Source organism: Vibrio sp. 16 (assembly GCF_963681195.1).
Taxonomy (GTDB): domain Bacteria; phylum Pseudomonadota; class Gammaproteobacteria; order Enterobacterales; family Vibrionaceae; genus Vibrio; species Vibrio sinaloensis_D.
Genome location: NZ_OY808997.1, coordinates 1,326,443 through 1,384,113, shown reverse-complemented (window position 1 = coordinate 1,384,113; position 57,671 = coordinate 1,326,443). Strand labels below are relative to the sequence as shown.

Below are 57,671 nucleotides of genomic sequence, written 5' to 3'. Positions count from 1 at the left end.
TTAATATCGAAAAAGGTTGGAGAGCAGAACATTCTCTTAGAGCTTCAAATTTACCTCTTAAGGATAGATTTACTAATAGCCAATAGCCGTATCCAGAGTGATTGGCGAACCAATGCATTAACCCTCGATAAAATTCTTCGTAGACTTTTAGGACTTTCCAAGCAGATAGAGTCATTGACGGATAACCATGCTTTTTCAACTCAATATTGCCTTGATAGTGCTTTGGAACAAGTGAAGGTATTGATTACCGTAACCTGTAAAGTTATAGACGCTCGGTAATATTATTGGTGTAATTTGGTGTTTGATGTGATGGCACGTGGCGAGTTCCCCTCTGTCATTTTGAAAAAATTACTCAATCGTATTGACTTTATACTTTATACATTAATGCTGGTGGAATCACAGCCACCAGTATTAATGATGTCAATTGGTGTAAGCCTTAAGCCTGTTTGCCAAACTCATCTCTGTTTAGTAGACGACACTTGTTACCAAATGTAACTATCTTTGTGGGCGTTCTCCAAGAAATGCCAGTAGCAACTCACGAGCGTGGATTTTTCATCAATTTCATGGGTGAGTTGCGTTAGCCAATTTTCCAATGAGCTTCTACTTAACTTCGCGTCCATGTATTGTTCGCACTCTTTCAGTGAGAGTCCTGCACTTTGAAGTTGTTTAGTCAAAAACAGTCGCTGCACATCGTTTTCGTTGTAATAGCGGTATCCATTGTCAATGGCGCTGGCCGTTAATCAGCCCTAACTTCTCGTAACAGAGTAAGGTGGTGCGTGAGATCCCTGCTTTCGCCGCCAGTTTAGAAATCAAATACATGTGCGATTTGACCCAAGTGTTCTTCGTGTTTGGATAGTATGAATTGTAGACTAGTTGGAATTTTTCACCAACAGTGGTAGAAGTGGGGTGATTGTGAGTTATTAGTAGGTTAGTAGCCAGTTTTCAATACCAAAACTCATTTACAAAGGCCTAAATTATCAAACTCCCTAAAACGGAATTGTCCAACGGCTTGCTGACGGGGTAGATCATCGTAACGCAGAACTTCCCCAAAGCTTGTTACGCTTCCAAGTACCTTACAGATAGTCTCTCTAGTATTGAGATACAAAAAGTAATGAATCGAAAAAGGCATCGAGTCGAAAAGTAGGTAACTGTCAGATGAGGTCTGAACTAGTACAGTTAAACTCACATTAGAGTTTCTCTTTATAGTTACTGAGCACTTTTGCCCCAGTATAAAGCGCAACACTTTTGTAATAACAAGTAACGAATCTTTGTCTTTGCGTTAAATAGCGAATCAAAGTTAATGCTCTTGAGCCATCATCAGAATTTTCATAAGGTTTCATGCAGCGTTGAAACCCAGTTAGTGTCTGTGCAGCCGAAAGAAGTTCTGCATCGAATTCTGGAATTAAGGAGCGGTCAAGCCCCATTAGTGCGTGTAAAGCTTTACTGTCATACTTGATAGCGAGATCAATTGTGTCAACGTAGGAGCGATTGTTCAGAGTTTGAAAACCGTCCACGCCTCCTTTCCAATGAAACAAGGGAAAGGATTTTTCGAGTTGTACTTGAGGGTTACGTTTAAACAAACTCACACATTTTTCTTTCAAGACATCAGCATCATCATCAATTAGTTTAAGCTGCAGATTGAGAGCCTCGAAAATTAAGACCTCTCTATCAATAAAAGAGCTCATCAAACCTTCAATGTTGTTTGAAGGCGTTGACCTAGCACGGTCTCTGGGGATGGCAACTATTATGTAATGAAAAATGGTCGCAGCGATGACGGAATAGACGATATTGTGAAAGTAACCGTTGCCCGTTGGAAATGCTATCGCTATCCAACTTAGAACGTAAAATACATAGAAGGCGATAGTGTTGTCAGTTGTCTTTGAAATCAGCGGACGGATCACAGCTAGCGAGTTAGGATGCTTAATTGATGGCGCAGTTTGGTTGTCTTCATGGTCGGTATAAATACCTTGTGTAAAATAGGGCAGCCATTTATTTGGCCTACTAATCGCACAACTGATAATGTACAGGAGAAAGATTGGGAAAATGAACTTTGTTATCAAGGCGATGTCGTTAAGCCTTGACGCTATTGACTCCATTAGCTCGCCGATTTCGCTTCTTTCAGGGGATGCAAGATGCCAACCTGCAAAGATCCCAGAGGTAAAAAGCGCAAATACACAATATTTGACGCATATGACATCGAATATTTTCTCGGATAGTGGCTTACTCATAAATCCCTCAGTTAGTTAAGGCTATGAGTATACACGACCTTCTATACTACATATCAATAAGTAAGAGTTCCTTAGGCCGAGATGCCTCCCATTTTATTGACTGAAGAAAGCCAGATTTAGCCAAAAATCAGCTTATGCGAAGCGTATGCCATAGAGCGCCAACTCTAACGCTTTTGTGTCCAAAAGTGTGTTTCATACATACTCCCCATCCAATGTGATCACCATCCATTTCAGAGGGCTCACAGGAGGTGGTAATTTTACAACGTTGGATTTGGGTAGTTGCTAAAATTTGCAGAGTTTTGGCGCAATATTATGCGAACTTATGCTGCAAATAGTATTTTAACACGTTGATAGTTGGTTCGCGTTATGAAGACTTATCTTGCAAGCATCACCATCTGCTCTACAGAAAATCCTTCAAGTACCTATACTTCCCTGAATAATCCAAGAAAATAACGATAAGTCACTGACATCATTGATTTTGTTAATGTTTCTTGAAGTGAAATCCACTGCAACCTCTAGTTTTACCGCTCCAACAGTGATTCTCCTCACATTTCGTCTGATCAGACGAGAGGAATGTAGTTAATTGTTATCTGCTTTACATACTTAATGTTAATTTTTCCGCACAATATCTAGCACAAGATGCTACGAGCTAGTGTCTTTATAGATAAATTGGCACGTCAATCTGGGTCTTAGAAATATCTCAATCAAATATTCTGATTTTATTTATTTTGATGGTGTTTTTTGCCGAATTGTTGAAGTAATCGGAGAATTATACGATTTTTTGCTACATTTTTATGGCAAATTACTTCAATGATTGATAATGTGTGCCGCAATCTTTGTGAGGTTTTAGATTTTTGTGCTTATTTTTTGCGCTAAATAAATCTAAATCACTGTCCGTTCTAGTGAACTTGCAAAGAAGTCATGGATGCAAATGAAAAACTTGGAGTTTTAAGCATGTATAAGAACAAAATCACTCAAGCCCTTCTTTTAGGTGCTGGTCTAGCAGTGGCAGCAACCTCTACCGCAACTCTTGCAGCTGATGTTCCAGCTGGCGTAAAACTAGCAGATAAGCAAGAACTGGTGCGTGGTAACGGTACTGAAGTTGCGACAATCGACCCACACAAATCTCAAGGTGTTCCAGAATCACACGTTATTCGTGATATCCTTGAAGGCTTGGTGAATCAAGATGCAGAAGGCAACACTATCCCAGGTGTCGCTGAGTCTTGGGAAACAGCAGATAACAAAACTTTCACTTTCAAACTTCGCAAAGACGCTAAATGGTCTAACGGCGACCCTGTAACAGCAGGCGATTTCGTTTACTCTTTCCAACGCGCAGTAGACCCAGCGACAGCTTCTCCTTACTCTTGGTACATGGAATACACCAAGATGAAGAATGCTAAAGACATCGTTGCAGGCAAGAAAGATAAAGCTGAACTAGGTGTTAAAGCTGTAGACGACCACACGCTAGTGGTTGAGCTAGAAACAGCTGTACCATACTTCGTTATGATGACTGGCCATACAACAATGAAACCAGTTCATAAAGCGACAGTAGAGAAGTTCGGCGATCAGTGGACTAAACCTGAGAACTTCGTTGGTAACGGCGCGTTTGTTGTAAACAAATGGGTTGTGAACGAGCGCCTAGAACTTAAGCGTAATGAACAGTACTGGGATAACGCTGATACAGTTCTAAACAAGGTTACATTCCTACCAATCGAGAACGCGGTTGCAGAAATGAACCGTTTCCTTTCAGGTGAAATTGATTTCACTTCTACTCTTCCAACAGAGCACTTCAAGCGCCTGAAGAAAGAGCATCCAGAATCTGTATCTGTTGAAGGTAGCCTATGTACTTACTACTACTCATTCAACACGAAGAAGAAACCGTTTGATGACGTACGTGTTCGTAAAGCGATCTCTTACGCTATCGACCGTAATATCGTAACTGATGCAATTCTTGCTCAAGGTCAAAAGCCAGCTTACTTCCTAACTCCGGAAATCACAGCGAACTTCAACCCAGAGCTACCAGCATACGGTCAAATGTCTCAAAAAGAGCGTAACGCGGAAGCGGCTCGTCTACTAGCTGAAGCAGGCTACGGCAAAGACAACCCACTTAAGTTTACTCTTCTATACAACACTAACGAAAACCACAAGAAGATTGCGGTAGCACTTGGTTCAATGTGGAAGAAGACTCTAGGTCTAGACGTTACTCTAGAAAACCAAGAGTGGAAAACTTACCTATCTACGAAAGATCAAGGTGACTTCGAAGTATCACGCGCAGGTTGGTGTGGTGACTACAACGAAGCGTCTTCATTCCTAACGCTAATGGTAAGCAAGAACACAACTGGCGGTCAGCACTGGGGCAATAAAGATTACGATGTGCTAATCGACAAAGCTCTAAACTCGACTTCAGAAGAAGAGCGTACAGCACTTTACCTAGAAGCTGAGAAGCTAATGGCTAAAGATATGCCAATCGCACCTATCTACCAGTACGTACGTTCTCGTCTACTAAACCCACACGTTGGTGGTTTCCCATCAGCGAACGCGGAAGAGAAGATCTACTCAAAAGATCTTTACATCAAAGCTCAATAATCTGAGCAGATAGAACTATAAAAACTAGGCTCTGCATGTGAGAAATCACATGCAGCGCCTCTCTTCAATCTAAATTCGTTGGATTGAGGATTTCTTTAATTTAAATGTCACAGACTGAAAGAGTGAGTTTATGCTTAAATTCATCGCAAAAAGGATATTTGAGGCGATCCCAACAATGTTGGTATTGATCACCGTATCTTTCTTTCTCATGCGCTTTGCGCCTGGTAACCCTTTTTCAAGCGAAAAACCGTTACCACCTGAAGTAATGGCTAATATCGAAGCTAAATATGGCCTTGATAAGCCTGTTTTTGAACAGTACACAACCTATCTATTCAATGTGGTTCAAGGGGACTTTGGTCCTTCATTTAAGTACCTTGATTACTCGGTAAACGAGCTAATCTCTGTTGCACTACCAGTGTCAGCTAAAGTGGGCTTTATCGCCTTTATCTTTACTGTGCTTATGGGCGTGACGGTAGGTACGATAGCGGCCTTGAAGCACAACACGTGGGTGGACTACACCATTATGTCTACCGCGATGATAGGTGTTGTTATGCCGTCGTTTGTACTCGCACCAGCACTAATCTATCTATTCTCACTGCACTGGAATTTGTTCCCGGCTGGTGGTTGGCATGACGGTAGTGCCAAGTATCTTGTCTTACCTGTAATCGGTATGTCACTCCTCTACGTTGCAACATTTGCACGTATTACGCGTGGTTCGATGATCGAAACGCTAAACAGTAACTTTATCCGTACCGCTCGTGCGAAAGGATTAAGCTATCGTTACATCGTTGTTAAACACGCGCTTAAACCAGCACTTCTACCTGTAGTTTCTTACATGGGCCCTGCATTTGTAGGCATCATCACAGGTTCGGTTGTCATTGAAACGATCTTCGGACTTCCGGGTATCGGTAAGCTGTTTGTTAACGCTGCCTTTAACCGTGACTACTCGCTAGTAATGGGTGTAACCATCTTGATTGGTTTCCTATTTATTCTATTCAACGCGATCGTTGATATTTTACTAGCAATGATTGACCCGAAAATTCGCTACTAACAGGGAAGTTTGGTTATGTTAACGAAAAAAGAGAATTTAGAAGCGGTCGAAAAATTTGCAGAAAATCTGGAAATTGAAGGCCGTAGTTTATGGCAAGACGCCCGCATCCGCTTTATGCGCAACAAAGCGGCAATGGTGAGTCTGTTTCTACTTACGTTGATGACGCTAGCCGTTATCTTCTTGCCAATGATCGCACCTTACACATTTGACGATACTGACTGGTATGCAATGCACGTTGGTCCAAATGCAGAGCACTGGTTTGGTACCGATAGCTTAGGACGTGATTTGTATGTACGTACCTTAGTTGGTGGTCGAATCTCACTGATGGTAGGTGTAATGGGTGCATTTGTAGCGGTACTGATTGGTACCCTATATGGTGCGGCGTCGGGCTTTATCGGTGGTAAAGTTGACCGCATTATGATGCGTATTCTAGAAATCCTTTACGCTGTACCTTTTATGTTCCTAGTTATCGTACTAGTAACGTTCTTCGGTCGTAACATTGTTCTTATCTTTGTTGCTATCGGTGCAATTGCTTGGTTAGACATGGCTCGTATCGTACGTGGTCAAACGTTGAGCCTGCGTAGCAAAGAGTTCATCGAAGCGGCGCACGTTTGTGGTGTGAGTAAGTGGAAGATCATCACTCGTCATATCGTTCCAAACGTATTGGGTATTGTTGCGGTTTACTCAACGCTTCTAATCCCGAGCATGATTCTTACTGAATCGTTCTTATCATTCCTTGGTCTTGGTGTTCAGGAGCCAATGACAAGTTGGGGCGCGCTTCTTCAAGAAGGTTCGCAAACAATGGAAGTAGCAATCTGGCAGTTGGCATTCCCAGCAGCGTTCATGGTTGTGACACTATTCTGCTTCAACTATGTTGGTGACGGCCTGCGCGATGCGCTGGATCCAAAAGACAGATAATTAAAAAGCAATAAATTACAAAATCTATAAAAAAGATTAAGGAAGCAATGATGAGCTTATTAGATGTCAAAGATCTGCGAGTCGAATTTACCACGCAAGATGGTATCGTAACCGCAGTAAACGATTTAAATTTTTCTCTGAATCAGGGCGAGACATTAGGTATCGTAGGTGAATCTGGTTCAGGTAAATCACAAACTGTTTTCGCTATCATGGGACTACTGGCTAAGAACGGTATTATCTCTGGTAGTGCGAAATTTGAAGGCAATGAAATTCTTAACCTTCCCGAAAGTGCGTTAAACAAAGTACGCGCTGAACAGATCGCAATGATCTTCCAAGACCCAATGACGTCACTAAACCCTTACATGAAGGTTAGTGACCAGTTGATGGAAGTTCTGATGCTGCACAAAGGCATGGGCAAAGCAGAAGCGTTCGAAGAGTCTGTTCGTATGCTTGAAGCAGTAAAAATCCCAGAAGCTCGTAAGCGTATTACTATGTACCCACACGAGTTTTCAGGCGGTATGCGTCAGCGTGTGATGATCGCAATGGCACTGCTATGTCGTCCTAAACTGCTTATTGCTGATGAACCCACAACAGCATTGGATGTAACAGTACAGGCACAGATCATGGAGCTATTGAACGAGCTTAAGAGTGAGTTCAATACAGCTATCATTATGATTACCCACGATCTAGGGGTAGTGGCTGGCTCATGTGACAAAGTACTTGTGATGTACGCAGGCCGTACGATGGAGTACGGTAAGGTTGATGAAATATTCTACAACCCAAGCCACCCTTACGCAGAAGGGCTGCTAAAAGCGATCCCTCGTTTAGATACGGAAGGTGAGATTCTTCCGACAATTCCAGGTAACCCGCCTAACTTACTTCGTTTACCAACAGGCTGCCCATACCAAGAGCGCTGTCACCGAGTAATGGATCGTTGTAAGCAGGAAGCACCAATCTTGACGCCATTTGGTGACGGTCGTCAGCGTGCATGTTTTTCAGAGTGGGAGGCTTGGAAAAAATGAGTATTGATAAGAACCTAATTCTAGACGTTAAAGATCTTAAAGTTCACTTTAGCATTGCAGCAAAATCGGCATGGCCTTGGACAAAGCCTTCAAACCTGAAAGCCGTAGACGGCGTTAACGTGCGTCTCTATGAAGGTGAAACTTTAGGGGTTGTAGGTGAATCTGGTTGTGGTAAATCGACGTTTGCTCGCGCGATCATTGGTCTTGTTGAAGCGACTGACGGTGATGTACTGTGGTTGGGTCAAGACCTAACGAAGATGAAAGAAGTCCAGCGCCGTGAAACGCGTAAAGAGATCCAGATGATTTTCCAGGATCCACTTGCATCATTGAACCCGCGTATGACAGTCGGCGATATCATTGCTGAGCCTCTAGAAACTTTCTACCCAGAGCTTTCTAAAGACGAAGTCAAAGCTCGTGTAAAAGAGATGATGGCAAAAGTTGGTCTGCTTCCTAACGTAATCAACCGTTACCCACATGAGTTCTCAGGCGGTCAGTGTCAGCGTATCGGTATTGCACGAGCACTGATCCTTAAACCTAAGATGATCATCTGTGACGAACCAGTTTCAGCACTTGATGTGTCGATTCAAGCTCAGGTTGTGAACCTACTGAAAGAGCTGCAAAAAGAACTGGGTCTATCGCTAGTCTTCATTGCCCACGATTTGTCAGTAGTGAAACATATCTCTGACCGTGTTCTAGTGATGTACTTGGGCAACGCGGTAGAGTTGGGTGAAGCTGAAGCGCTGTTTGCTGACCCTAAGCACCCATACACACGTGCACTAATGTCAGCGGTTCCAATTCCAGATCCAAAACTCGAGCGTAATAAGCATATCGAGATGCTAGAAGGCGACCTTCCTTCGCCTATCAATCCGCCGTCAGGCTGTGTATTCCGAACTCGTTGCCCTCAAGCAACAGAAGCATGTGCACAAACTAAGCCGACGATCGAAGGTAGTGACGTTCACGCGGTATCGTGTCTCCACGTTAGCGTGTAAGTAATTCAGCCTGTGACGGGCTCAAGCGCGACATCTTTCGGGAGTCGCGCTTTTTTTGATTTCTGATCATTCAAATAATTCGAACAACTAAGCCAACTCCTTCTAGTCTCTAGATAGTTGGCTTTTTTTATACTGGGCGAAATCAATTGGATTAAAGGAGCTCGATATGGGTAAGTTAGTTGAAGGTGTTTGGCATGATGTTTGGTATGACACGAAATCGAGCAACGGTAAGTTTATTCGTGAAGATGCGGGTTTTAGACATTGGGTAGAAAACCGTGCGGACGCCGAATTTCAACCGGAAAGCGGACGCTACCATTTGTACGTTTCACTCGCTTGTCCTTGGGCGCACAGAACGCTTATTTTTCGTGAGCTTAAAGGTCTAACTGATCATATTGATGTAACGGTTGTTTGCCCTGATATGATGAGCGAAGGATGGCAAATGGGGCTACCAGAGCCTTTGTTTGGTCACACCCGTATGCATCAAATCTATACACAAGCGAAGCCGGACTATACTGGTCGCGTCACGGTTCCTGTATTGTGGGACAAGAAAACCAATACCATTGTAAGCAACGAATCTTCTGAAATTATCCGTATGTTTAACTCTGCGTTTAATGACTTAACAGGCAATCGCGATGATTACTACCCACAAGCCCTTCGTCATACGATCGATAAGTGGAATGATTTCATCTATCCAAATATCAATAACGGCGTGTATCGTTGTGGCTTCGCAACGACTCAAGAGGCGTATGAAGAGGCATTTGAGGGACTATTTGATGCGCTAGATACAGTGGATGCTCACCTAGCAAAAAATCGTTACTTGGCTGGAGATGTGATCACGGAAGCGGATTGGCGACTGTTTACGACTTTGATTCGATTTGATGCAGTCTATGTTGGCCACTTTAAGTGCAATAAAAAGCGTATTGCCGACTATGCGCATTTGAATGGCTATATGAAAGAGCTGTATCAAGTTAAGGGCATCAAGGAGACGACGGATTTTTATCATATTAAGCGTCACTACTACTTTAGCCATACTGGAATTAATCCGACACAAGTCGTACCGAAAGGGCCAGACCTGGACTTAGAGTCTGCTCATGGACGTGATAGTTAAATTATGACTTTAGGTATTAAAAAGCCCACGCAATTGCGTGGGCTTTTTCATTCAAAAAGTGTTTAGTTAACCACTTTTTCTTGAGCTTGAGCCGCTTGGTCTGCTTGGATCGCCGTCAGAGCTACAGTGTAAACAATGTCGTCAACTAGAGCGCCGCGAGACAGGTCGTTTACAGGCTTGCGCATACCTTGAAGCATTGGACCGATAGAGACTAGATCCGCTGAACGTTGTACCGCTTTGTAAGTCGTGTTACCCGTGTTTAGGTCTGGGAATACGAATACGGTCGCTTTACCTGCTACTGGAGAGTTAGGCGCTTTAGAAGCAGCAACGTTTTCCATGATAGCTGCGTCGTACTGTAGAGGGCCGTCGATCACTAGATCAGGACGTTTCTCTTTAGCCAACTTAGTTGCTTCGCGTACTTTATCTACGTCTGCACCCTTACCAGATTCACCTGTTGAGTATGAGATCATCGCAACGCGTGGTTCGATACCGAATGCGGCAGCAGAATCTGCAGATTGGATAGCGATTTCAGCAAGCTGCTCTGCTGTTGGATCTGGGTTGATCGCACAGTCACCGTAAACCAGTACTTGGTCTGGTAGTAGCATGAAGAATACAGAAGATACGATAGACGCATCAGGTGCAGTCTTGATGATTTGGAACGGAGGAACGATAGTATTTGCAGTCGTATGAACTGCACCAGAAACTAGGCCATCAACTTCGTCGTTCTCAAGCATCATAGTGCCTAGGAATACAGAGTCTTGTAGCTTCTCACGCGCAACCACTTCAGTCATACCTTTGTGACCACGTAGCTCAACGAGACGCGCTACGTAGTTTTCACGCACTTCATCAGAGTTGATGATCGTTACGCCAGCACCTAGCTCAACACCTTGCTGCGCAGCAACACGTTTGATCTCTTCTGGGTTACCTAGAAGCACACACTCTGCAATGCCGCGCTCAGCACAGATAGCTGCCGCTTTCACTGTACGTGGCTCATCACCTTCAGGTAGAACGATACGCTTACCAGCTTTACGAGCAAACTCAGTCAGTTGGTAACGGAATGCTGGTGGGCTTAGACGACGAGACTTCTGAGTCCCCTCAGTCATTGACTCGATCCAGTTGCCATCGATGTTGCCAGCTACGTGCTCGTTGATGAATTCAATACGCTCTTTATCGTCTGCAGGAACTTCGATAGAGAAGCTCTGTAGGTTTAGAGACGTCTGCCAAGTGTTACCTTGTGCTTTGAAGATTGGTAGACCTGAATCAAACGCAGGCTTACATAGGCCAACGATCTCTTCTGGGATGTCGTAACCACCAGTAAGTAGAACGGCGCCAATTTCAACACCGTTCATTGCTGCTAGCGCTGCTGCAACAATAACATCAGGGCGATCTGCTGAAGTGACAAGAAGTGAGCCTGGCTTGAAGTGCTCAATCATGTTTGGCAGAGAGCGGGCACAGAAAGTAATGCTCTTAATACGACGAGATTCGATGTCACCCGCGTTGATGATATCCGCCTTTAGGTGTTTCGCCATATCGATAGCACGAGTCGCAATTAGGTCGATGCTCCATGGCACGCAACCCAAAACACGGATTGGAGATGTGTTAAAGATCTCCATCACTTTCATTTCGTTCTGCTTCGCGCTGTCGGCATCGTCAAAGATTTCAGACAGGTCAGGGCGAGTACGGCCAGCTTCGTCAACAGGCGCGTTTAGCTTGTTGATGATCACGCCAGAAATGTTTTTGTTCTTAGTGCCGCCGAAGTTAGAACATGCTACTTCGATACGCTCTTTTAGCTGCGCAGGGTTATCAGTACCTGGAGTCGCAACAAGAACGATCTCTGCGCCAAGTGTTGCTGCGATTTCAGCGTTCACTTGGTTCGCGAATGGGTGTTTACGCGTTGGTACAAGACCTTCGATTAGCGTTACGTCTGCATCTTTGTTGATTTGGTTGTAACGCTCAACCACTGTTTCCAGCAGCTCATCCATGTTGTCGTTACCGATTAGACTTTCAGCAACAGACATCGCAAGAGGTTGGCCGATCTTCACATCGCTGTTTGTGCCAACGATAGTTGAAGTTAGATCAGGTTGATCGCCGCCAGAGCGTGGCTGACAGATTGGCTTGTAAAAAGAAACTTTAACGCCTTTGCGCTCCATTGCGCGAAGAACACCCATGCTTACGCTAGTAAGACCAACACCAGCACTTGCAGGGATAAGCATAATAGTACGAGACATTCGTAGAGTACCTATAGCTATTGGGGATAAAAGCTCAACTCATATTCCAAGCAGAGCAAAGAATAGGAGCTGAGCCCCTTAGTAAGAAAACCGGCTGACGTTGGGTCAGCCGGTTAAGTCAATTAAAGACCTGCTAGACGTGCAGTGTCTTCAGCGATAACTAGCTCTTCGTTAGTAGAGATAACCATTGCTGGGATACGGCTGTTTTCAGTTGTGATAGTACCTTCACCACCGAAACGAGCTTTAAGGTTAGCTTCGCCATCTACTTCGATACCGAAGATACCTAGACGGTTAAGAACCATTTCACGGATTGGGCCAGAGTTTTCACCGATACCACCAGTGAATACGATAGCGTCCAGACGGCCTTCTAGAGAGGCAGTGTAACCAGCAACGTATTTCGCTAGACGGTGACAGAATACATCCATCGCGCGAGTCGCTTCTTCTTTTTCGCCGTAGTTGTCTTCAACGAAACGACAGTCAGAAGTTACTTCAGTTAGACCAGCAAGACCTGACTCTTTCGTTAGCATGTTGTTGATTTTCTCAACTGAGTAACCAAGCGTATCGTGTAGGTGGAAGATGATCGCAGGGTCGATGTCGCCACAACGTGTACCCATTACCAGACCTTCTAGAGGAGTCAGACCCATTGAAGTATCTACAGATTTACCGTTCTTAACTGCACAAACAGACGCACCGTTACCTAGGTGACAGTTGATGATGTTAACTTCTTCAACTGGCTTGCCAAGGATGTTAGCCACTTCGCGAGTGATGAATAGGTGAGAAGTACCGTGCATGCCGTAACGACGGATACCGTGCTCTTTGTATAGGTTGTATGGAAGAGCGTATAAGTAAGACTCTTCAGGCATTGTTTGGTGGAAAGCTGTATCAAACACAGCAACGTTTTTCAGTGCTGGGAATGATTTTTGAGCCGCTTTGATGCCGATGATGTGAGCAGGGTTGTGAAGAGGTGCTAGAGTTGCACAGTCTTCGATGCCTTTTAGCACGTCGTCAGTGATTAGTGCAGACTGAGTGAACTTCTCGCCGCCGTGTACAACGCGGTGACCGATCGCAGCCAAGTTTTCAGAAAGTTCTGGCTTAGAAGCAAGAATAGTTTCTACCATAAACGCTAGTGCTTCTTCGTGAGCTGCACCGTTACCTAGTTGAGCTTCGTGCTTACCGTCAAGTTTCCACTTGATGCGAGCTTCTGGAAGGTGCAGACATTCTGCAAGACCTGTTAGATGCTCATCACCGCTTTCTGCATCAACAACAGCAAATTTAAGAGAAGAACTACCGCAGTTTAAAACTAAAACTAGCTTTGACATGAGTGACTACCTGTAATAATCAGTTAGGATAAAAATTAATCACAAGAATAGACGAAGCGCGAAAAGCTGCGTACTAATCTTGGTCAAAAAAACTTCGAATTCCGTATAAAAGACAGTGATGGTCCAAATCACCACCTTTGCATCCGCTGCAGAAAGGTCCCAAGAGTTGCTTAAATTGTAAATAACAGCAACAATGAGATTGTGGGTCCGCAAAGGATAACGATAATGCGCAATGATAACAAAAAAATTTGAAAGAATATTAACTTTCATCAATTTTTTGCGCCAATAGTTGAAACTTTCAACTTAATTTTAGTTTGGCCCCAACAATGAAGTGAGAGAGTCGTATGAGTAATAAAGCTGGATTAGTCCATAGCCTACGCGATGGACAAAAATACATGGATACTTGGCCAATGCGAAAAGAGCTCAATATGCTCTTTCCTGAACAACGCATTATCAAGGCGACTCGATTCGGTGTGAAAGTCATGCCAGCCATCGCTGCCATCAGTGTTTTAACGCAAATGGCATTCAACAACTATGACGCGATGCCCCAAGCTGTCATTATGGCATTGTTCGCAATCAGTATGCCTGTTCAAGGCATGTGGTGGCTTGGTAATCGTGCCAATACCCAATTGCCACCGAGTTTGGCAGGTTGGTACCGAGAGATTCATCAGAAAATCGTTGAAAGTGGTTTTGCCCTAGAGCCTATGAAAGCGCGACCTCGCTATAAAGAGTTGGCACACATCCTCAATCGCGCATTCAGTCAGCTTGATAAAAGCGCATTAGAACGCTGGTTTTAAATCGTATTAAGTTTGAATCACTTACGATTTGTCAATCTCCATTGTCTTATCTTTTTCAAACCGTAGAGCAGGGCGTTTAATCCCAAAGTCAGCGCCTTGCTTGGTTTGACACAGTTTCCCCAACGTCCCCAAACAAAAAACGCTCACCGAAGTGAGCGTTTTGTTATCTGATGCTATTCAACATTAGTTGAACATTGCAATAGCTTCTGCTGGGTCTACGTACTCTAGGTCGAAGCTCTCTGCGACTTCTTTACACGTTACCTTACCGTGGATAACGTTTAGGCCCTCTAGGAAGCCTTTGTCTGCAAGAAGTGCTTCACGGTAGCCCTTGTTCGCAAGCTTAACAATGTAAGGCAATGTTGCATTGTTCAGTGCAAACGTAGAAGTACGAGCAACTGCGCCTGGCATGTTTGCAACACAGTAGTGAACGACATCGTCAACAATGTACGTAGGATCGGCGTGTGTTGTCGCGTGTGATGTTTCGAAACAACCACCTTGGTCGATTGCTACGTCAACCACAGCCGCACCTGGCTTCATCTTCGCGATGTGCTCTTTTGTTACTAGTTTAGGAGCTGCTGCACCAGGGATGAGTACGGCACCGATTACTAGGTCTGCTTCTAGAACATGCTTCTCGATAGCGTCTTCTGTAGAGTAAACCACTTTTGCACGGCCTTGGAATTCCTCGTCTAGACGACGAAGAGTATCAACGTTTCGGTCAAGGATGGTTACGTCTGCTCGTAGACCCACTGCCATACGTGCCGCGTTAGCACCAACAACACCGCCGCCGACAACAACAACTTTCGCTGGTTCAACGCCTGGTACGCCACCTAGTAAAAGACCGCGACCACCGTGAGATTTCTCTAGAGTTTGTGCACCTGCTTGAATAGACATGCGGCCTGCAACCTCAGACATTGGCGCAAGTAGTGGCAAGCGACCCATATTATCTGTTACAGTCTCATATGCTATGCAGACAGCTTTGCTCTTGATTAGCTCTTCAGTTTGTGGAAAATCTGGTGCTAGGTGCAAATACGTAAATAAAATTTGCCCTTCTCGAAGCATTGCGCGCTCGACAGCTTGAGGTTCTTTAACCTTTACAATCATTTCTGCTTTCGCGAAAACGTCAGCAGCAGTAGGAAGAATGGATGCGCCTACAGCGATGTAATCATCGTCTGAAAAACCGATACCTGAACCGGCATTGGTTTCAACAAAAACTTGGTGACCTTGAGACACTAGCTCGCGAACGCTTGCTGGGATCATGCCTACACGGTATTCGTGGTTTTTGATTTCCTTAGGTACGCCAATAATCATCCTGACTCCTCATTTTATATTGGTTGTATTTAGTATGTTAGTTAGATTAACTATATGTAGGGTAATTGTATCGAATTAATATCTAGTATAGGTGTATTTTGATAAAATTTGATACTGAATATTAAAAAGTTGTAGTATATTTTTTTGCAAGGAAGTAATAAGGTGGAATAAAAAATGGCAGACAACAATAAAAAGCCGTCCAAGGATCTAGATCGTATTGACCGCAACATTCTTAATGAGTTGCAAAAAGACGGTCGTATTTCGAATGTAGAGCTCTCTAAGCGTGTTGGTCTTTCCCCGACACCCTGTTTGGAGCGTGTGCGCAGATTAGAGCGTCAGGGGTATATTACGGGCTATACAGCGTTGCTAAATCCGCAATATCTTGATGCCTCACTATTAGTGTTTGTTGAAATTACGTTAAATCGTGGTGCACCTGACGTCTTTGAGCAGTTTAATACCGCTGTTCAAAAACTCGATGATATCCAAGAATGTCATCTGGTTTCTGGTGATTTTGACTACTTGTTGAAAACACGCGTGTCAGACATGAGCGCTTATCGTAAGCTGCTAGGTGATACGTTACTTCGTCTTCCGGGTGTCAATGACACGCGTACCTACGTGGTTATGGAAGAAGTGAAGCAAACCAATCAACTTGTCATCAAAACTCGTTAGTCAGGAAAATACCTTTCGATATTCTGACTTTAGGGAATTGGGTTTTAAGCCCTGATATGGTTAAATCGATAGTCCGAGTAGCGTTGCTGCTCGGGCTATTTTTTTCTTACCGTTCAACAGCTGTGAGCGGTCGCTTCAATAGATAAGTTGGTTATGTTCAAAGAGAACAAAAATAAAGTCGAAACGATAATCAAAACGGGTGAGGAACCTCAGACGACTCGCTTGAATGGTCCTCAGCGTCTTAAAGAGTGCAGTCTGATTGTGATTGTACTGCTTTCTATATTGCTATCAGTCGCATTGTTAACATTTAGCCCCGCTGACCCTTCTTGGTCTCAAACCGCTTGGGGAGGGCAGGTGGATAATGCCGGAGGCTTGGTCGGAGCTTGGTTTGCTGACACTTTGTTTTTTACTTTTGGTTCACTCGCTTATCCAATCCCATTTATCGTTACTGTCGCAGCATGGATCATGTTACGAAAGCGTGACGAAAATGACCCGATAGACCTAATGCTATGGGGTACGCGCCTATTGGGCTTGACCATTATAATTCTCACCAGCTGTGGACTGGCGGACATCAACTTTGACGATATTTGGTACTTCTCTTCCGGTGGTGTCATTGGTGACGTACTGACGAGCTTGGCTTTACCGACACTGAATCTACTTGGGACAACCTTGGTGTTGCTGTTTCTATGGGGAGCTGGGTTTACCTTGTTGACGGGCATTTCGTGGTTGAGCATTGTCGATTGGTTAGGCGAAACCACGATATCTGCATTGACCACGTTGCTTAATCGTGTCCGAGGAGAGAGAGAGGAAGTGCTCGAGCCTCAACTCTCTGTCCCAGAGATGGCTGAGCCAATACGTGATGCTGAACAGGAAGAAGAACCTGTTCTGACGGCGAAAGACACGTTAGAAGCTGAAGATGAAACAGTCACTCACGAGCGCCGCTTTAATATTCATATGCCTGAAACTCGCCAAGAGCCAACCTTTTCAGACCCTGAACCGGAGGCTGTGCCACAAGCGCGAGTCAGTGACCCGATTGATACTATTCCACCTAAGGTTGTCGCGTCGCCAACGACCTCTTCTGTTCAAGAACCGACAACGGAGCGCACTCGTCAGCTAGGGGCGACGATCGAAGAGCTCGAAGCCGCCGCACAAATGGATGATGACTTTGCGAAAGGGGCAGAGCACTACAGTTCTGACGTTTATGAGCAGCACTCAACTCAGCCTACGCCAACTAGTCAAAGCATCGATAACCCTATGCCTTGGAACGAAGTCGAACAAGTGGTAGAGGAACGTGAGATTACTCAGCCAGTGATAGATCACGATGATTTAGAACAGATTACGCAACATGTAGAGCCTGAACCAACGCATCAGGAGCCAGTGATCTCAAGTTTTGACGTGGCTGACGATGAGCCGCAACACACATTCGAGCCTACGGTTAACGATCTTCACGATACTGTCGTTGAAGAAGAGGAAGCTGGTGATCAGGATGTCGCAGCGTTCCAAGATATTGTCGCTGATGCTCAGGCAAAAGTTGCGGCTCAGCAAAATCCGTTTTTGGTACAGCATGAACTTAACTTGCCTAAACCAGCAGAACCTATGCCGACGTTGGAATTGCTATATCATCCAGAAAAACGTGAAAACTTCATAGACCGAGCAGCACTCGAAGAGATCGCCCGCCTCGTGGAAGCTAAGTTAGCCGATTACAAAATAAAAGCGGAAGTGGTGGATATTTTCCCTGGGCCTGTCATTACGCGCTTTGAGCTCGATTTGGCACCGGGTGTCAAAGTGAGCCGTATCTCAGGTCTGTCTATGGATTTAGCACGCTCGTTGTCTGCCATGGCTGTGCGTGTAGTTGAGGTGATACCAGGTAAACCTTACGTTGGTCTTGAACTGCCGAATATGAGTCGTCAGACCGTATTCTTCTCTGATGTTGTTGGTAGCCAGCAGTTTATCGAAGCCAAATCTCCAACGACAGTCGTACTAGGTCAAGACATTGCAGGTGAAGCGGTAGTTGCTGACTTATCTAAAATGCCTCACGTGTTAGTTGCTGGTACCACGGGCTCAGGTAAATCGGTCGGTGTTAACGTGATGATTCTGAGTATGCTCTACAAAGCGACGCCAGAAGATGTGCGTTTTATCATGATTGACCCGAAAATGCTGGAGCTTTCTGTGTATGAAGGCATTCCACATTTGTTGTCCGAAGTTGTAACGGATATGAAAGACGCGTCGAATGCACTGCGCTGGTGTGTGGGGGAAATGGAGCGTCGCTACAAACTGATGTCAGCGCTTGGCGTCCGTAACATCAAAGGCTTTAATGATAAGTTGAAAATGGCGGCAGAGGCGGGGCACCCAATTCATGATCCACTTTGGCAGCCAGGTGACAGCATGGACGAGACCGCGCCATTGCTTGAAAAGCTGCCGTATATCGTGGTGATTGTCGACGAGTTTGCCGATCTGATGATGGTGGTAGGTAAGAAAGTAGAAGAGTTAATTGCTCGACTTGCTCAAAAAGCCCGTGCTGCGGGTATTCACCTTATCTTAGCAACACAGCGACCGTCTGTAGATGTCATTACTGGTCTTATCAAAGCAAACATCCCAACGCGGGTGGCATTTACTGTATCAACCAAAACGGATTCGCGTACTATCCTAGACCAAGGTGGTGCTGAGTCATTGCTTGGAATGGGTGACATGCTCTACTTGCCTCCAGGTTCAAGTCACACCGTGCGTGTTCATGGTGCATTTGCATCCGATGACGACGTCCATGCGGTGGTGAATAACTGGAAGGCTCGTGGTAAGCCTAACTATATCGAAGAGATCACCAATGGCGACCAAGGACCGGAGGGGCTGCTTCCTGGGGAAAAACCAGAAGGCGAAGAAGAGATGGACCCACTATTCGATCAAGTTGTTGAGCACGTTGTTCAATCTAGGCGTGGTTCGGTCTCTGGCGTTCAGCGTCGATTCAAAATTGGCTACAACCGAGCTGCACGGATTGTCGAGCAGCTTGAAGCTCAAGGTATCGTGAGTGCGCCTGGGCATAATGGTAACCGAGAAGTCTTAGCTCCAGCACCTGGGCGGGATATGAACTAAACACAGGTGAGTCAATGCATTAAGGGTTAGCGTCTAGCTAACCCTTTTTGTATCCACAATTGGCGTGCTGGCTTGTTAATTCTCGAGGGGTAGTCAGTATGCCAATACTGACAAAAAAGGGCTGACGATCTCCCGTCAACCCTTTGTTATTTAGGTAATTGGTTAGTTTTTACTTTTGGCAAATTGGGCAATAACGATAACGCTTAGCGCGACAAGATTACCAGCGAAAATGACAACTAACCATTGTGGCATTGATAGTGTCAGGAACTGCCAAACAATCTTGCTACAGTCGCCATAGGCTTCAAACATCCAAGGTGCCCATTGGTTTAGTGGTGCCCAATCTGGGAAAGTGACAAATAAATCACACGTAGCGAAAGGTGATGGATTGAACTGGTAATCGACGTGCTGCAGTGAAAGCGCCAAGCCTTTGTACGCACTTGCTCCCCACGCAGCGAGACCGAGCCAACGGATAACAGGGTTATTTGGAGCGATAAGACCAATAAGCGCCGCGCCACCGACGCCTAACATCGCGACACGTTCGTAAATGCACATCACGCAAGGGGAAAGCATCATGACATGTTGGAAGAACAGTGCGCACGCTTCGAAGAAAATGACAAACAGCAGAAGAAGTAACCAAGACAGTCTGCCTTGAGAAAACGTTTTAATCGTAGAAAGAATGTTCAACGGGATACCCTGATAGAATAAAAAAGCTCTGACTAATCAGAGCTTTTTATCGTGTAAAAGTTTCAGTAGCAACAAAAACTTTTTAATAACTGCAATTAATGCCCGCCAGAAACAGCGTGAGTGACATCGCCAGTGTGATGCATGATCCAACCCGCATCGTAGAACCAAGCCGTCATAGGCTCAACAAAAAATACAATGCCCGCCAAGCCAACCAGCGCAAGAACGATGGTGTATGGTAAAGCCATAATTACCATGCGGCCGTAAGACAGACGAATCAATGGCGCAAGCGCAGACGTTAGTAGGAACAGAAATGCTGCTTGACCATTCGGTGTCGCGACAGATGGCAAGTTAGTACCTGTGTTGATAGCAACAGCAAGTAAGTCGAACTGATCTCGAGTGATGACACCTTCAACAAGCGCCGTTTTCACTTCGTTGATGTAGACCGTGCCAACGAACACGTTGTCAGACACCATAGAAAGCAGCCCATTGGCTACGTAGAACAGAGCTAACTGAGTCCCTTTATCTTCGACATGGAGTACTGCGTCGATAACAGGTTTGAACAGCTCTTGATCAATGATAACGGCAACCACGGCAAAGAATACGGCAAGCAGCGCTGTAAATGGAAGTGCTTCCTCAAACGCTTTACCCATCGAATGCTCTTCAATCACTCCGGTAAATGCAGTCGCCAAGATAATAACTGACAGACCAATCAAACCGACGGCAGCAAGGTGAAGAGCAAGACCAACGATCAGCCATACAGCGATTAGACCTTGAACCCACAGTTTCGCGACGTCTTGGTTTGTTCGTGTTTTACGCTCTTCCGTATCAAAATCGACCAAAATCTGACGAACGTTGTCTGGTAGGCGCGCGCCGTAGCCAAATACCTTGAGTTTCTCTACTAGCACACAAGTAATTAGACCGCAGACGAAGACAGGTGCTGTCACTGGAAGCATTCGAATAATGAACTCGCCGAAGTTCCAACCGGCTTGGTCGGCAATAATTAAGTTTTGAGGCTCACCAACCATCGTCATTACGCCGCCTAGCGCTGTACCAACACCTGCATGCATAAGAAGAGAGCGAAGAAATGCGCGGTAGTTTTCTAAGTCATCACGCGTTAGCTCTGAAAGGTGATCGTCTTGTGTGTGGTCGTGTGACGCATGAGGGCCCTGACCTGACGCGACTTTGTGGTAAATAGCATAGAAACCCACAGCAACACTAATAACAACCGCAATCACCGTCAGTGCATCTAGGAATGCAGACAAGAATGCTGCCGCGAAACAGAAGGCGACAGACAGCATTGATTTCGATTTTATGCCTAGCAATATTTTGGTGAAGATGAAGAGCAGCAGCTGCTTCATGAAGTAGATGCCGGCAACCATGAATACCAACAGCAACAATACTTCGATATTCGCGACTAGCTCATGCTTCACTTGCTCAGCACTTGTCATACCTATTGCAATGGCTTCGATTGCCAGCAAACCACCAGGCTGAAGAGGGTAGCATTTCAGTGCCATGGCTAGTGTGAAGATGAACTCCGCGACGAGTAACCAGCCTGCAACAAATGGGTCGACAAAGAAAAAAACGATAGGATTGATAATAAGGAAAGAAATGATGGCAACTTTGTACCAATCTGGTGCTTTACCAAGAAAGTTCTTGATAAATGCGTTTCCGAGTGACATCGGCATGATCGCAATACTCTTAAATGTTGTTATGAATAGACACTACTCGTGCTTGTATCCATAAATCGGCGTCTCCCTGTAACACCGGCTTGATTCCTTGCCTAAGAATAGCCATATCTGTTTATCGGGAAACACTCGATCCAACAGTGACTTAGAAAAACAACATCAACACATATCGAGATGTGATCTTGCCAAGTCACTCCCTGAGAAAGACAAGCACTCCATACTTTGGGCGCCACTGTACTCCTCAAGATTATTTAGTCAATCAATAACTGTTTATTGACTTTTATATTAGGAGACTTTTGTTTAAAAACGCGATCAAAGTGGCGTTAACATAACACAAGAGTTGTTAAAAACAATCCTAAGTGGCAGCGGAGCGATTAAATGGGAGAATAAGACAAAATATGTGATTATATTGAATGAAAATGAAGGGTTATTTTTGCAATTTTACAAACTAAGTTTCTATTTCTGAAGGCAGTAATGACGGGTTCTCCGCAATGTTACAATTTTATTAAACTTGGAAATTATATCGATTGCGCGTTTTGAGAATATTCAAAATACCCTCAGATAAATTAGAGTTAATGCTCTATGTGTGTTTTGAGTGCAGTTTACTTGTACTCGGTTTCCGATATGCAAAAACTAGTGGTATGATGAGTTCCCATTAGACCCATAAGAATACAACTGGATAACACATAGATGGTCATAAAGGCTAAAAGCCCAGCAGGATTCGCAGAGAAATACATTATTGAGAGTATTTGGAAAGGGCGTTTCCCTCCTGGTTCCATTTTACCTGCGGAACGTGAACTCTCTGAATTGATTGGCGTTACTCGTACAACGCTTCGTGAAGTGCTCCAGCGACTCGCACGCGATGGTTGGTTAACAATTCAACATGGTAAGCCAACTCGCGTAAATCAGTTTATGGAAACGTCTGGTTTACACATCTTAGATACGCTAATGACATTAGATGCTGACAATGCAACATCGATCGTTGAAGATTTGCTTGCAGCACGTACAAATATCAGCCCTATTTTCATGCGTTACGCGTTTAAAGCGAACAAAGAAAATGCTGAAAAAACAATCACTACCGTTATAGAATCTTGTGAGTCTCTGCTTGCAGCGGAGTCTTGGGATGCATTTATGCAGTCATCGCCTTACGCTGAAAAGATTCAACAGCACATTAAAGATGATGGTGAAAAAGATGAAGCGAAGCGTCAAGCAACACTGATTGCAAAAACGTTCAACTTTTACGATTACATGCTGTTCCAACGTCTTGCATTCCATTCTGGCAACCAGATATACGGTCTGATTTTTAATGGCTTGAAGAAGCTGTATGATCGAGTGGGCAGCTACTACTTTTCTAGCCCGCAAGCGAGAAGTTTAGCGCTTAACTTTTATCGTGACCTTCTGGATGTGTGTGAGTCTGGTGATCGCGATCGAATTCTTGTCGTCGTTCGAAACTATGGTTTGGAAAGTGCTCAAATCTGGAATCAGATGAAGCTTACTCTGCCGACTAACTTCACTGAAGATGACAGCTAAGCCAAAAGAAGAACAAACAAAAAACGCCCTTTACGGGCGTTTTTTTATGGAAAGCGTTAGCAATCCGCACACTCATCTTCATTGCCGCCTGCTTCACGGAACCACTGAGTTAAATGCGCTTTCAGGTCTTTCAGCTCATCTGGACCAATCAAAGCAAGGCCTAAGTCTTCCGCGCGCGTGATGTCGTTGTGACGAAGTGGGCGGAAACTCACCAGCATAGCTCGAGCTTGCAGGCCGCCGAGCAAGTCACGTAGCGATTCAAGCTTGTACAAAGTATCATCGCCATCGTCGCGCATACCTTTGGTTTTGCACTCAATGATATGCAGCTTATTATTCACAACCGATGCGATGTCGAGCTCATTACGCACTTCACGTTCGCCTAACTGACGATAAACCTGTACGTTTAATGAATGGTCTTGAATGGTCGGCATGTCTTGTTGTATTTGACGCACAGTACTGTGGACCAAGGTTTCTAGCCACTCACCGTTAGAGAAACGACGTGCGTCTTCGTTGGCAAAAGTGAGTACACCGTTTTCATACGTGGCAATGTCTGCTTCGACCAGATCGGTCAGCAACATGTTGAGCTCTCGGTATCCTTGCTGCTTCTCAGAAAGCGCCACATCCAACTGTTGTTCTTTCCGGCAGGTGGTTGCGAGGTAGTTAAGCGTCGCGAGACCTGGCCCCAACTCAAGTGCATTGCTTGCCCATCGTTCACCCAATTCATACAGTTTTTGGTCTAACTGAGGAGGAAGTTGATGTTCACTGAATTCGCCTCGCGCACCAAAAATAGTTAAGTAGTCATCAATTGTGATGCGGTCCTGAACTTGGGTGTCTTCTTTGCCGTCTGGGTAAAGCCAACAAAGGCGATCACTGTTTGGTTCCACGACGAAAATTGGCCAGTGATAGGTGCGGAATATTTCGTAAACCGATAACAATCTGTGACGCAACCCACAGCTTGCATTGAGCTTCACTTCTTGGGAACGAGCTTTGAGATCTTCGGCAAGAACCGTGATCGCTTTTTTTATCTGTGAAGGGTTGGCAACATTAGGAATTTCAAAAAATTCAGAGGTGATGTCTCGTTTCGCGAGTACGTTGTGCAAACGTAAATACATGTCTTCCTGAGCTTTTACACCAATAAAAACAATGTGGTTGCTGATGGTGCGATTGTCGAGCAAAGGAGTGACCAATCGAATAGGGTCTTGGTCGATAATGCCAACATGAACTGCCATATATATTCCTCATGTGTGGCTTGCGAAAAGGAGTAGAGAGAAGAAGCAAGCCTATTAACCATATGATGACACTGGGTATAAAAAACAAGGGCGACTAACAAAATTAGTCGCCCAAAGAGGTAGATAGTTGAAGTTACAGCTTAAATTGATGCACCAAATCGCCTTGCTGACTCGCCAGTTCCGTTAAGTCTGTACTGGTGCGCGCGATTTGTGCCATAGCTTGATAGCTCTGCTCCGCTATGAGGTTAATCTCTTCAATGTTACGAGCAATGTCCGTTGAGGTTTCGCTTTGCTCAGCGGCCGCTTGAGAGATTTGACCGCTCATTTGACTGATCTCAAGAATCAACGCTTGAATCTCTTCCATTGCACTGTTGGCGTTGGATGCTTGTTCGACAGATTGCTCCATGTCGTCCATACAGCTCTGGATAACATTGTTTGCCGAGCTGGAGCTTGATTGCAGATTACTGATCATGTTTTCAATTTCCGACGTTGACTCCGTTGTCCGTTGGGCAAGCACGCGAACTTCGTCCGCAACCACCGCAAAGCCACGACCTTGCTCTCCTGCACGAGCGGCTTCAATCGCTGCGTTCAAAGCCAAGAGGTTTGTTTGTTCAGCAATGTTTCGGATCACATCAAGAATTGAACCAATTTGGCTACTCATGCTTTGTAGCTCTTTCACCGCGTCTACAGATTTGGTTAAGCGCGTTTCCAATTGGTTAATAGTGGTAATGTTGCTGCTCATAATCTGACGGCCAGACTCAGAAGCTTGCTCAACTTTCTCTACCATCTGCTGCGAACTTTGAGCGCTTTGAGCGACTTCTTGAACCGAGTGTGACATTTCTGTCATGGCAGTTGCGACGGTGGCGGTTTGTTCACGCTGCTGGCTCAGTTGGCTTTGTGCTTGCGAGGACGTTAACTGGTTAGTGTTCGCCGTCTCCGTCAAGTTGTCTGAAGCGTCATTCAGTTTCACCAGAATGTTGTGCAAACTGTCTGCTAATGTGTTGATGTGACCACTGACACGGCTGAACTCGTTGTTGTAACGAATCTCGATTCTTTGCGTCATATCACCATTGGTGAGGTGCTCAAGCGTTTTTAAAATGCGGGTAAGTGGTTCACGTACGCTATGAGCGATATGGTAGCCAACGCCAATCGCGAGAATGATCACAATCGCGCCAATGGAGATAGAACGAATCACACCTTGCTCATAGACCTCGCCCGCTTCAAGTAGCGAGGCATGTAAGCCATCTTGAGCTGCTTGGCTGAAAGAGTTCAACACAGCCATGGTTGCATCGACTTCTTGGGTCAAATTCGCAATGTTGTCATAGAGCGCATCTTTCGCCACCAAGTAAGAAGCGTGTTGATCCAGTACGCCACCTTTCTTACCGACATCCATCGTGAACTGCTGCACAGACTCATCAAATACCTTTTTGATTTCTGGCATTTGAGTGGTCAATCCACGATAAGCGTAGTTGAGGTGAGTTACCGCTTTTTTGTTCTTGGCTACGGCTTTGGCAACCAACTCAGTGTCGCTACTGGCGAGAGCGTCTGAGGTAATCACCTCCGCATCTTTGAGCTTAATGAAGTAGCTTTTCGCCATTACTTTAACCGAAATACTACTTTGCTCGTCAACGTACTCCTTCATACCGACACTCAGCTCAGAATGTAGACGTTGAAATTGACGGGTTGATTTCTGGACTTGCGCTTGCGCTTCGAACATGGAACGGTAGTTTGTCATCGCTTCTTCAGCTTCGTTGAAGTAACGAGTTTCCATTTCTTTGAGTTGCACAATGCGTTCTTCAAGCTCCGGCTTTGTTTGACTGGCTTGTTCAAGCGCGAGAAGCGTGTTGTTGTAGTTGGTTTTCGCCTCATCAAATTGCGATGAGATTTCTGCCATGCGCTCGAAGCTTTGCGTAGTTAAAAAGTCCTTAAAAAGTTTGTCCGCAGAAAGCAATGACACGCTGGTGTTGTTGGCTTGAGAAACAAGTGGAAGTGAAGTGTTGGATACACTCTCGAAGTTGGTATGAATCTGTTGCATTCCTCGCATCGTCATCACACTAGTAATGACGAAAGTAATAATGATCAATGCAAAGCCCGCATACATACGTCTAATGACAGAGCCTTTCATGGACCTCTCCCTAATTTATAGTTGTCTTAAAAATCTAACAAAAAGAGTGTTATTTTATTGATACTGAGACGCGCATTTTATGACGCACAATACAAAATTAACTCGTTGCTGAAGAAGAACGAGTGATTTATTTTTAATGAACAATGTTTTTTATTGTGATTTATAGTGGCTTGGCGCATACTCGACAAATACAATTATTCTCAAATGCATGTGATGGAGTGCTTCATGGCTGAAGAAACCATTTTTAGTAAGATCATCCGCAAGGAAATTCCTGCAGATGTTGTTTATCAAGACGACCTCGTAACTGCTTTCCGTGATATCAACCCTCGTGCTCCAAGTCACATTTTGATCATCCCTAATAAACTGATCCCTACCGTTAATGATGTGGCCGATGAAGATGAAGCCTTAATGGGCAGAATGTTTGTGGTTGCAAGAAATCTCGCTAAACAAGAAGGTATAGCGGAAGATGGCTATCGTTTGATTGTTAACTGTAACTCTCACGGTGGTCAGGAGGTGTATCATATCCATATGCACCTTGTAGGCGGTCGCCCTCTTGGCCCGATGTTAATGAGCTAAGTTTTCACCACTTTCTGTGATGGTGCAGCAGCGGAACTTTTTCGTTTGCTCACCGTCTCATTGCCATCAAGTATTATCAATAAATGACTGGAGTACGGGGTGCGTCAATACGTTCAACTCGCATTCGTTGTAGCTTGCTCAATCACTCTTTCTGCTTGCGCCAATCTTTCCGCTGGAAATCTTTTTAGCCATTACAGCGCGCAAAATCAGCAGGTCTACCAAGCTGTCAAAGCTGGACAATATCAACAAGCCGAAGAGGCGCTCCCAGACTACATCGCGGGTGAGATATTGGATAATTTTGAAAAAGGTCGGGTCTATCTACTCAACGAGCAATATCCACAAAGTAAGTTAGCACTTGAGAAAAGTGACTCGGCGGTACGTGTTCAGCAAGATAGCGCCACTATTTCTGTTTCAGATACGGCAACGAGTGTGAGTGCGCTGGCTGCCAATGACAACTTGACCTCCTATCAACCCGCTGATTATGAATTGGGTTTTCTTCATTTGTATCTGGGCCTCAACTATTTAAAAGAGAATCAGTTGGAAGGTGCGCTGGTGGAAATGCGCAGAGCGAATCAGGTTCAAGAGCAAGCCAGGAGAGAACGTGCGAAAGAACTCGAATCGGCACAAAAAGATCTAAAATCACAAGGTCTTACTCCTAATTTGGGCAGTGTCTTATCCAACTACCCAGATGCCGGTGAGACGCTTCAAGCGGTTCAAAACGGTTATCTGTTCTATTTGTCAGCATTACTGTATGAAGCTGACAAGGACCTAAACAGCGCGTATGTAGACTATCGTCGTGCTCTTGCAGTAATGCCTGATAACGCACAGGTAATTGATGGTACGAAACGCGTCGCGAAGCGTTTAGGGATGCGATCTGATTTATCTAAGCTAGAGAAGCGCTACGGTAAGGCGAAGCTGTTAGATCAAAAGAGCGCACGCGTGATTGTGATAGAAGAGCAGGGCGTTGTTGAAGCGATGCGTGAATGGCGCCAGTCTTTGCCTTTGTTTGATAGCCGCGGCAATGGGGTTTGGTACAGTGTGGCTTTACCTCACTATCCGAGTGTGACAAGACAAAGCTACAGTCCAATGCAGCTAAATCAAAATGTGCTCAAAAGTGATTTACTGACCGATGTTAACCTGATGGCACAACATGACTTGTCTGAGCGTATGCCAGCGATTGTGATCCGTCAGGCACTTCGAGTATGGGCGAAAGATCAGCTTCGCCGTGAGGCTGCGAGAAAAGAAGACAACGCTGCGAACTTACTGCTCAATGTTTGGAATACGCTAACCGAGCAAGCAGACACACGCAGCTGGCAAACACTTCCTGGGGAAATTAAAACCAGCAGCGCAGTGGTGACACCAGGTGCTCAGAAGCTAGTGGTTGATGGGAAGTCGTATGATTTCGAGGTAGGTGCCGGTCGTACGGCTTTGGTTTGGGTTTCTCGCCAAAGTGGCAATGCTACAATTTGGCATAAACAGTTAGGAAATATCCGATGAAAAAATGGTTAATCGCAGCAATAGCTGCACTTGCAATGGCTGGATGTGCGAGTAATACCGCTGGTTTGCGTATCGATGGGGCTTCTCAGACCGTCCTGTTTGGTGACAACGTATTGGCAGGTCGACTCAAAATTGAAGACATTGCCACCACACAAGTTGATGGCCGTGCACGAGGCGTTGTTCGATTGGTAAGTCAATATCAAGGTGACCAAGCAATCCAATATCGTTTCTACTGGTATGACGATCAAGGTTTAGAGGTCAACACTAAACTGGGTCCTTGGCGACAGGCGATTGTACGTGGCACCGAATCAATCGCTATATCAGAAGTTTCACTCAACCCGAATGGTACTCAGTTCCGAGTGCAGATTCGTGAAAATAACAACTAAATCGAACTAATAGCCGACGCTATTAGTCATAGTTATAAACAATAAATTTCAAGGAAATTTAAGGAACCAAGAATGAAAAAAAGTGTTATCGCACTGCTTGGCTTAGCTGTCATCTTAGGCGGGTGTTCAAACAAAGTTACTTACGGTGATGCACAAGCTGTTGAAACCACAACCATTGATTTTGGTTCGACGGACTTGCAAAAAATTGCTGGTGAAATGGTCGATAGTATGATGATGTCTGGCTCTGTGGCAGCGATTACCCGTGACGCACGCCCAATCGTATTCGTTGAGCGTATCAAAAACAAAACCAGCGAGCATATTGATACAGAATCAATCACAGACAGCATCAGCACTAAGATGTTGAACTCAGGTAAGTTCCGTTTTGTTGATATGGACCGTGTCGAGTCAGTTCGTGATCAACTTAATTTCCAAAACAATGATGAGCTTGTAAACCAAAGCACAGCGATTCAGTTTGGTAAAATGGTGGGTGCTCAGTACATGTTGTACGGAAACCTATCTAGCATCGCGAAAAATGCTGGTAGTGACAAAGACGTTTACTACAAGATGACGATGCGTTTGATGGATCTCGAAACTGGCCTGATCGAATGGGCAGACGAGACTGAAATTCGCAAACAAGAATCAAAGAGCCTTATTGGGTTCTAATAAACAATGAGGTGATTTATGGCAAGGATGTCGTGGCATGAAGCGTGTCAGCTAGATTCGTCACTGCTGAGTCTAGATCACTTCTTTGAATTACCTCCGGAATACGCGCAGACGCTGACCGGAGGTCTAACAAACCGCTGTTGGAAGATCGTTATTTCTCGCAGCGAGGCATATGTCTGGCGTCCCAACACTCCTATCACCAAAGCGTTTTCTATCTCCCGCTTCCAAGAGTACCAAATCCTTAATGCGATCCAAGACGCTCACATAGCGCCAAAAGCGATTCACATTAATGACCAAGGACTGTTGGTTGACTGGATTGAAGGTGAATCTCTTACTGACCAGCTCAGCATTGATTCATTGCTTAAGACCATGGTTAAAATCCATAGTTTGGATACAAACCGAATTCCTGTTGCTCCGTTTAATTTTACCGCTCGAGTCGACCATTACTGGATGTTGCTTCGTGATGACTTAAAACTGGCATCGTATCAGCAAGTTTACCAACAATGGCGAAACGCTCCGAGTTTGGCTGATATCGGTACTACTCTGTGTCACTTTGATCTGGCTGGCTACAATATGGTTCACACTCAAGATGGCCACAAGGTGATTGATTGGGAGTATGCGGCAATCGCGGACCCAAGGCTTGATCTAACTCTTAGTATTGATGTCATGGACGAGAAGCCTTTGGAAACTGTTTATCGATATTGTCAGCTGCGCCAGATCGAGGGCGTGGACGATTGGGTTGAAGGGGTGATGGCTTGGAAACCGAGAGCGACGATGATGGCCATGCTTTGGTATTTGCTGGCTTACCAGTTGTGGGGTGATGAACAATATTTAACCCAAGCTGAAAAAATACTCGACTCATTTTGCAGCTAAGATCACTGTTTGGTGGTCCGCGTTGACTAATCTATGTTTACGTTCTTTTAAACCCTAGTTTTCATGGTAGATTGAATCGACAAGGAGCGGGGGAGTTCTATGATTATTTATTTACACGGCTTTGACTCAACAAGCCCAGGCAATCATGAAAAAGTATTGCAGTTGCAATTTATTGATGACGACGTGCGCTTTATTAACTACAGCACGTTGCACCCAAAGCATGATATGCAACATCTATTAAAAGAAGTTAACAAAGTGATCGAGCAGTCTGAGGATCCAAACCCCATTATCTGTGGTGTAGGCCTTGGCGGTTATTGGTCAGAAAGGGTCGGTTTTTTGTGCGGGATTAAACAAGTGATTTTCAACCCGAACCTGCATCCTGAAATCAATATGCAAGGGCGTATCGATCGCCCAGAAGAGTACGAAGACATCGCAACCAAGTGTGTTGAGAAGTTTCGAATGAAGAACAAGGCTCGTTGTTTGGTGGTGCTCTCTAAAGAGGATGAAGTCCACGACAACTCAAAAACGGCATCAGAGTTAGAAGACTACTACGACATCATCTGGGATGAGACTCAGACGCATAAGTTTAAAAAAATCTCTCAGCATCTACAAACCATGAAAGCGTTCAAAGAAGCAAACTGATAGATAAAGCTAAGTCGTTTCAACAGAGCGGTGAGGGAAACCTTACCGCTTTTTTCTTGTTCAATTGATTCTATTCCTTACAAATTCAGGTGGTATAAACGCAATCTTTAGTTGCGAAGCGAATTTTGGCCCTTATAATGTCTGAATTACAAATTATTTGATAAATATCAAAAAAAATTGAGAGTAAGTCCGAAACTTACCCAATATTTGCGGCGCATGTTATCCAGCCGTGTTGAGTCATTCGACTCCTTTATCCAATTAGCGTGTCGTATAAAAACGAAGCCTCTACGGGCCCGCAAAATGTAAGACTGAGACAACTCAGCGATTGGCCCAAAAAGAACAGAATTTAATCAGTATGAGTCATCATGCTGATACATATTATTTAACTTTTTAGAGGAATGTAGCTGTGACACGAATTATCGTTGTAGGCGGCGGTGCAGGCGGTTTAGAGCTTGCAACCAAGCTGGGTCGCACATTGGGCCGCAAAGGGCGCGCTAAAGTCACCTTAGTGGATCGTAAAGCAAGTCACCTTTGGAAGCCTTTATTGCACGAAGTTGCAACTGGCTCGCTTGATGAAGGGGTTGATGCCCTCAGCTATCGCGCGCATGCTAAAAACCACCACTTTGACTTCCAGATGGGCAGTTTGGAAGATATCGATCGCGACCGTAAAGTGATTAAGCTTCACGAGTTGAAAGATGACAATGGCGAATTGTTGATGCCAAGTCGTGAGCTTGAATACGACATTCTTGTTATGGCTATTGGTTCTACGTCCAACGACTTCAACACGCCAGGTGTTCGTGACAACTGTATTTTCCTTGATAGTCCAGAACAAGCACATCGTTTCCGCACTGAAATGAACAACGAGTTCCTTAAACTGCACGCGAAAAATGGTAATGGTACTGTCGACATCGCAATCGTCGGTGCGGGTGCGACTGGTGTTGAGCTGTCTGCTGAACTTCACAATGCGGTCAAAGAGCTTCGTACTTACGGCTTTGGCGACCTTGACTCAAGCAAGCTAAACGTCAACTTAGTTGAAGCGGGTGAGCGTATTCTTCCGGCTTTGCCACCGCGTATTTCCAGTGCAGCTCACCAAGAGCTAACGAAACTGGGCGTTAATGTCCGCACCGCAACTATGGTGACTCAAGCTGATAAAGACGGCTTAACAACCAAAGATGGTGAAAAAATCCCGGCGCAGATCATGGTTTGGGCTGCTGGTATTAAAGCGCCAGATTTCATCAAGGACATCGCAGGTCTTGAGACGAACCGCATTAACCAGTTAGTAGTGAAAGAGACTCTACAAACCACTCGCGATGACGATATTTTTGTCATCGGTGACTTGGCTCAGTGCACGCAAGCGGATGGTTCATTTGTGCCTCCTCGTGCTCAAGCGGCGCACCAGATGGCAAGTTGTGCGTTTTCAAACATCGTCGCTAAACTGAATGGTCGCGATCTCAAAGCCTACATCTATAAAGATAAAGGGTCATTGGTTTCACTGAGCCGATTCTCTACTGTTGGTAGCCTGATGGGGAACCTAACCAAAGGTTCAATGATGGTAGAAGGTCGTATCGCGCGTGTCGTGTATATCTCGCTATATCGTTTACACCAAATGGCGCTGCATGGCATGTTTAAGACTGGTCTTATCATCCTAATGGGGCGTATTAACCGAGTTCTTCGACCGAACTTGAAGCTTCATTAATTCAGTATTTTTCGTACAAGAGCGCTTAACCAGCGCTCTTTTTTTATGGAGTGATGGAATACACCAATCCATCTCGAGGCTTGCCTGAATAGAGATAGCGATTCCGTGCTCTGGCTTCAAATGTGGCGCCACAGCGTAGAGCAAGTTGCTGGCTCGGGACATTGTCAGGGTCACAGACGATTTCAACTCGCGTCACTTTCAGCTGCTCAAAGCAAAATGTGATGAGCCCTTCAAGCGCTTCCTGAGCGTACCCATTGTGTTGAAAGCGGTCTCCTAGCCAATAGCCCAAACTCACCATGTTGAAGGTATGGTAAAGCTCATTGATTGCGACCATGCCCATCAAGCAATTGTCGCTTCGGCGGTAGACACCAAACCCATATGCTTCGGACTTTACCCAGTTTAGGCGCGTTGCGAGTAGGAATTTTTCTGTTTGCTCAGCAGAAAAGCTGGCTTCACACCAATCTATCCACTGGTGCAAACTTGGGGATTCAGTCACGCAGCGTCGCAGTGCGTCAGCATCTTCCTGAGGAATGAGTTTTAACTCGAGACGCGGTGTAATAATGCAGTAATCTGGCGTCATTTCACTTCTCAATGATAGCAAAACAGCCCAAGCGGGCTGTTTTGTTGTTCGGTACTTAGAGACACTTTAGGCTATTGATTAACTCTGCGAACCTGAATGATCACGCCCATCAGTGGGTGATCGAGGTAATGGGTTTCGGTACTACGCATACGTCGTTTTTGGTCGAAACGATAGCTCTTTAGGAACTCCTGTTTCTCGATCGTCGGCGACACTTGCTCCATAAAGCCCGCTTCAACAGTGCTATTGGTTGCTGCTTGCTCGCCTTGAGCAGTCACTTCTGTGGTACTTGGCTCAATATCAATCGGGTCTTGCAGTACAACTTCACGTACGCTTGGCGACTTTAAGTCTAGCTCAACATCGGCATACAAATAATGTTCAACGTAAATTTGAAGTTTGCCATCAAGCTCGTAAAGCGGTTTTGGAATGCTCGTTTCCGTTACGCCATCTATGACTTCTTTTGCTTGTTTCGAACCAATTCTGTTACCTTCGGCATCGAAAATATTGGAATAGTCTTTACCCGCTTGAATATGGAAGGTAGGCGCTGAAAGTCGGCCTCTATCACCTTGACGCCAAGCCTTGTGTAGCAACACTTCAAAGCCCGCATGCTTTTTAAGCTTCGTTACTTCGTTATTCAGTTTATACGACGAGTAAGGCAGCATTTGCACGCCTTTACGCGCTCGGTAACTTGAGTCAGCAAACGTGCCTGTTCCGTCTAACGAAATGGCAGGTTGGCTATCAGGCCAAGATTCTGCCGTTTGCTCTGGATTCACAGAACGTTTAAAAACAACCACTTCGATGTCAAATTGTCGCTGCGCCCAAGAAGGCAGAGCAACAAAGAAGAGTAACAGTGGAATCAGCTTTTTCATTACAACTCCATAATTCGGTGCAATCACCGTGGAAAATTAATCAGCCTTATCGTTAGGCTTTTGGTAAAAGGTTCTGTTGGAACTCACCCAACATATCGCCAATAAATTGGATTCTTTTGCGTCTATCGACCAATGGTACCGTAAACTTAAACTTAGTGGGTCCTTCCATGGCAAATTTTTGTGGCTGGGACTGCAATAGTTTAACCAGATACATTGGGTTAATGTCAGCGTCCGGATAGAACTCGATATAACCGCCTTTGTCATGCGCTTCAATCTTCTTCACTTTGAGATCAGCAGCGATAAGCTTCAGTTCAGCAACAGAGAGTAAGTTTTTGGCAGCATCAGGAAGCAAACCGAAGCGATCAATTAACTCAACCTTGAGGTCATCGAGCTCTTGTTTACTTTCAACACTCGCGATTTGTTTGTACATCGATAGACGAGTATTGATGTCTGGTATGTAGTCATCAGGAAGCAGTGCGGGTAAGCGCATTTCAACTTCTGTCTGCTCTCTTAAGAGATCATCGAGTGATGGCTCTTTACCTTCTTTGAGTGCTTCGACTGCTTGCTCAAGCATCTCCATGTAGAGCGTGAAGCCGATGGACTGAATTTGCCCGCTTTGCTCATCACCTAATAACTCACCAGCCCCACGAATTTCTAAGTCGTGAGTTGCCAATGTAAAGCCTGCGCCAAGATCTTCCAGTGAGGCAATGGCATCAAGACGCTTAATTGCATCTTTTGTCATCGCTTTAGGATGTGGAGTAAGCAAGTATGCGTAGGCTTGATGATGTGAACGACCCACACGACCACGCAGCTGATGAAGCTGTGCCAGACCTAAGTTGTCAGCGCGATCCATGATGATGGTATTGGCCGTTGGTACATCGATACCCGTCTCAATGATTGTGGTACATACCAACAAGTTAAAACGTTGGTGGTAGAAATCATTCATGATGCGTTCGAGTTCGCGCTCTCGCATTTGACCATGGGCGACCGTCACGCGCGCTTCGGGAATCAACTTCTCCAAATCTGCGGCCACTTTCTCGATGGTTTCTACCTGATTGTGTAGGAAGTAAACTTGGCCACCGCGCATAATTTCACGTAAGACCGCTTCGCGAATAACGGCATCATCACTTTGCCGAACGAAGGTTTTGATCGCCAGGCGTCGGGCTGGTGGCGTTGCGATTATAGATAGATCGCGCATTCCACTCATTGCCATGTTGAGTGTTCGCGGAATCGGTGTCGCCGTTAGGGTCAGAATGTCGACATCAGCACGCATGGCTTTCATTTTTTCTTTCTGACGTACCCCAAAGCGGTGCTCCTCATCAACGATCAGCAGGCCGAGATCTTTGAACTTGATGTCATTAGACAATAGCTTGTGAGTACCGACCACCAAGTCAACTTTTCCTTCCTCAATGTCTTGGAGAACTTGCTTTTGCTCTTTCGCGGTTTTAAAGCGCGAGAGAACTTCAACACGGATTGGAAGGTTAGCGAAGCGATCACGGAAGTTCTCAAAATGTTGCTGAGCGAGCAGTGTTGTTGGAACAAGTACTGCGACTTGTTTGCCGTTGTCGGTAGCGAGAAACGCTGCACGCATCGCGACTTCCGTTTTGCCAAACCCGACATCACCACACACCAATCGGTCCATGGCTTTAGCTTGGCACATATCCGACATAACGGCGTTAATGGCCATTTTCTGGTCGTCGGTCTCTTCAAAGGGGAATCCTGCTTTGAAGGTTGCGTACTGGCCACGATCAAGCTCAAACTTGTAACCGGGCTTGAGTTCGCGCTTGGCGTACACATCCAAAAGTTCAGCCGCTACATCTCGGACTTTTTCTGCGGCTTTACGCCTTGCTTTAGCCCAGGCTTCACCACCCAGTTTATGAAGTGGCGCGCTCTCTTCGGCGCCACCAGAATAGCGGCTAATCAGGTTGAGAGAGGCGACTGGAACATACAGTTTCGCGTCGTTTTGGTATTCAAGCGTCACGTACTCGGTGGTCATGCCGCCTGCTTCGAGAGTTTGCAGACCAATGTAGCGGCCAATACCGTGATCAATGTGAACGACAGGTTGACCTGGCTTGAGCTCAGCTAAGTTACGAATGACAGCGTCACTGTTGGTGGTCTTACGGTCTTTGCGGCGACGTTGTATTACACGATCGCCGAGCAAATCACTTTCACAAATCAGCGCAACTTGGCTGTCTCCATAGAGGAAACCATGTTCAGCGGCACCTAGTACCAGCGAAAACTTATCTTTGCCGACAAGAGCACTTTTAAAGTTAGGGTACTCGATAGGGCGAAGCTTTATGCGTTGCAGCAGTTCAAGTAACGCTTCTCGGCGCCCCTCTGATTCCACCGAAAAGACAATCTTACCCGTGTAGTTTTCACTGAACTGGCGCAACGCAGCCATCGGTTCCTTGTTTTGGTGCTGGACGGCTAAATCAGGCAAGGGTTGAACACTTGGGTTGACTCGACCCTGTTTCTCAACGATTGCATCGCTGGAGAGCAAGAGGTGCGGAAGCTGCTTAATATGGCTAAACAGCTCGTCTTTCTTTAACCACAACTCGTCTGGAGGCAAGAGAGGACGAAGCGGGTCCACTTTTCTTTGGTCATAGCGGTAATCAACATCGGCGAGGAAGGTTTCAATCGCAGACTCAATATCCCCAACGGTAATGATCTGACTGTCATCCGCAATGTAATCAAAGAGCGTCTCTGTTTGTTCAAAAAAGAGCGGCTGCCAATATTCGATACCGGCTGGCCATGTTCCTTTTGAAACTTGCATATAGACGGATTCAGGTTCGCGTCTTGCTTCAAAGCGTTGACGCCAACGGATTCTAAAATCTTCAATCGCGCTTTCTGTGGTTGGAAATTCATGAGCGGGAAGGAGTCTAATCTCTTGGACATCATCGATGGAGCGTTGATTTTCAGGATCAAAGGTACGAATCGTATCAATTTCATCATCGAAGAAGTCAATTCGAAATGGGTCATTGGAACCCATAGGGAAGAGATCGAGAATAGATCCTCGACTTGCGTATTCACCTGGGCCGAAGACCTGATCAACGTTTCGATAGCCAGACTTCTCTAACTGCATACGCAGCTTCTCAAGTGAGAACAGATCACCGACTTTCACCATCAAGGTATGTTGCATCAAATAGTCACGCGGAGACTGTCTTTGCAGCAGCGTGCTCACGGGCACGATGGTGATACCCCTGCTCAGTGTTGGCAGTTGGTACAAACGTGCGATGCGATCGGAAATGATTTCTTGATGCGGTGAAAAGTTGTCGTACGGCAAGGTCTCCCAATCTGGGAAAAGTGCGACATCTTGGTCGGTAAACTGTTCGATTTCTTGGAGCAACTTGAGCGCGGTTTGAGGATCAGGTACCGCCAATAAGGTATGGCTAGTGTGCTGATCGGCAAGCTCTGCTATTGCGAGCGCTAGGCTAGCGCCTTGTAGATTACCGACGTGTTTTTTATCTCCGGCTCCGGTTGCGTTAGCCAGATGGAAAAGAGTGCTATCAGACATAGTGGTGTGTTTATTTGTCTCGATTCAGTGAACGCTGACGCAGCATTTTTTGCTGCTGATAGAGTGCGGCTTTGATTAATAGATCTTCGTCTATATCACGTAAGCGGTCATATTTAATGGTGACTAAAAACTGCTCATCTTGCGCTTCGCACTCTACAACATGGCCATAACTGTATATCGCTGCGGCAGGATGATCCAAAAATAGCTTGGCTCTCACGGTCTGATCGACGCTCAGTGGCGTGGGAGTGAGATAACGAAATAAGCTCGCGCCAAAGGAGACAGTTTGGTGGCGGTAAGTTTCGTTATCTTGCTGGGAGAGCATAAACGTGAGAAGCAAGTTTAGCTTTGAATTTTGGGTATCTAGAAGTTCGATGACGTGTTTAAAGTCACTGTTGTTTAGCTCAGAACGGGCGCTGTCGTTGAGTAAATCAAGTTGACTGAACTCGCTGGCGACCAAAAAAGGCGCGGGAATTTCACTTTCAAATTGTTCATAAGTAGGCAGGGATTGCCCTTGTGCTAACGGCTCTACGTTAACCGTCATTCGATGATGAACGGTGAAATATTCTTGATCAGGCATTCTGAGTTTCCTTTAACTAACACCTTGATTATCGTCATACCACGCAAGTAATCAAGGTATGTCATTGTTTATCACATATTTTGACGACTTATTAGCAATTAAGGGCTACAACCCAGAGCGATAAATCGGTACATTACCCGCTATCAAACATTATTGGTTTATTTTATGTTTCATCCGGTTTCAGCCTTTATCGGCTTGCGTTACCTAAGAGGGCGCTCCGGCGATAGATTCAGTCGATTTGTTTCTTATATGTCTACGGCGGGTATCACGATCGGTGTGATGTCGTTGGTGACGGTTCTTTCTGTTATGAATGGGTTTGAAGCTCAGCTCAAGAGTCGCATCCTTGGCGTTTTGCCGCAAGCCATCGTATCAGAAGTTGATGGTAAGACTCATCGCCAAGGTGTTGCCCCAGAATTTGTCTCTGAGCTCTCTACAGCGGCACATCCAGAGCCGATCGTGCAATCTGAAGCGGTTATCCAAAGCGCTTCGCAACTTAGTGCTGGGCTTTTGATTGGCATTAAACCGAGCGATCATGACCCGATAGAAGACCATATGATTGCAGGCCGACTTGCTGCGATGGAAGCAGGCCAATATCAGCTTTTCATTGGCCACACTTTAGCGCGGTCAATGGACGTCTCCGTTGGCGACAAAGTGCGTTTGATGGTCACCAGTGCTAGCCAGTTTACTCCACTTGGACGAATGCCTAGCCAACGTATTTTTACGATTGCGGGTATATACAACACAGGCTCTGATGTCGATGGGCTATTGATGCTTACCCACATCGATGACGCCGCGAAACTCAATCGAATGAAAAACGATACCATGACTGGCTGGCGTTTGTTCTTCAATGACCCTTTTGTGGTGGCGCAGTTGAGTGAGCAACCATTGCCAAAGGGTTGGCAATGGCAAGATTGGCGAGATCAGCGCGGTGAACTTTTCCAAGCCGTGAGAATGGAAAAAAATATGATGGGCTTGATGTTGGGGCTTATTGTTGGCGTTGCCGCGTTCAACATTATCTCGGCGCTGATAATGGTCGTCATGGAGAAGCAATCTGAAGTGGCGATACTCAAAACCCAAGGCATGTCGGACAACCAAGTGCTCACCATCTTCATGGTACAAGGTGCAAGTAGTGGCGTGATTGGCGCGCTGTTTGGTGGTGGTCTAGGTGTGCTGCTTGCCTCTAATTTGAACACACTACTGGAGAGCGCAGGAATCGCGCTTTTCTCTGTTGGTGGCGAGTTACCTGTGTTAATCAACCCTTTGCAAATTTCGATCGTTGTCGTGTTGGCGATTGCACTCAGCCTGCTTGCGACATTGTTCCCTTCTTACCGTGCATCTTCTGTTAAACCGGCCGAGGCTTTGAGATATGAGTAACCTTCTTCAGTGTCACAACATTTGTAAAACGTACCGAGAAGGCGCGTTGGATACTCAGGTATTAAAAGGCGTGAGCTTCGAGCTTAAAAAAGGTGAGTTGGCTTCGATCATTGGTTCTTCCGGATCTGGTAAGAGTACGTTACTCCATATATTGGGCGCACTTGATGATGCAACAGAAGGCAGCGTGAGTTTTCTTGGTCAAGATCTGGCGAATTTGAGTTCAAATAAACAGGCAAAATTGCGTAACCGCCACTTGGGTTTTGTCTATCAGTTTCACCACCTGCTTGCCGATTTCAGTGCCCTTGAAAATGTGGCGATGCCTTTGCTTATTGGCGGCGAAAAAGTCGCCGATGCAAAAGCTAAAGCGCAAGCACTACTGGAAAAAGTGGGGTTAAGTCATCGAGTTGATCATCGACCAGCTGAGCTTTCTGGCGGTGAGCGTCAGCGTGTTGCGATTGCGAGAGCCTTGGTGAACAGTCCGGATCTTGTTCTTGCCGATGAACCGACGGGTAATTTGGATCATAAAACCGCTCTGTCTATCTATGATTTGATGCGAGAGTTAAATCGAGAGTCTGGGACGGCCTTTTTAGTCGTGACGCATGATGGTGAACTGGCGAGCAAAATGGATCGCCAACTGCATATGCAAGATGGTCTACTGCTCAATGTCGAGGAGGCTTAGTTTGTTCTCTTCTTTATCACTTTTTATTGGTGGCCGATTTAGCCGCGCCAAGCAGCGCAACAAAATGGTGTCGTTTATTTCTTTGTCATCCACCATCGGTATCACCGTCGGGGTCGCTGTGATCATTATTGGTCTCTCTGCGATGAACGGCTTTGAGCGAGAGCTAAAAGATCGTGTTTTATCGGTGATTTCTCACGGAGAATTTGAAGGGGTTCGCGGGCCGATTCAAGAGTGGAAATCGGTGATTCAACAGTCCCAATTGCACCCTAAAGTGGAAGCGGCGGCGCCGTTCGTGAAGCTAACCGCATTGGCGGAAAAAGGGCAACAGCTTAAAGCGATAGAGGTTCGTGGGGTTGATCCTAAACTGGAATCGAAGGTGTCTAATCTTAGTCATTACATTGATTCAGACGTATGGCAGCAGTTTACCCCCGGAAAGAAACAAGTGATTTTGGGTAAGGGTATCGCAGACCTGTTGAACGTGAATGTCGGGGATTTTCTGACCCTGATGATCCCAACTAGCGGTGCGACGACCAAAGTGCAAGCCCCAAAGCGCGTCCGAGTTCAAGTCGCTGGATTGTTAACGCTCAATGGCCAGATTGACCATAGCTTGGCGTTGGTGCCCCTCGAAGATGCGCAGCTTTATGCCAAATTGGGTTCGGCGGTGTCGGGAGTCGCGTTGAAAGTAACCGATGTGTTAGATGCAACCCAAATTATACGCGAAGTAGGAAACACGCTAGATGAGTACGTTTACCTTCGTAGTTGGCAGCAAAAATATGGATTTCTTTACCGAGATATTCAACTGGTCAGAACCATTATGTATCTAGTGATGGTGCTGGTTATTGGTGTGGCAAGTTTTAATATCGTGTCAACATTAATGATGGCGGTGAAAGATCGTGCCTCAGAGATCGCGATTTTACGCACTATGGGAGCAACAGATGGTCTAGTGAAACGTATCTTTGTCTGGCAGGGGGTATTTTCCGGCGTGTTGGGCAGTATTGTCGGTAGTGTTATTGGCGTATTGATCGCGTTCAATTTGACTGAGTTGATAAAAGGATTAGAGGGCTTGATTGGTCATCAGTTCTTATCGGGAGACATTTACTTTGTCGATTTTTTACCTTCTCAGGTCAATCTTGCCGATGTGATCTTGGTATCTTTGACCGCCATCGTTCTTAGCCTACTGGCCACTTGGTATCCTGCCTCTCGAGCGAGCAAGTTAAACCCCGCTGCGGTGCTAAGCTCGAAATAATTGTTCTCTAATGAAAAAGGACCGTAAAGGTCCTTTTTCATACATATCATTTTTATCAGTTACATCTGGCTTTGTGAGTCGCTGTAAAGTGTTGGTTCGCCACTTTACTTCTTCAACAGCCCACCTAATCTTATTTTTCGCTTCTGCCAGCTTCGGACTACGGAATATCGCCAAAGTGCTTTAATACCGAAAAATCCAACTATCGCCGAGACCACCCCGCAAATTAAGCACCCAAGTAGAAACGGGGGACCAATGGTGTTCATTTGGTGGAGAATAAATTCCCAAGACAATTCAAAATGGAACGGTTGAGGTGGAACATGCATCACCCAAGCGCCGACTTTGTAAGCAAAGTAGAAAAGGACCGGCATGGTAATTGGGTTACTGACCCAAACCAGTGCGACAGACAGAGGCAGATTGACACCACACGCAATGGCGAGACCAGCCGACATGATCATTTGGCTAGGAAGCGGAACAAACGCCATAAATAGTCCAACTGCGAACGCGCCTGCCGCTGAACGACGGTTGAGGCACCAAAGATTGGGGTTGTACAGCACGTTGCCAAAGATTTTGAGTGCTTTTTGACGCTTAATGACTTCGTGGTCTGGCATAAAGCGTTTGATGAACTTTCTTGGCATTGGGGACTATGACTCTCTACTTAAATTACTGGACGCTTGCTTCGTACTCTTTGGTTATCGTCTCCGCCATGTATTGGACGAGGATGCCAAGCTGGTATTGGGTATTGCCGTGTATTGGCTTGATTGCCTTATCGCTGTGCAATCGAAAATATTCCTTTTTATTCGGATTATCTCTTGCCTGCTTGGTGGTGCTGATACACGGAAATCTTGTCCGCCATAATACCGATGAGCTTTTTAAAGCAGGTTCGGATATTACCATAAATGCACAGGTTGACAGCTTTTTTAAACAAATAAGTCACGGCTTTCACGGAACAGCAGTGGTTAGATCAATTAATGGCGAAAAGTTGTTCGCCTATGAGCAGCCAACGGTTTGGGTTACGTCGCCAATTGCATTAAGTTTAGGTCAGGTTATTAGTAGCAAAGTGTCCTTGCAGCCTATATCCGGGCAATTTAATGAAACGGGTTTTGATAAAGAGCGCTACGCGTACGCTCAAGGCATCCTTGGTCACGCTAAGATAAAAAACAGCTCTAGCTTTTGGGTTATCGATAAAGGCTCGTTGAGGGAAAGGCTGTTTCAGACGATCTCGGCTCATACACTCTCTACTGTCAATCAAGGTCTGATCCTTGCTCTTCTTTTTGGCTCCCGCGATAAAATTCCTGACAGTGTTAATCAACAACTGCAGCACAGTGGGTTAAGTCATCTGGTTGCGATATCCGGTCTACATATAGGGATCATGTTTTCATTTGGTTGGGCCGTTGGTCGCCTACTATTAGTTGCTTCGCCGAAAATGACCAACGCGCCTATTTTTATAGGGGCGGTGATTGCATTTGGTTATGCCTACCTTGCTGGATTCTCGATTCCAACGGTAAGAGCTTTGATCATGTGTTTATTGATGTGCAGTCAGGTTTTAATTCGAACACACCTTTCTAAACTCAGTCGATGGTTAATGGTCTTGGCGTTTTTATTAACGCTATGGCCTCAGTCTGCTCTGGACCCAAGCCTTTGGTTATCAATGTATGCCGTGGCTGCGATACTACTGTTTCTCTCTATTCGCTCGACCTATCGCCACGGTGTTGTGAACAATGTATTGATGCAGACCTTCATCGTGATATGCATGAGCCTTCCTGTTTCTGTGGTATTTGGAGGGATAAGCATCAGCGCAATTGGGTACAATTTAGTCTTTGTCCCATGGTTTTCGTTTGTCGTCATGCCAGCCACGTTCATCGCCGCAGTGGTCTCATTGTTTGGTTACGTTGACGCTACGATTTGGGGAATGGTTGATTGGGCGTTATCTGTCGTCGTGGCGTCAAGCGCATGGGCGGGAGATTCCTGGTTTTCTCTGTCCAGCCAAGAGGTCACTATCCTAATAGTGTTGGCGTGTTTTATTTTTATGCTCCCTTGGTTGACTCGTTTTGGGATCGTTCTTTTTGCGCTCACTTTCGTTTTAGTCACCGTGTCTTGGCGTCCGAAGCCTGATTGGCAGTTGAACATTCTCGATGTGGGTCATGGGCTGGCGATTTTGGCCGTGCAGGGAGAGCGAGCACTACTTTATGACACGGGCGCCGCATGGCAACAGTCAAACTATGCTGAGCAGTTGATTACGCCACTGATGGAAGCCAAAGGGATTGAGGTGCTGGACATTGTTGTGCTCAGTCATTTTGACAATGACCACGCAGGTGGGATAGGGGAGATTCTCCAACGTTGGCAACCGGAGCGGGTTATTGCAAGTCAGCCATTGAGTAATAGTCTCAACTGCATAGTGGGAGAAACGTGGCAATGGGGCGAGGTAGAGATACAAGCGCTCTGGCCTCCCAAAATTGTCGAGCGTGCCTACAATCCGCATTCTTGTGTTATCAAGTTGACTCATAAAGTGACCAAACAAAGTGTGTTGCTCACTGGTGATATTGAGCGAATTGCTGAGTGGATGTTGATTAGAAAACCTGACGCGCTCGCGTCCAATATCGTGATTGTTCCTCATCACGGCAGTAAAACATCGTCAACGGACTCATTTATTCAAGCAGCGAATCCTGATTTGGCTATCGCCTCCACCTCGTATCGTGGACGCTGGAATTTACCCAATCAAGAAGTGGTGGAACGCTATCGAACACAAGGTGCGGATTGGATAGATACCGGGCACTCTGGTCAAGTGGTGATTGATTTTTATCCAAGTGGACGTAATGTCGTTCAGTTGAGGGAGAGTAAAGGCCAAGCTTGGTATAGGCAGATGCTACGCAAGGGAGTAGAATAGGAAGATTATTGTAAGAAAAATAAGCCGTTTTATGTCAATCGATAAAGATGAAACTACGTGGAATACCTTTAAGCGCCTATGGACTTATATTCGCTTATACAAAAAGGGCCTCGTTGTTGCTGTTATAGCATTAGTGTTGAATGCTGTTGCTGATACTTATATGGTTTCTTTGCTAAAGCCTTTATTAGATGAAGGTTTTGGTAACGCAGAGTCTAATTTCCTTAAAATCCTTCCACTTATCATCCTCGGTGTGATGTTTGCTCGAGGCGTAACTAGTTTTGTTTCAACCTACTGTTTGAGCTGGGTGTCTGGCAACGTTGTTATGCAGATGCGGCGAATGATATTCAATCACTTCATGCACATGCCGGTGAGTTACTTTGATAAAGAAACCCCCGGGGCTTTGTTATCACGCATTACCTATGATTCTGAGCAAGTATCAGCAGCAACCAGTAAAGCGTTAGTGAGTATTGTCCGTGAAGGGGCAAGTATCATCGGCCTATTGGTTTTAATGTTCTGGAACAGTTGGCAGTTGTCTCTAGTTCTGCTCGTTGTCGCACCGGTCGTGGCTTGGGTGATTGGTATTGTTTCGAAGCGTTATCGTCGAATCAGTAAGAACATGCAAACGGCAATGGGTAAGGTCGCAGCGTCTGCAGAACAGATGCTGAAAGGCCACAAGGTGGTATTGAGCTATGGTGGCCATGAAATTGAGCGTGAGCGCTTCAATAAGGTGAGTAACCAAATGCGACAACAGTCAATGAAGTTTGTGACTGCGCATGCGATCGCGAACCCAGTGACGCAAATGATCGCATCTCTTGCCTTGGTAGCTGTACTTTTCCTTGCAAGTTTCGATGAGATCCGTAACCAGCTCACACCAGGTACATTCACGGTAATTTTCTCTGCGATGTTCGGCTTGATGCGCCCTCTGAAGGCAATCACCAATGTGGTTTCACAGTTTCAGCGCGGTATGGCAGCGAGCCAGACGCTGTTTGCTTTGATGGATATGGACACCGAGGTTGACAAGGGTCAGTACGAAGCCACTAAAGTGCGCGGCGACGTTGAAGTTAAAGATGTGACCTTTACATACCTTGGTAAAGAGAAGCCCGCGTTAAATCATGTCAGCTTTAAGATTCCACAGGGCAAGACCGTAGCGCTTGTTGGGCGATCGGGTTCGGGTAAGAGTACCATCGCCAACTTGTTTACTCGATTCTATGACTATGACTCTGGCAGTATTTTGCTTGATGGTCATGACATTCGTGACTACACACTCAGTAACTTGCGTTCCCATTTCGCACTCGTGTCACAAAACGTCCACCTATTCAACGATACGATCGCCAACAACATCGCGTATGCGACAAACGGTGAGTATAGCCGCGAGCAAATTGAGCACGCAGCAAAACTAGCGCATGCGATGGACTTCATTGAGAAGCTCGATGAAGGTTTGGATACTATGGTTGGCGAGAATGGTGCAAGCCTTTCTGGTGGTCAACGTCAACGTATTGCGATTGCCCGTGCCTTGCTACGTGATGCTCCGGTTCTGATTCTTGACGAAGCAACCTCGGCCTTGGATACCGAGTCTGAAAAAGCGATTCAATCAGCATTGGATGAGTTGCAAAAGAACAAGACGGTTCTCGTTATTGCCCACCGATTGTCGACTATCGAGAAAGCGGATGAAATCCTAGTGGTTGATGAAGGCGAAATCGTAGAACGTGGTGATCATCAGACGCTCATCGAAAAGGATGGGGCGTACGCTCAACTGCATAGAATTCAGTTTGGTGGTTAACCAGTGATTGAAAAAATCTGGTTTGAGAATCACCCGATAAAGTATTTACTCTGGCCATTGTTATGGCCATTGAGCTTGCTGTTTTCTGCAATTAGCGGTGCGAGAAGGTCCAAGTTTGAATCAGGTCAAAAGCCAAGTTATCGTGCACCTGTTCCTGTCGTTGTAGTGGGCAACATAACCGCTGGTGGTAATGGTAAAACACCGGTGGTTATTTGGTTGGTTGAGCAACTGCAAGCTATGGGATTCCAGCCTGGTGTTGTTTCACGCGGATATGGGGCGAAAGCTCCCCATTATCCTTTGTTTGTTGATGATGCCACTTCTACACGACACTGTGGGGATGAGCCGAAGCTTATCCACAAACGGACAGGAGCGCCGGTTGCTGTTTCACCTGTGCGAAGTGATGCTGTCAAAGCGCTGTTGCCGTTAGGGGTCGATATCATTATCACGGATGATGGGCTTCAACATTATGCACTGCAACGCGATATAGAGATTGTGGTTGTGGATGGTAAGCGCCGTTTTGGTAATGAATCTTTGATTCCCTTAGGGCCGCTAAGAGAAGGCACCGAACGCCTCAAGCAAGTCGATTTTATCATCACGAATGGCGGTGAAGCCGAGTATGGTGAGATGTCGATGACGCTTGAACCAGCGAATGCCGTCAACCTAAATAGCGGCCAAAGTGAGCAAGTCGCAGCGCTAGACAAGCTGGTTGCAATGGCGGGAATTGGTCACCCTCCTAGGTTTTTTACTACGCTAAAGCAACTTGATGCAAAACTTGTCTACACGCAAGGATTTGCGGATCATAAAGATTTTGAACAGTCAGAGTTAGATGCTCTCGCCAACCGAGGCGAACATCTTATAATGACAGAAAAAGATGCAGTAAAATGCGCCCACTATGCGAAAGAAAATTGGTGGTACTTACCCGTAACCGCCTGTTTCTCTTCCGCAGACAAGAGTCGCATTTTGAATAAAATAAAAGAGGTTAAGGAAACGTATGGATCACCGTCTGCTTGAAATCGTGGCATGTCCAGTATGTAAAGGTAAGTTAACATTTGATAAGGACAAGCAAGAGTTGATCTGTAAGCTGGACCGCTTAGCTTACCCTATTAAAGAAGGGATTCCTGTGTTACTTGAGCCAGAGGCTCGTCAAATGAGTATGGATGAGGGGCGCTAATGTCGTTTACTGTCGTCATTCCTGCGCGTTATCAATCGACGCGCTTACCAGGTAAACCACTGGCAGATATCGGCGGAAAACCAATGATCCAGTGGGTGTATGAGCAGGCTATTCAAGCGGGCGCTGAGAACGTTATTATTGCGACGGACGATAAGCGCGTCGAGAGTGCAGTTCAAGGGTTTGGCGGCCAAGTTTGCATGACATCGCCGAATCACGAATCCGGCACTGAACGCTTAGCGGAAGTTGTTGAGCTGATGGCGATTCCTGATGATCACATCGTTGTGAATGTCCAAGGTGATGAGCCTCTAATCCCACCGAGCATTATTCGTCAGGTGGCTGATAATTTGGCCAACTGTAGCGCGCCTATGGCAACACTGGCGGTTGAAATTGAAGATGAGGCAGAAGTCTTTAATCCCAATGCAGTAAAGGTTCTGACGGATAAAGATGGCTATGCCATGTACTTTAGTCGAGCCACGATTCCTTGGGATCGCGATAGCTTTGCCAATGAAAATAAAGAGATTAAGCAGCCTCTGATGCGTCACATTGGAATCTACGCGTACCGAGCCGGTTTTATTAATACCTACATCAATTGGCAACCAACAGCGCTTGAAAAAATTGAGTGCTTAGAGCAACTGCGTGTTCTTTGGTATGGTGAAAAAATCCATGTCGAAGTTGCGAAGGAATCACCGGCTGCTGGCGTTGACACCCCAGAAGACTTGCAAGTGGTGAGAGAACTCATCGCTCGTCGATAGTAGTCAGAATTAAGAAAGCGTCTGTTGATATTCATCAGGCGCTTTTTGCTTATCAAGGGTCGATAAAATGATGAAGTTCTTACCTCCTGAAGCGTATCAAAGTGACTGTGAAGCAATGTACCTAGCCTACAGATCCAAAATTAAAACTCTGCTACCTGATGCGCGAGTAGAGCACGTTGGGGCATCATCGATTCCACAGGCGGTCTCTAAAGGAGATCTGGATATTTTTGTTGGTGTGGACAAACAGCAACTGGAGCGTTCAGTTACTGCGCTGAAACAGCTTGGGTTTGAGGAGAAACAAGACACACTCCGTACTCATCAACTTTGCATGTTGGAATCAACAAACGAGCAAGACATTGCCCTACAAGTGGTCGAGTTAGGATCTGAGTTTGAATGCTTTCTAACCTTTCGAGACAAATTGAGAGAAAATCCTTCATTGGTAGCTGAATACAATTCTTTAAAACGCGAGTGTGAAGGCTTGGAAGTAAACGCTTATCGAGAGAAAAAATCGGCCTTTATCGAAGGTGTACTTTCCAGCCAATAAAAAAGGCCGTCGCCGGCCTTTAGTCATGGAGATTGATTAAATCTTCGCGTCGTAATCATTACGTTTAGGACAAGTGCTGAGAATTTCTCGTCGCCCGGTCTCTTTTACCTCTTCCAAAATAATGTCAAAGCCCCATAGCCGATACAGGTGTTTGAGCACTTCATCGTAGCTCTCATCTAGAGGAATGCGATCGTGTGGTACATATTGGAGCGTTAAGGAGCGGTCGCCTCGCACATCAACGTTAAACACTTGGATATTTGGTTCTAGATTGCTCAGGTTGTACTGAGCGGCGAGTTTCTCGCGGATCGCGCGGTAGCCCGAGTCGTTATGAATCGCAGCGACCTCGATATAGTTCTTGCGATCATCATCGACGATGGCAAACAGCTTAAAATCTCGCATCAGCTTCGGAGACAGATATTGACTAATGAAGCTCTCATCTTTGAAGTTTTGCATTGCAAAGTGAACAGCATCTAACCAGTCTGTCCCAGCTAATTCAGGGAACCACTCTCTATCTTCATCGGTTGGCTCTTCACAAATTCGTCTAATATCCCTAAACATAGCGAAGCCCAAAGCATAAGGGTTAATACCACTGAAGTACGGGCTATTGTATGGAGGCTGAGCAACCACACCGGTATGGCTGTGAAGAAACTCTAAGATAAACCTATCTGTCACTAATCCTTCGTCATAGAGATGATTGAGGATGGTGTAGTGCCAAAACGTCGCCCAACCTTCGTTCATCACCTGAGTTTGTTTTTGTGGATAGAAATACTGGCTTATCTTGCGCACAATACGCACAATCTCGCGCTGCCAAGATTCAAGCAGTGGCGCATGTTTTTCGATAAAGTAGAGAATGTTCTCTTGAGGCTCACTTGGGAAACGAACCTTTTGATCTTCTTGCTCGATCGTCGACTTTGGTACCGTGCGCCAAAGATCATTCACTTGAGATTGCAAATACGCCTCGCGTTCTTCTTGTCGAGATTTCTCCTCTGCGATTGAGATTTTTTCAGGTCGTTTGTACCGATCGACACCAAAATTCATCAGCGCATGGCAAGAATCGAGTAACTCTTCGACCTCTTTCTCTCCATATTTTTGCTCACACTCAGCAATGTACTTTTTGGCGAACAGTAGGTAATCAATAATTGAGCTGGCATCAGTCCAAGTTTGGAAAAGGTAATTGCCTTTGAAGAATGAATTGTGGCCGTAGCAAGCGTGCGCCATGACAAGCGCTTGCATGGTCACGGTGTTTTCTTCCATCAGGTAGGCAATACAAGGATTGGAATTAATGACGATCTCATACGCAAGACCCATCTGACCATGTTTGTAGCCTTGCTCGGTTTGAATGAACTTCTTACCAAATGACCAATGATTGTAGTTGATTGGCATACCAATACTTGAGTACGCATCCATCATTTGTTCAGAAGTGATGACTTCAATTTGGTTAGGGTATGCGTCAAGCCTGTAATGATCCGCAACGCGTTTTATCTCTTTGTGGTAGCGGTCAAGTAATTCAAACGTCCAATCTGGGCCGTCAGGCAGCGCTTTGCTTTTTGTTGGCTTTTTTGTCTTGGTAGTCATATTGCCCCCTAAGCGGTCTCTTTTTGGAACAGCTCGCGGAATACAGGGAAAATGTCCTCAACCGCACGAATGTTTTTCATCGCGAAATTCGGAAAGTCTCCTGCGAGTTTTTCATACTCATGCCACAAGGTTTGATGCGAGCGTCGAGTAATTTCGATGTACGAGTAGTATTGACAGTTAGGTAGTAATTTTTTCGTCAGTAGTTCACGACAGCGAGGCGAATCGTCCGCCCAGTTATCGCCATCTGAGGCTTGCGCGGCATAAATGTTCCATTCGCCGACAGGGAAGCGCTCAGCGACGATCTCGTTCATCAACTTAAGTGCACTGGAGACAATGGTTCCCCCTGTCTCTTGCGAATAAAAGAACTCATGTTCATCGACTTCTTTCGCTTGTGTATGGTGGCGGATGAAAACCACTTCGACATTTTCGTAGGTTCGGGTGAGGAATAGATAAAGCAGTACGTAAAACCGTTTTGCGATGTCTTTTGTTGCTTGGTCCATTGAACCCGATACGTCCATTAAGCAGAACATGACCGCTTGGCTAGATGGAATCGGTCTTCGCTCATAGTTCTTAAAGCGCATATCGAAGGTATCAATAAAGGGCACTGTATCGATTTTGTGTCGCAGCGCTTTGATTTCGTCTTGTAAACGTTGCTCTTCTAGAAGTTGAGCGGGTTCGCTCATTTTGACTTTATCGAGTTCTTCTTCCAACTCTCTGAGCATTCTTCGCTTACCAGCTGTCATTGCGGTTCGACGCGCTAGGGATTGCTGAAGTGATTTTACGATCGCAATATTGGCTGGAACACCTGCGGTTTGGTAACCCGCTCGGTGCGTTTTCCATTCGGTAATTTTTGCGATTTGATTCTTTTCTAGGTTAGGTAATTCGAGGTCTTCAAAGAGAATATCTAGGTACTCATCCTTAGATATTTGAAATACAAATTCATCTTGCCCCTCGCCATCGGGGCTGGCCTCGCCTTCGCCAGAACCTCCTCCTTGACCGCCTCCTTTAGGACGTTCGATTTTATCACCGGTAATGAACTGGTCATTGCCGGGATGAACGCGTTCTTTTAATCCGCCCTTACCTTGATGAAACACGGGTTCTTTAATGTCTTTGTGAGGAATAGAGACGTCTTCGCCGGTCTCTGTATTGGTAATGGAGCGGCGATTCACCGCGTCTGCAACAGATTCTTTAATCTGCTCTTTATGTCGGCGTAAAAAGCGCTGGCGGTTTACAGCACTTTTATTCTTGCCGTTCAGTCTTCGGTCAATAAATTGCGCCATGAGTCACCCCTTATCTGCACCGTGAAACAATAAGCTTCAACGAATCTATCTTGCATCCAAATGCCTGCCAGATGTTCTCTGGCAGGTAAGTCATTGGCATCCTTCAATTGATGAAGGATTTGGCTGCATCGTTGTTTTAAGAAGACTTACGTACGCGCAAGTACCACTCAGACAACAGACGCACTTGTTTCTCGGTATACCCTTTCTCCATCATACGAGCGACAAAGTCGTCGTGTTTCTTTTGATCTTCAGACGAAGTTTTGGCGTTAAAGGAAATCACTGGCAATAGCTCTTCAGTGTTAGAGAACATCTTCTTCTCGATAACTGTGCGCAGTTTCTCGTAGCTAGTCCAAACAGGATTTTGACCGTTGTTGTTAGCGCGAGCACGGAGCACAAAGTTGACGATTTCATTTCGGAAATCCTTAGGATTACTGATGCCCGCGGTTTTTTCGATTTTCTCTAACTCATTGTTCAACGCAGAGCGATCAAATAGCTGGCCTGTTTCTGGATCACGGTATTCTTGGTCTTGAATCCAGAAATCTGCATAGGTGACGTAACGATCAAAGATGTTTTGTCCGTACTCAGAGTATGACTCTAAGTAGGCCGTTTGAATCTCTTTACCGATGAATTCGACATAGCGAGGCACTAAGTAACCTTTCAAGAATTCTAGGTATTTCTCAGCCGTTTCTTGAGGGAACTGTTCACGCTCAATTTGCTGTTCGATGACGTAGAAAAGATGAACAGGGTTAGCAGCGACTTCGGTTTGGTCGAAGTTGAATACGCGAGAAAGAATCTTAAACGCGAAACGGGTAGAGAGACCAGACATGCCCTCATCGACGCCAGCGAAGTCTCGGTACTCTTGGTAGCTTTTCGCTTTAGGGTCGGTGTCTTTGAGTGTTTCGCCATCGTAAACACGCATCTTCGAGAAGATGGATGAGTTTTCAGGCTCTTTTAGGCGCGACAAGATACTGAATTGAGACAGAAGCTCGAGCGTGCTAGGGGAGCAAGGCGCTTTGGACAGCTCTGAGTGGTCGAGCAATTTCTGGTAAATTTTTACTTCTTCAGAAACGCGTAGACAGTACGGAACTTTTACGATGTAAACACGGTCTAGGAAGGCTTCGTTATTCTTATTGTTGCGGAAAGTTTGCCACTCGGATTCGTTAGAGTGCGCTAAAATCATGCCATCAAACGGTAGGGCAGAAAGACCTTCGGTACCGTTGTAGTTGCCTTCTTGCGTAGCCGTAAGTAGAGGGTGTAGCACCTTGATTGGTGCTTTAAACATCTCGACAAACTCCATTAAACCTTGGTTAGCTCGACATAGCGCACCTGAGTAGCTGTAGGCATCTGGGTCATCTTGCGAGAAATGTTCCAGCTGGCGAATGTCCACTTTACCTACCAATGAAGAGATGTCTTGGTTGTTTTCATCGCCCGGCTCTGTTTTCGCAATCGCAAGTTGGTCAAGGATCGATGGGCGTACTTTCACTACTTTGAATTTCGAGATATCGCCACCGAACTCATGCAGGCGCTTCGCCGCCCAAGGTGACATGATTGAGCGTAGGTAACGTTTTTCGATGCCGTACTCTTGTTTCAACAGTTCGCCGTCTTCGTTTACGTCAAACAGGCAGAATGGATGGTCGTTGACGGGGCTGCGTTCACCATTTGCAGAAAGCACATAAATAGGAACTTGCTGCATCAAGGCTTTGAGTTTTTCTGCTAGTGACGATTTACCCCCACCCACAGGTCCCAATAGGTAGAGGATTTGTTTGCGTTCTTCTAGGCCTTGCGCCGCATGTTTTAGGTAGGAGACGATTTGTTCGATCGCTTCTTCCATACCATAGAAATCTTTGAATGTGTCGTAGCGTGAGATGACGCGGTTGGAGAAAATACGACTAAGTTGAGGATCTTGGGCGGTATCGATGATCTCTGGTTCGCCAATCGCCATCAACAGTCGCTCTGCTGCGTTAGCGTAAGCGCTTTTGTCATCTTTACATAGGCTAAGAAAATCTTGTAGGGACAATTGTTCATCCTTGGAAGCTTCATAGCGTGCTTGGAAATGGTCGAAAATACTCATAATGAATTCCCCTTTGAACCTGTCAAATTGACAATAAACCCGCATAGAAAAGCAAAATCCTTTCTAATTTAAGCCTAGTTGCTTTTTAGAATTTTGCTTAAAAAATATGTGTTTAATTGCAAATTGTGATGAAAAGCAAAATGCACCTGCGTTCTGCTACCGTATTGAATTTACCTACGTATAAAGCAGAGAAATATGTCACTTGATCTTGTCCTTGACGTGTACCAGAGGGGGAGATAAACACCAGCGCTAGGAAGATCTTCGTTCGCTTGGTTAGTTGCTTGTATTGGCTTGAGAAAAAGATTGGTGGAAAAAAGGAAAGTGTTGTTTTGCAAACTTTCGAGCTAGATCATTATTTATTTTTAACCTCAAAATATAATGTTGGTGACTTTTAAAAAGTTTATTAAATAACTAGAACGAATAGCGAATGAATCATGCTAAATAAATTATCACTGAAGAATAAACTCGCCATATCCGCGAGTGTTGCCATCGTAGTCGGGGGACTATTGGTCGAAGGCTTGTCTTTCAAAGCGTCGCTTGATCGCCTCAATATTGAGGTTGAACAGCGTTTAGAGAGCACGGCATCGTCTTACAATCAATATGTGGCGGACTGGATTACGTCCAAAGAACGCGCTTTGACTTCCCTTTCTCAAGAGTCGAAAAAAGAATCTATAGTCACTCATTTAAAGCAAGTAAAGGATTCTGCCGGCTTTGACAATGTGTTCATTGCTTACCCTGATGGGAGCCAGAACAACGCGAATGGGGTCGTGTTACCGCCAGGCAACGATGACCCTAGGAAGTGGGGTTGGTATCAAAACGCGGTAAAGCAGCCGGCAAAAGTGTTTATGGATAACCCCACGGTTGCTGCAGCGACCGGCGCAAATGTCGTCTCTTTGGGTAAAGCGCTTAACTTGCATGGGGAGCAGGTTGTTCTTGGCGCGGACGTTGAAATTACCGATATTTTGGGTGGAATGGAAAAGGTCATTTTGCCTGGCGACGGATATATGTTCATCGCGAATAAACAAGGCAATGTGTTTGCTCACCAGGATACGTCGCTACTTAATGAATCCTTAACGCGTTTGGGTTTAGACGAGGCCACCATTCGTAAAGCGGTCAGCACTGGTCATGACATCTTTGTGACCGTTTTGGGCGAGGAGTCTGTGGTTTATGCCAGTGAGATTGGTTCGACAGGTCTTACGACGGTGATCGTTGTGAACTATGACTCGTTAGTCGAGCCTTTATTTGGTGCTGTCTGGGGGCAGTTATTGGTGACGGGGATTGTGGTTGTCGTGTGTACACTGCTGTTTAACATCTTGTGTACCATCTTGTTCCGCCCGTTGACCAATGTTTCTAACGCACTTGAGCAGATAGCGAATGGTAGCGGTGACTTGACTCAAAGAATCGATGTGGAATCAAACGATGAAGTGGGTAAGCTGGCGCATAACTTTAACGTCTTTGTTGGCAGCTTACAGCAATTGATTGGCCATATCCGTGAGCAGTCTTACCAGTTAACGGAGCAATCAGAGCTCAGTACCCAGCGTTCGAATCGTTCGGTTGATGAAATTCATCATCAGCAACAAGAAATCACTATGGTCGCGACAGCGGTAACTGAACTTGCGAGCGCGACACAAGAGATTGCCTCGCATGCTGAGCGTACCGCGCAAGCTGCTCAAGACTCTACTTTGAGCACGGATAACGGGCACCTTCTCGTTGAGAACACGAAAGGTTCAATCAATAAACTAGCGATTGAGCTGGAATCAGCTCGTCAGGTTGTGGGCGCTTTGGAGCGACACGGCCAAGAAATCTCAACCGTGCTATCTACAATTCAAGGTATTGCTGAACAGACCAACTTACTTGCGTTGAACGCAGCCATTGAAGCCGCGCGAGCGGGTGAGCAGGGCAGAGGCTTTGCCGTGGTGGCCGATGAAGTACGTGTATTGTCGCAGCGAACTCATTCCTCAACGGAAGAAATCAAAAACACCATCGCCGTATTGCAAGACACAACGGCTCAGGCTGTTTCCATCATGGAAAGCAGTGGCGAACTTGCTGGGATGTCGGTTGAAGATGCGGACAAGGCTTCCGCCGCTTTGGGTGAGATTAACTCAGCGGTGACATTAATCAGCGACATGGCCACTCAAATAGCGACAGCGGCTGAAGAGCAAACGCATGTCACCAGTGAAATCACCCAGAACATCACTTCTATCAAAGACGTGGCTGATCAATTGGTGGTGGGTGCGAACCAAAGCTCAGAAGGGGCTCATCAAGTTCGGAGTCAAGCTGAGGAGCTCGTTGCCAAAGTGGCGACTTTTAAACTCAGCTAACAGAGATCAAAAAAGGGACCGTTCGGTCCCTTTTCTTTGTGCGTTAGGTTAAGCGTTAAAAATTTGCTTTAATTCGTTTGCGCACAAATGGTATTGGCGAGGGCAATTGCGCCACGTTGTAAGCATACGGCGATACTTCTCTTGCATTGGCATTTGCGCGTTGAAGTGATGGTCACCTTTGTCAAACTGTGGGTAAAGACCTTCAGAATCGGTTAAAAAGCGCACGTAGTTTACTAGCTGAGACTCACTCGCAATGTCGTAACCTAGGAAAGTTAGGCGGCGCTGGTCTACATCTTTGCGCTCTTCTTCATCTAACATTTTGTTTGATTCTTGCATTGCGTGATACATCTCCATTGTGTCGATGATTTCACGACATTCGGCTTCACTTAAGCAGCCAAAATCTTTGTTTAATTCGCTCATTTGAAGCTCATACCCGCGCTCAACAATGGTCTGCAAGCGCTGATATTTAGCTGCGTTTGCGGGGTCCATTTGAGACATAAGGTAGTATTGGTTCGAAAGGATCAAACGTTGAGCGTTAGTCATTTCCATGGTGGCCTCACTAAAATAATCTAATACATTTTTAATGTGCTTAGGTTATCTGTTCGTGGATTGCTGAAACATGATCTCAACACATATTTAATATGAAAAGTACAAAGAATCCGCGAAAAATGACTTATTTTTTGCGGTAGTGGTTGTAGATGTAATCGCGATCGGAAAAAACGCGCAGCCACTCAGGTTTGAAGACGACAAACATGGTTAGCGCCATTCCGTTGAGCAAGCCTTCAGGAAAGGCGAGTAGCGGGATGAAAACCAGATAGTTGTCTACGATGGTTGTCCAATCGTGACTTCCTAGCAGCCATATGTAGACACCGCTGGCGAGCAGGTGAAGTGAGCCAGTTACAGCGCCATTGAAGAAGCCCGCAACGAAGATAAAAACGAAAATATTGCGTGGTAAATAGCAGTAGCTAAAGCGAAACACCAGTTGGCTGATAGCGATAGGAAAAAAGCATGAGAATATAAGATATTCAGGGACTTGGTACCAAGTTAGATCCGTCGTGAAGGTAAGCGCAGAAGTCGCGACGATAGAGAGCACGCACGAATTTTTCCAGCCATACATTAAGGTAAGCGTTGTCAGGGCTAAAAAGTGGATTGATAGCCCTTCTTTGACGCCTGCTTGTGCCGACCAAAGTAGAGTGAGCGCGGCAACCATGGCGAAAGTGAGATGCTGAAAAGTACGGTCGTGAAGAAACTTTGGCCAAAACACGTTCTTCACGTCAGACCAAATAAATGGACCTAGCGCCAGAATCGCAAGAAAAGCAAACAATTGGTGAAGTAGCACTCAAACTCCTATAAAAAAACCAACCTAGGTTAGGTTGGTATTTTTTACGAAAATGTGAGTACTTGGTATCAATATTTTACATTTGAGTGATACTGTTCAAGGATTGAAACAATCTTGTCCATGGTCTCTTTGGAAGGTGGGTTGATGCCTTCCAACGGATAGTCATGACCGAGCGCCTCCCATTTATGAGCACCAAGCTTGTGGTAGGGAAGTAACTCAATT

General features: G+C 45.6%; 46 protein-coding genes and 1 pseudogene (1 of these 47 cut by a window edge). 27 read left to right on the top strand and 20 right to left on the bottom strand.

All coding sequences use genetic code 11. The annotated features are described in order from the left end of the window. Positions 1 to 498 precede the first annotated feature (498 nt). Both U9J37_RS06070 and U9J37_RS06065 read right to left on the bottom strand, forming a co-directional pair. Positions 499 to 819 (bottom strand): annotated as a pseudogene (locus U9J37_RS06070) (MerR family transcriptional regulator); the annotation flags it as partial. 368 nt (positions 820 to 1,187) lie between these two features. Further along, positions 1,188 to 2,228, bottom strand: coding sequence for a hypothetical protein (locus tag U9J37_RS06065; RefSeq protein ID WP_005473022.1), 1,041 nt, complete (start codon positions 2,226 to 2,228; stop codon positions 1,188 to 1,190). A gap of 954 nt (positions 2,229 to 3,182) precedes the next feature. Between U9J37_RS06065 and U9J37_RS06060 the strand changes: the two genes are divergently transcribed. From U9J37_RS06060 to U9J37_RS06035, 6 genes are all read left to right on the top strand, one after another. Then, entirely contained in the window at positions 3,183 to 4,814 is a 1,632-nt protein-coding gene (locus tag U9J37_RS06060; protein ID WP_043887089.1) for an ABC transporter substrate-binding protein, read from the top strand. A 130-nt stretch (positions 4,815 to 4,944) separates the two neighbouring features. Continuing rightward, positions 4,945 to 5,865, top strand: a complete 921-nt coding sequence (gene oppB / locus U9J37_RS06055; RefSeq protein ID WP_005472942.1) for an oligopeptide ABC transporter permease OppB — start codon at positions 4,945 to 4,947, stop codon at positions 5,863 to 5,865. Between the two features lie 15 nt (positions 5,866 to 5,880). Then, positions 5,881 to 6,783 carry an oligopeptide ABC transporter permease OppC gene (gene oppC, locus U9J37_RS06050; RefSeq protein WP_005473085.1) on the top strand — a complete coding sequence of 301 codons (903 nt, stop codon included), beginning with the start codon at positions 5,881 to 5,883 and terminating at the stop codon, positions 6,781 to 6,783. 50 nt (positions 6,784 to 6,833) lie between these two features. Then, the gene (locus U9J37_RS06045; RefSeq protein ID WP_043887083.1) at positions 6,834 to 7,805 is read left to right on the top strand and encodes an ABC transporter ATP-binding protein; all 972 of its coding nucleotides are present in this window, start codon (positions 6,834 to 6,836) and stop codon (positions 7,803 to 7,805) included. Beyond that, positions 7,802 to 8,794, top strand: coding sequence for a murein tripeptide/oligopeptide ABC transporter ATP binding protein OppF (gene oppF, locus U9J37_RS06040; RefSeq protein WP_005472982.1), 993 nt, complete (start codon positions 7,802 to 7,804; stop codon positions 8,792 to 8,794). Before U9J37_RS06045 ends, oppF begins: the two co-directional genes overlap by 4 nt. Positions 8,795 to 8,960: 166 nt before the next feature. Further along, entirely contained in the window at positions 8,961 to 9,902 is a 942-nt protein-coding gene (locus U9J37_RS06035) for a glutathione S-transferase family protein (protein WP_005472940.1), read from the top strand. A 62-nt stretch (positions 9,903 to 9,964) separates the two neighbouring features. On the opposite strand, the gene pta is transcribed toward U9J37_RS06035, so the two are convergent. After that, complete coding sequence (pta, locus tag U9J37_RS06030) at positions 9,965 to 12,130, bottom strand: phosphate acetyltransferase (RefSeq protein ID WP_043887084.1); 2,166 nt, start codon at positions 12,128 to 12,130, stop codon at positions 9,965 to 9,967. A 122-nt stretch (positions 12,131 to 12,252) separates the two neighbouring features. Beyond that, positions 12,253 to 13,449, bottom strand: coding sequence for an acetate kinase (locus tag U9J37_RS06025; RefSeq protein ID WP_005473041.1), 1,197 nt, complete (start codon positions 13,447 to 13,449; stop codon positions 12,253 to 12,255). Positions 13,450 to 13,793: 344 nt separating this feature from the next. Here U9J37_RS06025 and yfbV point away from each other — a divergent pair, with 344 nt between their 5' ends. Beyond that, the gene (yfbV, locus tag U9J37_RS06020; RefSeq protein WP_005473057.1) at positions 13,794 to 14,246 is read left to right on the top strand and encodes a terminus macrodomain insulation protein YfbV; all 453 of its coding nucleotides are present in this window, start codon (positions 13,794 to 13,796) and stop codon (positions 14,244 to 14,246) included. Positions 14,247 to 14,429: 183 nt separating this feature from the next. On the opposite strand, the gene ald is transcribed toward yfbV, so the two are convergent. Next, positions 14,430 to 15,554: an alanine dehydrogenase gene (ald, locus tag U9J37_RS06015; RefSeq protein ID WP_005473030.1), complete on the bottom strand. Its 1,125-nt coding sequence runs from the start codon at positions 15,552 to 15,554 to the stop codon at positions 14,430 to 14,432. 174 nt (positions 15,555 to 15,728) lie between these two features. Between ald and lrp the strand changes: the two genes are divergently transcribed. Together lrp and U9J37_RS06005 are read left to right on the top strand one after the other, a co-directional pair. Further along, a complete protein-coding gene (gene lrp, locus U9J37_RS06010; RefSeq protein WP_004414493.1) occupies positions 15,729 to 16,223 on the top strand; it encodes a leucine-responsive transcriptional regulator Lrp in 495 nt (164 codons plus the stop codon). A 153-nt stretch (positions 16,224 to 16,376) separates the two neighbouring features. Continuing rightward, on the top strand, positions 16,377 to 19,310 hold the full coding sequence (locus U9J37_RS06005) for a DNA translocase FtsK (protein ID WP_322413945.1): 2,934 nt from the start codon (positions 16,377 to 16,379) through the stop codon (positions 19,308 to 19,310). 162 nt (positions 19,311 to 19,472) lie between these two features. On the opposite strand, the gene dsbB is transcribed toward U9J37_RS06005, so the two are convergent. Continuing rightward, a complete protein-coding gene (gene dsbB, locus U9J37_RS06000; protein WP_005473098.1) occupies positions 19,473 to 19,994 on the bottom strand; it encodes a disulfide bond formation protein DsbB in 522 nt (173 codons plus the stop codon). Between the two features lie 95 nt (positions 19,995 to 20,089). Beyond that, positions 20,090 to 21,679, bottom strand: coding sequence for a Na(+)/H(+) antiporter NhaB (nhaB, locus tag U9J37_RS05995; RefSeq protein ID WP_005472994.1), 1,590 nt, complete (start codon positions 21,677 to 21,679; stop codon positions 20,090 to 20,092). Positions 21,680 to 22,369: 690 nt separating this feature from the next. Here nhaB and fadR point away from each other — a divergent pair. After that, positions 22,370 to 23,209: a fatty acid metabolism transcriptional regulator FadR gene (gene fadR / locus U9J37_RS05990; protein WP_322413943.1), complete on the top strand. Its 840-nt coding sequence runs from the start codon at positions 22,370 to 22,372 to the stop codon at positions 23,207 to 23,209. A 56-nt stretch (positions 23,210 to 23,265) separates the two neighbouring features. Here the strand turns inward: fadR and U9J37_RS05985 are convergent, their stop codons facing one another. Together U9J37_RS05985 and U9J37_RS05980 are read right to left on the bottom strand one after the other, a co-directional pair. Then, positions 23,266 to 24,438 carry a DUF1887 family protein gene (locus U9J37_RS05985; protein WP_039483774.1) on the bottom strand — a complete coding sequence of 391 codons (1,173 nt, stop codon included), beginning with the start codon at positions 24,436 to 24,438 and terminating at the stop codon, positions 23,266 to 23,268. Positions 24,439 to 24,571: 133 nt separating this feature from the next. After that, a complete protein-coding gene (locus U9J37_RS05980; RefSeq protein WP_005475006.1) occupies positions 24,572 to 26,563 on the bottom strand; it encodes a methyl-accepting chemotaxis protein in 1,992 nt (663 codons plus the stop codon). A gap of 225 nt (positions 26,564 to 26,788) precedes the next feature. Here U9J37_RS05980 and hinT point away from each other — a divergent pair, with 225 nt between their 5' ends. The 7 genes from hinT (at position 26,789) to U9J37_RS05945 (ending at position 32,896) form a co-directional block, all read left to right on the top strand. Further along, a complete protein-coding gene (gene hinT / locus U9J37_RS05975) occupies positions 26,789 to 27,139 on the top strand; it encodes a purine nucleoside phosphoramidase (protein WP_005474935.1) in 351 nt (116 codons plus the stop codon). Between the two features lie 99 nt (positions 27,140 to 27,238). Next, entirely contained in the window at positions 27,239 to 28,636 is a 1,398-nt protein-coding gene (locus U9J37_RS05970; protein WP_005474965.1) for a COG3014 family protein, read from the top strand. Then, entirely contained in the window at positions 28,633 to 29,022 is a 390-nt protein-coding gene (locus tag U9J37_RS05965; RefSeq protein ID WP_005474988.1) for a YcfL family putative periplasmic lipoprotein, read from the top strand. Before U9J37_RS05970 ends, U9J37_RS05965 begins: the two co-directional genes overlap by 4 nt. A gap of 72 nt (positions 29,023 to 29,094) precedes the next feature. Beyond that, on the top strand, positions 29,095 to 29,685 hold the full coding sequence (gene lpoB, locus U9J37_RS05960) for a penicillin-binding protein activator LpoB (RefSeq protein ID WP_005474953.1): 591 nt from the start codon (positions 29,095 to 29,097) through the stop codon (positions 29,683 to 29,685). 18 nt (positions 29,686 to 29,703) lie between these two features. Further along, entirely contained in the window at positions 29,704 to 30,558 is an 855-nt protein-coding gene (locus U9J37_RS05955) for a phosphotransferase (RefSeq protein ID WP_039479745.1), read from the top strand. A gap of 99 nt (positions 30,559 to 30,657) precedes the next feature. Next, the gene (gene ycfP / locus U9J37_RS05950; protein WP_005475005.1) at positions 30,658 to 31,200 is read left to right on the top strand and encodes an alpha/beta hydrolase YcfP; all 543 of its coding nucleotides are present in this window, start codon (positions 30,658 to 30,660) and stop codon (positions 31,198 to 31,200) included. A gap of 406 nt (positions 31,201 to 31,606) precedes the next feature. Next, positions 31,607 to 32,896 carry an NAD(P)/FAD-dependent oxidoreductase gene (locus tag U9J37_RS05945; protein ID WP_005475002.1) on the top strand — a complete coding sequence of 430 codons (1,290 nt, stop codon included), beginning with the start codon at positions 31,607 to 31,609 and terminating at the stop codon, positions 32,894 to 32,896. Between the two features lie 43 nt (positions 32,897 to 32,939). On the opposite strand, the gene U9J37_RS05940 is transcribed toward U9J37_RS05945, so the two are convergent. From U9J37_RS05940 to U9J37_RS05925, 4 genes are all read right to left on the bottom strand, one after another. Continuing rightward, a complete protein-coding gene (locus tag U9J37_RS05940) occupies positions 32,940 to 33,476 on the bottom strand; it encodes a GNAT family N-acetyltransferase (protein ID WP_005475016.1) in 537 nt (178 codons plus the stop codon). A gap of 71 nt (positions 33,477 to 33,547) precedes the next feature. After that, the gene (locus tag U9J37_RS05935) at positions 33,548 to 34,342 is read right to left on the bottom strand and encodes a peptidoglycan binding protein CsiV (protein WP_005474976.1); all 795 of its coding nucleotides are present in this window, start codon (positions 34,340 to 34,342) and stop codon (positions 33,548 to 33,550) included. 52 nt (positions 34,343 to 34,394) lie between these two features. Continuing rightward, positions 34,395 to 37,856, bottom strand: a complete 3,462-nt coding sequence (gene mfd / locus U9J37_RS05930) for a transcription-repair coupling factor (protein WP_005474929.1) — start codon at positions 37,854 to 37,856, stop codon at positions 34,395 to 34,397. A 10-nt stretch (positions 37,857 to 37,866) separates the two neighbouring features. After that, positions 37,867 to 38,433, bottom strand: a complete 567-nt coding sequence (locus U9J37_RS05925; RefSeq protein ID WP_005474998.1) for a hypothetical protein — start codon at positions 38,431 to 38,433, stop codon at positions 37,867 to 37,869. A gap of 165 nt (positions 38,434 to 38,598) precedes the next feature. Here U9J37_RS05925 and lolC point away from each other — a divergent pair, with 165 nt between their 5' ends. The 3 genes from lolC to lolE are packed head-to-tail and all read left to right on the top strand — an operon-like array spanning position 38,599 to position 41,732. Then, positions 38,599 to 39,807 carry a lipoprotein-releasing ABC transporter permease subunit LolC gene (gene lolC, locus U9J37_RS05920; protein ID WP_005474955.1) on the top strand — a complete coding sequence of 403 codons (1,209 nt, stop codon included), beginning with the start codon at positions 38,599 to 38,601 and terminating at the stop codon, positions 39,805 to 39,807. Then, complete coding sequence (gene lolD / locus U9J37_RS05915) at positions 39,800 to 40,486, top strand: lipoprotein-releasing ABC transporter ATP-binding protein LolD (RefSeq protein ID WP_005474933.1); 687 nt, start codon at positions 39,800 to 39,802, stop codon at positions 40,484 to 40,486. The genes lolC and lolD overlap by 8 nt, the downstream gene beginning before the upstream one ends. Position 40,487: 1 nt before the next feature. Beyond that, positions 40,488 to 41,732, top strand: a complete 1,245-nt coding sequence (lolE, locus tag U9J37_RS05910) for a lipoprotein-releasing ABC transporter permease subunit LolE (protein ID WP_005474975.1) — start codon at positions 40,488 to 40,490, stop codon at positions 41,730 to 41,732. Positions 41,733 to 41,836: 104 nt separating this feature from the next. Here the strand turns inward: lolE and U9J37_RS05905 are convergent, their stop codons facing one another. Continuing rightward, complete coding sequence (locus tag U9J37_RS05905) at positions 41,837 to 42,367, bottom strand: DUF2062 domain-containing protein (protein ID WP_005474996.1); 531 nt, start codon at positions 42,365 to 42,367, stop codon at positions 41,837 to 41,839. A gap of 104 nt (positions 42,368 to 42,471) precedes the next feature. On the opposite strand from U9J37_RS05905, the gene U9J37_RS05900 reads away from it, so the two are divergent. The 6 genes from U9J37_RS05900 (at position 42,472) to U9J37_RS05875 (ending at position 48,863) form a co-directional block, all read left to right on the top strand. Beyond that, complete coding sequence (locus U9J37_RS05900) at positions 42,472 to 44,616, top strand: DNA internalization-related competence protein ComEC/Rec2 (RefSeq protein WP_416200456.1); 2,145 nt, start codon at positions 42,472 to 42,474, stop codon at positions 44,614 to 44,616. Positions 44,617 to 44,647: 31 nt separating this feature from the next. Beyond that, positions 44,648 to 46,396, top strand: coding sequence for a lipid A ABC transporter ATP-binding protein/permease MsbA (msbA, locus tag U9J37_RS05895; RefSeq protein ID WP_043887266.1), 1,749 nt, complete (start codon positions 44,648 to 44,650; stop codon positions 46,394 to 46,396). A 3-nt stretch (positions 46,397 to 46,399) separates the two neighbouring features. Next, a complete protein-coding gene (gene lpxK / locus U9J37_RS05890; RefSeq protein ID WP_005475012.1) occupies positions 46,400 to 47,407 on the top strand; it encodes a tetraacyldisaccharide 4'-kinase in 1,008 nt (335 codons plus the stop codon). Then, positions 47,388 to 47,567 carry a Trm112 family protein gene (locus U9J37_RS05885; protein WP_005474972.1) on the top strand — a complete coding sequence of 60 codons (180 nt, stop codon included), beginning with the start codon at positions 47,388 to 47,390 and terminating at the stop codon, positions 47,565 to 47,567. Before lpxK ends, U9J37_RS05885 begins: the two co-directional genes overlap by 20 nt. Further along, positions 47,567 to 48,319: a 3-deoxy-manno-octulosonate cytidylyltransferase gene (gene kdsB / locus U9J37_RS05880; protein ID WP_005474967.1), complete on the top strand. Its 753-nt coding sequence runs from the start codon at positions 47,567 to 47,569 to the stop codon at positions 48,317 to 48,319. Before U9J37_RS05885 ends, kdsB begins: the two co-directional genes overlap by 1 nt. A gap of 70 nt (positions 48,320 to 48,389) precedes the next feature. Continuing rightward, positions 48,390 to 48,863 (top strand): GrpB family protein, encoded by a 474-nt coding sequence (locus tag U9J37_RS05875; protein WP_043887269.1) that lies wholly within the window; start codon positions 48,390 to 48,392, stop codon positions 48,861 to 48,863. A 36-nt stretch (positions 48,864 to 48,899) separates the two neighbouring features. Here U9J37_RS05875 and U9J37_RS05870 read toward each other — a convergent pair whose 3' ends face one another. The 3 genes from U9J37_RS05870 to U9J37_RS05860 all read right to left on the bottom strand — a co-directional run bounded on the left by U9J37_RS05870 (position 48,900) and on the right by U9J37_RS05860 (position 53,789). Then, positions 48,900 to 50,438: a SpoVR family protein gene (locus U9J37_RS05870; protein ID WP_005475013.1), complete on the bottom strand. Its 1,539-nt coding sequence runs from the start codon at positions 50,436 to 50,438 to the stop codon at positions 48,900 to 48,902. Positions 50,439 to 50,446: 8 nt separating this feature from the next. Continuing rightward, positions 50,447 to 51,718, bottom strand: coding sequence for a YeaH/YhbH family protein (locus U9J37_RS05865; RefSeq protein WP_005475011.1), 1,272 nt, complete (start codon positions 51,716 to 51,718; stop codon positions 50,447 to 50,449). A 136-nt stretch (positions 51,719 to 51,854) separates the two neighbouring features. Beyond that, entirely contained in the window at positions 51,855 to 53,789 is a 1,935-nt protein-coding gene (locus U9J37_RS05860; protein ID WP_005474957.1) for a PrkA family serine protein kinase, read from the bottom strand. Positions 53,790 to 54,223: 434 nt separating this feature from the next. Here U9J37_RS05860 and U9J37_RS05855 point away from each other — a divergent pair, with 434 nt between their 5' ends. Further along, on the top strand, positions 54,224 to 56,110 hold the full coding sequence (locus tag U9J37_RS05855; RefSeq protein ID WP_005475004.1) for a methyl-accepting chemotaxis protein: 1,887 nt from the start codon (positions 54,224 to 54,226) through the stop codon (positions 56,108 to 56,110). A gap of 48 nt (positions 56,111 to 56,158) precedes the next feature. Here the strand turns inward: U9J37_RS05855 and U9J37_RS05850 are convergent, their stop codons facing one another. From U9J37_RS05850 to pflA, 3 genes are all read right to left on the bottom strand, one after another. Further along, positions 56,159 to 56,659: a YfbU family protein gene (locus tag U9J37_RS05850; RefSeq protein WP_005474938.1), complete on the bottom strand. Its 501-nt coding sequence runs from the start codon at positions 56,657 to 56,659 to the stop codon at positions 56,159 to 56,161. A 124-nt stretch (positions 56,660 to 56,783) separates the two neighbouring features. Next, positions 56,784 to 57,416: a hypothetical protein gene (locus U9J37_RS05845; RefSeq protein WP_416200455.1), complete on the bottom strand. Its 633-nt coding sequence runs from the start codon at positions 57,414 to 57,416 to the stop codon at positions 56,784 to 56,786. A 101-nt stretch (positions 57,417 to 57,517) separates the two neighbouring features. Further along, positions 57,518 to 57,671, bottom strand: partial view of a pyruvate formate lyase 1-activating protein gene (pflA, locus tag U9J37_RS05840; RefSeq protein ID WP_038213738.1) — the 3' portion only. The gene runs 587 nt beyond the window's last position; the window shows 154 of its 741 coding nt (coding positions 588–741); the start codon falls outside the window, past its right edge — the gene reads right to left on this strand; the stop codon is at positions 57,518 to 57,520.

Coding starts and splice junctions, on each gene's coding strand:
- lolC (WP_005474955.1), top strand. CDS start 38,599: ATGTTTCATCCGGTTTCAGCCTTTATCGGCTTGCGTTACCTAAGAGGG.
- lpoB (WP_005474953.1), top strand. CDS start 29,095: ATGAAAAAAAGTGTTATCGCACTGCTTGGCTTAGCTGTCATCTTAGGC.
- U9J37_RS05965 (WP_005474988.1), top strand. CDS start 28,633: ATGAAAAAATGGTTAATCGCAGCAATAGCTGCACTTGCAATGGCTGGA.
- pta (WP_043887084.1), bottom strand. CDS start 12,130: ATGTCTCGTACTATTATGCTTATCCCTGCAAGTGCTGGTGTTGGTCTT.
- kdsB (WP_005474967.1), top strand. CDS start 47,567: ATGTCGTTTACTGTCGTCATTCCTGCGCGTTATCAATCGACGCGCTTA.
- ycfP (WP_005475005.1), top strand. CDS start 30,658: ATGATTATTTATTTACACGGCTTTGACTCAACAAGCCCAGGCAATCAT.
- yfbV (WP_005473057.1), top strand. CDS start 13,794: ATGAGTAATAAAGCTGGATTAGTCCATAGCCTACGCGATGGACAAAAA.
- U9J37_RS05935 (WP_005474976.1), bottom strand. CDS start 34,342: ATGAAAAAGCTGATTCCACTGTTACTCTTCTTTGTTGCTCTGCCTTCT.
- fadR (WP_322413943.1), top strand. CDS start 22,370: ATGGTCATAAAGGCTAAAAGCCCAGCAGGATTCGCAGAGAAATACATT.
- U9J37_RS05955 (WP_039479745.1), top strand. CDS start 29,704: ATGGCAAGGATGTCGTGGCATGAAGCGTGTCAGCTAGATTCGTCACTG.
- U9J37_RS05980 (WP_005475006.1), bottom strand. CDS start 26,563: ATGAAAGGCTCTGTCATTAGACGTATGTATGCGGGCTTTGCATTGATC.
- nhaB (WP_005472994.1), bottom strand. CDS start 21,679: ATGCCGATGTCACTCGGAAACGCATTTATCAAGAACTTTCTTGGTAAA.
- U9J37_RS06005 (WP_322413945.1), top strand. CDS start 16,377: ATGTTCAAAGAGAACAAAAATAAAGTCGAAACGATAATCAAAACGGGT.
- lolD (WP_005474933.1), top strand. CDS start 39,800: ATGAGTAACCTTCTTCAGTGTCACAACATTTGTAAAACGTACCGAGAA.
- hinT (WP_005474935.1), top strand. CDS start 26,789: ATGGCTGAAGAAACCATTTTTAGTAAGATCATCCGCAAGGAAATTCCT.
- U9J37_RS05865 (WP_005475011.1), bottom strand. CDS start 51,718: ATGGCGCAATTTATTGACCGAAGACTGAACGGCAAGAATAAAAGTGCT.
- msbA (WP_043887266.1), top strand. CDS start 44,648: ATGTCAATCGATAAAGATGAAACTACGTGGAATACCTTTAAGCGCCTA.
- oppB (WP_005472942.1), top strand. CDS start 4,945: ATGCTTAAATTCATCGCAAAAAGGATATTTGAGGCGATCCCAACAATG.
- U9J37_RS05855 (WP_005475004.1), top strand. CDS start 54,224: ATGCTAAATAAATTATCACTGAAGAATAAACTCGCCATATCCGCGAGT.
- U9J37_RS05925 (WP_005474998.1), bottom strand. CDS start 38,433: ATGCCTGATCAAGAATATTTCACCGTTCATCATCGAATGACGGTTAAC.
- U9J37_RS06025 (WP_005473041.1), bottom strand. CDS start 13,449: ATGTCAAAGCTAGTTTTAGTTTTAAACTGCGGTAGTTCTTCTCTTAAA.
- U9J37_RS05850 (WP_005474938.1), bottom strand. CDS start 56,659: ATGGAAATGACTAACGCTCAACGTTTGATCCTTTCGAACCAATACTAC.
- U9J37_RS06060 (WP_043887089.1), top strand. CDS start 3,183: ATGTATAAGAACAAAATCACTCAAGCCCTTCTTTTAGGTGCTGGTCTA.
- U9J37_RS06045 (WP_043887083.1), top strand. CDS start 6,834: ATGAGCTTATTAGATGTCAAAGATCTGCGAGTCGAATTTACCACGCAA.
- U9J37_RS06065 (WP_005473022.1), bottom strand. CDS start 2,228: ATGAGTAAGCCACTATCCGAGAAAATATTCGATGTCATATGCGTCAAA.
- lrp (WP_004414493.1), top strand. CDS start 15,729: ATGGCAGACAACAATAAAAAGCCGTCCAAGGATCTAGATCGTATTGAC.
- oppC (WP_005473085.1), top strand. CDS start 5,881: ATGTTAACGAAAAAAGAGAATTTAGAAGCGGTCGAAAAATTTGCAGAA.
- oppF (WP_005472982.1), top strand. CDS start 7,802: ATGAGTATTGATAAGAACCTAATTCTAGACGTTAAAGATCTTAAAGTT.
- U9J37_RS05905 (WP_005474996.1), bottom strand. CDS start 42,367: ATGCCAAGAAAGTTCATCAAACGCTTTATGCCAGACCACGAAGTCATT.
- mfd (WP_005474929.1), bottom strand. CDS start 37,856: ATGTCTGATAGCACTCTTTTCCATCTGGCTAACGCAACCGGAGCCGGA.
- U9J37_RS06035 (WP_005472940.1), top strand. CDS start 8,961: ATGGGTAAGTTAGTTGAAGGTGTTTGGCATGATGTTTGGTATGACACG.
- U9J37_RS05985 (WP_039483774.1), bottom strand. CDS start 24,438: ATGGCAGTTCATGTTGGCATTATCGACCAAGACCCTATTCGATTGGTC.
- U9J37_RS05940 (WP_005475016.1), bottom strand. CDS start 33,476: ATGACGCCAGATTACTGCATTATTACACCGCGTCTCGAGTTAAAACTC.
- U9J37_RS05860 (WP_005474957.1), bottom strand. CDS start 53,789: ATGAGTATTTTCGACCATTTCCAAGCACGCTATGAAGCTTCCAAGGAT.
- U9J37_RS05870 (WP_005475013.1), bottom strand. CDS start 50,438: ATGACTACCAAGACAAAAAAGCCAACAAAAAGCAAAGCGCTGCCTGAC.
- U9J37_RS05875 (WP_043887269.1), top strand. CDS start 48,390: ATGAAGTTCTTACCTCCTGAAGCGTATCAAAGTGACTGTGAAGCAATG.
- U9J37_RS05885 (WP_005474972.1), top strand. CDS start 47,388: ATGGATCACCGTCTGCTTGAAATCGTGGCATGTCCAGTATGTAAAGGT.
- ald (WP_005473030.1), bottom strand. CDS start 15,554: ATGATTATTGGCGTACCTAAGGAAATCAAAAACCACGAATACCGTGTA.